Annotated in this window: 52 protein-coding genes (1 of these 52 cut by a window edge); 36 read left to right on the top strand and 16 right to left on the bottom strand. The window is 59.1% G+C overall.

What is annotated here, in order from left to right:
- The 7 genes from ACWKWE_RS21645 to ACWKWE_RS21615 all read left to right on the top strand — a co-directional run.
- A protein-coding gene (locus tag ACWKWE_RS21645) for an OFA family MFS transporter (protein WP_166594218.1) crosses the window boundary here: on the top strand, nt 1–788 show its final stretch. Its footprint begins 874 nt before the window's first position; the window shows 788 of its 1,662 coding nt (coding positions 875–1,662); its start codon lies off the left edge, out of view; its stop codon occupies nt 786–788.
- Between the two features lie 291 nt (nt 789–1,079).
- Nucleotides 1,080–1,673 (top strand): imidazoleglycerol-phosphate dehydratase HisB, encoded by a 594-nt coding sequence (gene hisB / locus ACWKWE_RS21640; RefSeq protein WP_062379429.1) that lies wholly within the window; start codon nt 1,080–1,082, stop codon nt 1,671–1,673.
- A complete protein-coding gene (hisH, locus tag ACWKWE_RS21635) occupies nt 1,673–2,311 on the top strand; it encodes an imidazole glycerol phosphate synthase subunit HisH (protein ID WP_166594219.1) in 639 nt (212 codons plus the stop codon). The genes hisB and hisH overlap by 1 nt, the downstream gene beginning before the upstream one ends.
- Nucleotides 2,311–2,568, top strand: a complete 258-nt coding sequence (locus ACWKWE_RS21630) for a DUF2164 domain-containing protein (protein ID WP_341960628.1) — start codon at nt 2,311–2,313, stop codon at nt 2,566–2,568. The genes hisH and ACWKWE_RS21630 overlap by 1 nt, the downstream gene beginning before the upstream one ends.
- A 102-nt stretch (nt 2,569–2,670) precedes the next feature.
- Nucleotides 2,671–3,408 carry a 1-(5-phosphoribosyl)-5-[(5-phosphoribosylamino)methylideneamino]imidazole-4-carboxamide isomerase gene (gene hisA, locus ACWKWE_RS21625; protein WP_483851661.1) on the top strand — a complete coding sequence of 246 codons (738 nt, stop codon included), beginning with the start codon at nt 2,671–2,673 and terminating at the stop codon, nt 3,406–3,408.
- 9 nt (nt 3,409–3,417) lie between these two features.
- Entirely contained in the window at nt 3,418–4,188 is a 771-nt protein-coding gene (hisF, locus tag ACWKWE_RS21620; RefSeq protein WP_166594222.1) for an imidazole glycerol phosphate synthase subunit HisF, read from the top strand.
- A gap of 289 nt (nt 4,189–4,477) precedes the next feature.
- Entirely contained in the window at nt 4,478–5,233 is a 756-nt protein-coding gene (locus ACWKWE_RS21615) for a substrate-binding periplasmic protein (protein WP_166594223.1), read from the top strand.
- A 147-nt stretch (nt 5,234–5,380) separates the two neighbouring features.
- On the opposite strand, the gene ACWKWE_RS21610 is transcribed toward ACWKWE_RS21615, so the two are convergent.
- From ACWKWE_RS21610 to gpmI, 4 genes are all read right to left on the bottom strand, one after another.
- The gene (locus tag ACWKWE_RS21610) at nt 5,381–6,181 is read right to left on the bottom strand and encodes a divergent polysaccharide deacetylase family protein (RefSeq protein ID WP_166594224.1); all 801 of its coding nucleotides are present in this window, start codon (nt 6,179–6,181) and stop codon (nt 5,381–5,383) included.
- A gap of 1 nt (nt 6,182) precedes the next feature.
- Nucleotides 6,183–7,514, bottom strand: a complete 1,332-nt coding sequence (locus ACWKWE_RS21605) for a S41 family peptidase (protein WP_166594225.1) — start codon at nt 7,512–7,514, stop codon at nt 6,183–6,185.
- 30 nt (nt 7,515–7,544) lie between these two features.
- Nucleotides 7,545–8,858 (bottom strand): murein hydrolase activator EnvC family protein, encoded by a 1,314-nt coding sequence (locus ACWKWE_RS21600; protein ID WP_401146043.1) that lies wholly within the window; start codon nt 8,856–8,858, stop codon nt 7,545–7,547.
- A gap of 138 nt (nt 8,859–8,996) precedes the next feature.
- Nucleotides 8,997–10,544: a 2,3-bisphosphoglycerate-independent phosphoglycerate mutase gene (gene gpmI, locus ACWKWE_RS21595; RefSeq protein WP_483851660.1), complete on the bottom strand. Its 1,548-nt coding sequence runs from the start codon at nt 10,542–10,544 to the stop codon at nt 8,997–8,999.
- A gap of 145 nt (nt 10,545–10,689) precedes the next feature.
- On the opposite strand from gpmI, the gene ACWKWE_RS21590 reads away from it, so the two are divergent.
- From ACWKWE_RS21590 to secB, 3 genes are read left to right on the top strand one after another with little or no spacing between them, the layout of a single operon-like run.
- Complete coding sequence (locus ACWKWE_RS21590) at nt 10,690–11,103, top strand: rhodanese-like domain-containing protein (protein ID WP_166594289.1); 414 nt, start codon at nt 10,690–10,692, stop codon at nt 11,101–11,103.
- Between the two features lies 1 nt (nt 11,104).
- Nucleotides 11,105–11,359, top strand: coding sequence for a glutaredoxin 3 (grxC, locus tag ACWKWE_RS21585; protein ID WP_483851659.1), 255 nt, complete (start codon nt 11,105–11,107; stop codon nt 11,357–11,359).
- Between the two features lie 40 nt (nt 11,360–11,399).
- Nucleotides 11,400–11,888 (top strand): protein-export chaperone SecB, encoded by a 489-nt coding sequence (gene secB, locus ACWKWE_RS21580; protein WP_166594229.1) that lies wholly within the window; start codon nt 11,400–11,402, stop codon nt 11,886–11,888.
- Nucleotides 11,889–11,994: 106 nt separating this feature from the next.
- Here secB and trmL read toward each other — a convergent pair whose 3' ends face one another.
- Nucleotides 11,995–12,450, bottom strand: a complete 456-nt coding sequence (trmL, locus tag ACWKWE_RS21575; protein WP_483851658.1) for a tRNA (uridine(34)/cytosine(34)/5-carboxymethylaminomethyluridine(34)-2'-O)-methyltransferase TrmL — start codon at nt 12,448–12,450, stop codon at nt 11,995–11,997.
- Between trmL and ACWKWE_RS21570 the strand changes: the two genes are divergently transcribed.
- Both ACWKWE_RS21570 and ACWKWE_RS21565 read left to right on the top strand, forming a co-directional pair.
- Nucleotides 12,449–12,889 carry a hypothetical protein gene (locus ACWKWE_RS21570; RefSeq protein ID WP_166594231.1) on the top strand — a complete coding sequence of 147 codons (441 nt, stop codon included), beginning with the start codon at nt 12,449–12,451 and terminating at the stop codon, nt 12,887–12,889. The two genes, trmL and ACWKWE_RS21570, sit on opposite strands and share 2 nt — an antisense overlap.
- 584 nt (nt 12,890–13,473) lie before the next feature.
- Entirely contained in the window at nt 13,474–18,930 is a 5,457-nt protein-coding gene (locus ACWKWE_RS21565; protein ID WP_483851657.1) for a dermonecrotic toxin domain-containing protein, read from the top strand.
- Between the two features lie 4 nt (nt 18,931–18,934).
- Here ACWKWE_RS21565 and tauD read toward each other — a convergent pair whose 3' ends face one another.
- The 4 genes from tauD to tauA all read right to left on the bottom strand — a co-directional run bounded on the left by tauD (nt 18,935) and on the right by tauA (nt 22,634).
- Nucleotides 18,935–19,768, bottom strand: a complete 834-nt coding sequence (gene tauD / locus ACWKWE_RS21560) for a taurine dioxygenase (RefSeq protein ID WP_166594233.1) — start codon at nt 19,766–19,768, stop codon at nt 18,935–18,937.
- Nucleotides 19,769–19,828: 60 nt separating this feature from the next.
- Entirely contained in the window at nt 19,829–20,653 is an 825-nt protein-coding gene (gene tauC, locus ACWKWE_RS21555) for a taurine ABC transporter permease TauC (RefSeq protein WP_483851898.1), read from the bottom strand.
- A 20-nt stretch (nt 20,654–20,673) separates the two neighbouring features.
- Nucleotides 20,674–21,465, bottom strand: coding sequence for a taurine ABC transporter ATP-binding subunit (gene tauB, locus ACWKWE_RS21550; RefSeq protein ID WP_483851656.1), 792 nt, complete (start codon nt 21,463–21,465; stop codon nt 20,674–20,676).
- Nucleotides 21,466–21,656: 191 nt separating this feature from the next.
- Nucleotides 21,657–22,634: a taurine ABC transporter substrate-binding protein gene (tauA, locus tag ACWKWE_RS21545; RefSeq protein ID WP_483851655.1), complete on the bottom strand. Its 978-nt coding sequence runs from the start codon at nt 22,632–22,634 to the stop codon at nt 21,657–21,659.
- 804 nt (nt 22,635–23,438) lie between these two features.
- Between tauA and ACWKWE_RS21540 the strand changes: the two genes are divergently transcribed.
- The 7 genes from ACWKWE_RS21540 (at nt 23,439) to ACWKWE_RS21510 (ending at nt 30,479) form a co-directional block, all read left to right on the top strand.
- Nucleotides 23,439–24,809 (top strand): OprD family outer membrane porin, encoded by a 1,371-nt coding sequence (locus ACWKWE_RS21540; protein ID WP_483851654.1) that lies wholly within the window; start codon nt 23,439–23,441, stop codon nt 24,807–24,809.
- Nucleotides 24,810–24,984: 175 nt separating this feature from the next.
- Nucleotides 24,985–25,623, top strand: coding sequence for a peroxiredoxin (locus ACWKWE_RS21535; RefSeq protein ID WP_483851653.1), 639 nt, complete (start codon nt 24,985–24,987; stop codon nt 25,621–25,623).
- Between the two features lie 381 nt (nt 25,624–26,004).
- On the top strand, nt 26,005–26,970 hold the full coding sequence (locus tag ACWKWE_RS21530; protein WP_166594239.1) for a sulfonate ABC transporter substrate-binding protein: 966 nt from the start codon (nt 26,005–26,007) through the stop codon (nt 26,968–26,970).
- Between the two features lie 27 nt (nt 26,971–26,997).
- Nucleotides 26,998–27,786, top strand: coding sequence for an aliphatic sulfonate ABC transporter permease SsuC (gene ssuC / locus ACWKWE_RS21525; protein ID WP_483851652.1), 789 nt, complete (start codon nt 26,998–27,000; stop codon nt 27,784–27,786).
- The gene (ssuB, locus tag ACWKWE_RS21520; RefSeq protein WP_483851651.1) at nt 27,783–28,592 is read left to right on the top strand and encodes an aliphatic sulfonates ABC transporter ATP-binding protein; all 810 of its coding nucleotides are present in this window, start codon (nt 27,783–27,785) and stop codon (nt 28,590–28,592) included. The genes ssuC and ssuB overlap by 4 nt, the downstream gene beginning before the upstream one ends.
- Nucleotides 28,593–28,642: 50 nt before the next feature.
- On the top strand, nt 28,643–28,858 hold the full coding sequence (locus ACWKWE_RS21515; protein ID WP_062379390.1) for a TOBE domain-containing protein: 216 nt from the start codon (nt 28,643–28,645) through the stop codon (nt 28,856–28,858).
- 268 nt (nt 28,859–29,126) lie between these two features.
- A complete protein-coding gene (locus ACWKWE_RS21510) occupies nt 29,127–30,479 on the top strand; it encodes a hypothetical protein (protein ID WP_483851650.1) in 1,353 nt (450 codons plus the stop codon).
- Here ACWKWE_RS21510 and ACWKWE_RS21505 read toward each other — a convergent pair.
- Nucleotides 30,472–31,110 carry a TetR/AcrR family transcriptional regulator gene (locus ACWKWE_RS21505; protein WP_483851649.1) on the bottom strand — a complete coding sequence of 213 codons (639 nt, stop codon included), beginning with the start codon at nt 31,108–31,110 and terminating at the stop codon, nt 30,472–30,474. The two genes, ACWKWE_RS21510 and ACWKWE_RS21505, sit on opposite strands and share 8 nt — an antisense overlap.
- A 305-nt stretch (nt 31,111–31,415) precedes the next feature.
- Nucleotides 31,416–32,792, bottom strand: a complete 1,377-nt coding sequence (locus tag ACWKWE_RS21500) for a glutamine synthetase family protein (protein ID WP_166594244.1) — start codon at nt 32,790–32,792, stop codon at nt 31,416–31,418.
- A gap of 277 nt (nt 32,793–33,069) precedes the next feature.
- Here ACWKWE_RS21500 and ACWKWE_RS21495 point away from each other — a divergent pair, with 277 nt between their 5' ends.
- From ACWKWE_RS21495 to ACWKWE_RS21460, 8 genes are all read left to right on the top strand, one after another.
- Nucleotides 33,070–33,846, top strand: coding sequence for a gamma-glutamyl-gamma-aminobutyrate hydrolase family protein (locus ACWKWE_RS21495; protein ID WP_166594245.1), 777 nt, complete (start codon nt 33,070–33,072; stop codon nt 33,844–33,846).
- 59 nt (nt 33,847–33,905) lie between these two features.
- Entirely contained in the window at nt 33,906–35,264 is a 1,359-nt protein-coding gene (locus ACWKWE_RS21490; protein WP_166594246.1) for a glutamine synthetase family protein, read from the top strand.
- Between the two features lie 72 nt (nt 35,265–35,336).
- On the top strand, nt 35,337–36,704 hold the full coding sequence (locus tag ACWKWE_RS21485; RefSeq protein ID WP_483851648.1) for an aspartate aminotransferase family protein: 1,368 nt from the start codon (nt 35,337–35,339) through the stop codon (nt 36,702–36,704).
- Nucleotides 36,705–36,896: 192 nt separating this feature from the next.
- A complete protein-coding gene (locus ACWKWE_RS21480) occupies nt 36,897–37,994 on the top strand; it encodes a polyamine ABC transporter substrate-binding protein (RefSeq protein WP_483851647.1) in 1,098 nt (365 codons plus the stop codon).
- A gap of 287 nt (nt 37,995–38,281) precedes the next feature.
- Nucleotides 38,282–39,376: a polyamine ABC transporter substrate-binding protein gene (locus tag ACWKWE_RS21475; RefSeq protein ID WP_483851646.1), complete on the top strand. Its 1,095-nt coding sequence runs from the start codon at nt 38,282–38,284 to the stop codon at nt 39,374–39,376.
- Between the two features lie 55 nt (nt 39,377–39,431).
- Entirely contained in the window at nt 39,432–40,574 is a 1,143-nt protein-coding gene (gene potA, locus ACWKWE_RS21470) for a polyamine ABC transporter ATP-binding protein (protein ID WP_401146085.1), read from the top strand.
- A complete protein-coding gene (locus ACWKWE_RS21465; RefSeq protein ID WP_166594251.1) occupies nt 40,571–41,491 on the top strand; it encodes an ABC transporter permease subunit in 921 nt (306 codons plus the stop codon). The genes potA and ACWKWE_RS21465 overlap by 4 nt, the downstream gene beginning before the upstream one ends.
- Nucleotides 41,488–42,378: an ABC transporter permease subunit gene (locus ACWKWE_RS21460; protein ID WP_483851645.1), complete on the top strand. Its 891-nt coding sequence runs from the start codon at nt 41,488–41,490 to the stop codon at nt 42,376–42,378. Before ACWKWE_RS21465 ends, ACWKWE_RS21460 begins: the two co-directional genes overlap by 4 nt.
- 193 nt (nt 42,379–42,571) lie before the next feature.
- Here the strand turns inward: ACWKWE_RS21460 and ACWKWE_RS21455 are convergent, their stop codons facing one another.
- A complete protein-coding gene (locus ACWKWE_RS21455) occupies nt 42,572–44,971 on the bottom strand; it encodes a penicillin acylase family protein (protein WP_483851644.1) in 2,400 nt (799 codons plus the stop codon).
- A 132-nt stretch (nt 44,972–45,103) separates the two neighbouring features.
- Here ACWKWE_RS21455 and ACWKWE_RS21450 point away from each other — a divergent pair, with 132 nt between their 5' ends.
- Complete coding sequence (locus ACWKWE_RS21450) at nt 45,104–46,018, top strand: ParB/Srx family N-terminal domain-containing protein (RefSeq protein ID WP_483851643.1); 915 nt, start codon at nt 45,104–45,106, stop codon at nt 46,016–46,018.
- A gap of 52 nt (nt 46,019–46,070) precedes the next feature.
- Here ACWKWE_RS21450 and ACWKWE_RS21445 read toward each other — a convergent pair whose 3' ends face one another.
- Nucleotides 46,071–46,658 carry a DUF6436 domain-containing protein gene (locus ACWKWE_RS21445; RefSeq protein ID WP_483851642.1) on the bottom strand — a complete coding sequence of 196 codons (588 nt, stop codon included), beginning with the start codon at nt 46,656–46,658 and terminating at the stop codon, nt 46,071–46,073.
- 105 nt (nt 46,659–46,763) lie between these two features.
- On the opposite strand from ACWKWE_RS21445, the gene bipL reads away from it, so the two are divergent.
- Nucleotides 46,764–47,705 carry a phospholipase BipL gene (gene bipL, locus ACWKWE_RS21440; protein WP_483851641.1) on the top strand — a complete coding sequence of 314 codons (942 nt, stop codon included), beginning with the start codon at nt 46,764–46,766 and terminating at the stop codon, nt 47,703–47,705.
- A 22-nt stretch (nt 47,706–47,727) separates the two neighbouring features.
- Here bipL and ACWKWE_RS21435 read toward each other — a convergent pair whose 3' ends face one another.
- Entirely contained in the window at nt 47,728–48,468 is a 741-nt protein-coding gene (locus ACWKWE_RS21435) for a DUF2059 domain-containing protein (RefSeq protein ID WP_401146099.1), read from the bottom strand.
- A 196-nt stretch (nt 48,469–48,664) separates the two neighbouring features.
- Here ACWKWE_RS21435 and ACWKWE_RS21430 point away from each other — a divergent pair, with 196 nt between their 5' ends.
- The gene (locus tag ACWKWE_RS21430; protein WP_483851897.1) at nt 48,665–49,306 is read left to right on the top strand and encodes a 2OG-Fe(II) oxygenase; all 642 of its coding nucleotides are present in this window, start codon (nt 48,665–48,667) and stop codon (nt 49,304–49,306) included.
- A 381-nt stretch (nt 49,307–49,687) separates the two neighbouring features.
- On the top strand, nt 49,688–50,068 hold the full coding sequence (locus ACWKWE_RS21425; RefSeq protein ID WP_371928485.1) for a DUF4399 domain-containing protein: 381 nt from the start codon (nt 49,688–49,690) through the stop codon (nt 50,066–50,068).
- A 183-nt stretch (nt 50,069–50,251) separates the two neighbouring features.
- Here ACWKWE_RS21425 and serA read toward each other — a convergent pair whose 3' ends face one another.
- Nucleotides 50,252–51,481 carry a phosphoglycerate dehydrogenase gene (gene serA / locus ACWKWE_RS21420; RefSeq protein ID WP_483851640.1) on the bottom strand — a complete coding sequence of 410 codons (1,230 nt, stop codon included), beginning with the start codon at nt 51,479–51,481 and terminating at the stop codon, nt 50,252–50,254.
- 200 nt (nt 51,482–51,681) lie between these two features.
- Between serA and ACWKWE_RS21415 the strand changes: the two genes are divergently transcribed.
- From ACWKWE_RS21415 to ACWKWE_RS21400, 4 genes are all read left to right on the top strand, one after another.
- Nucleotides 51,682–53,076 (top strand): FAD-binding oxidoreductase, encoded by a 1,395-nt coding sequence (locus tag ACWKWE_RS21415; RefSeq protein WP_483851639.1) that lies wholly within the window; start codon nt 51,682–51,684, stop codon nt 53,074–53,076.
- Nucleotides 53,077–53,117: 41 nt separating this feature from the next.
- On the top strand, nt 53,118–53,783 hold the full coding sequence (locus ACWKWE_RS21410; protein ID WP_341960574.1) for a fumarylacetoacetate hydrolase family protein: 666 nt from the start codon (nt 53,118–53,120) through the stop codon (nt 53,781–53,783).
- Between the two features lie 168 nt (nt 53,784–53,951).
- Nucleotides 53,952–54,869 carry an SdiA-regulated domain-containing protein gene (locus ACWKWE_RS21405; RefSeq protein WP_483851638.1) on the top strand — a complete coding sequence of 306 codons (918 nt, stop codon included), beginning with the start codon at nt 53,952–53,954 and terminating at the stop codon, nt 54,867–54,869.
- 202 nt (nt 54,870–55,071) lie between these two features.
- Entirely contained in the window at nt 55,072–55,983 is a 912-nt protein-coding gene (locus ACWKWE_RS21400; RefSeq protein ID WP_166594263.1) for an SdiA-regulated domain-containing protein, read from the top strand.
- Between the two features lie 228 nt (nt 55,984–56,211).
- Here the strand turns inward: ACWKWE_RS21400 and rpiA are convergent, their stop codons facing one another.
- A complete protein-coding gene (rpiA, locus tag ACWKWE_RS21395; RefSeq protein ID WP_341960569.1) occupies nt 56,212–56,883 on the bottom strand; it encodes a ribose-5-phosphate isomerase RpiA in 672 nt (223 codons plus the stop codon).
- A 146-nt stretch (nt 56,884–57,029) separates the two neighbouring features.
- Here rpiA and ACWKWE_RS21390 point away from each other — a divergent pair.
- The coding region (locus ACWKWE_RS21390; protein ID WP_330735569.1) for a hypothetical protein at nt 57,030–57,127 on the top strand (98 nt) is incomplete at its 3' end.

Raw genomic sequence — 57,127 nt, 5'->3', positions numbered from 1 at the left:
GCATCGGCATCCTCGGCATGGCCTCGCCACTGCTGCAGGAAGTGTTCGGCGGCAAGCTGCTAGGCACCGATCAAGGCTTCTCGCAACTGGACGCTTCGCAACTGGCGGCCATCGCGGCCATCGCGGCGGGCTTCACCGGTCTGCTGAGCCTGTTCAACATCGGCGGTCGCTTCTTCTGGGCCTCGTTCTCCGACTACATCGGCCGTAAAGCCACCTACTTCGTGTTCTTCGCGCTGGGCTTCCTGCTTTACGCGTCGGTTCCGACCCTGGGTCACCTGGGCAGTGTTGCGCTGTTCGTGGCAGCGTTCTGCGTCGTGCTGTCGATGTACGGCGGCGGCTTTGCGACCGTTCCTGCTTACCTGGCCGACCTGTTCGGTACGCAAATGGTGGGTGCGATCCACGGTCGTCTGCTGACGGCCTGGGCTGCTGCTGGCGTGCTGGGTCCGGTGTTGGTGAACTACCTGCGTGAATATCAACTGAGCCACGGCGTTGCACGCGCCGATGCTTATGACATCACCCTGTACATCCTCGCCGGTCTGCTGGTGCTGGGTTTCATCTGCAACATGCTCGTGCGTCCGGTGGCCGACAAGTACTTCATGACTGAAGAAGAATTGAAGGCTGAGCAGGCGATTGGTCACGATGCGGGCGCCGATCACACCACTTCGCTGGAGTGGAAAGCGGACGCAGGCACCAAGCCTCTGGCGATTCTGGCCTGGCTGGCAGTCGGCATTCCGCTGGCGTGGGGCGTGTGGATCACCCTACAGAAGACGGCGGTGTTGTTTCACTAAGCGTCTGTCGGGGTCAGCCTTGGGCCTCCCAGGCTGGCACCGAACCGGTCCGATTGTCATCAGACTGGGGCTGTAACTGTAGGAGTGAGCTTGCTCGCGATAGCGTTCTGATAGTCGACAATGTTGTTGAGGACAAGAGTTCTATCGCGAGCAAGCTCACTCCTACAGGTAATTTGTACAGACATGTCTATCTGCGTCATCCCGTCTACCATCACACGTCTCGTGTTTCTGTTTCCCCGCCACACGCCTATAATGTCCGCCTTTTCGCCCAATGATTTTGCGGAGCTGGTGATGGCCGAACGTAAGGCGTTCGTCGAGCGCGACACCCTGGAAACTCAGATCAAAGCCTCGATCAACCTGGATGGCACCGGAAAGGCCCGATTCGATATCGGCGTTCCTTTTCTTGAACACATGCTCGACCAGATCGCCCGTCACGGGTTGATCGATCTGGATATCGAAAGCAAGGGCGACCTGCATATCGACGACCACCACACCGTGGAAGACGTCGGTATCACCCTGGGTCAGGCCTTCAGCAAAGCCATTGGCGACAAAAAAGGCATCCGTCGCTACGGCCACGCCTATGTCCCGCTGGACGAAGCGCTGTCGCGCGTGGTCATCGACTTCTCGGGTCGTCCCGGCCTTCAGATGCACGTGCCGTACACCCGCGCAACGGTCGGCGGCTTCGACGTGGACCTGTTCCAGGAGTTCTTCCAGGGCTTCGTCAACCACGCCAACGTCACTCTGCACATCGACAACCTGCGTGGCCACAACACCCACCACCAGATCGAAACCGTGTTCAAGGCGTTCGGTCGCGCGCTGCGCATGGCCGTTGAGCTGGACGACCGTATGGCCGGGCAAATGCCTTCGACCAAGGGCGTGCTGTAATGCAGACCGTTGCTGTTATCGACTATGGCATGGGCAATCTGCACTCGGTGGCCAAGGCCCTCGAACACGTCGGCGCAGGCCGTGTGTTGATCACTAGCGACGCCGACGTCATTCGCGAAGCTGACCGCATCGTGTTCCCCGGTGTGGGCGCAATTCGCGACTGCATGGCTGAAATCCGTCGTCTGGGTTTCGATGCGCTGGTACGTGAAGTCAGCCAGGATCGCCCGTTTCTCGGCATCTGCGTCGGAATGCAGGCGTTGATGGATCGCAGTGAAGAGAACGACGGCGTGGACTGCATTGGCGTGTTCCCCGGCCAGGTGCGTTTCTTCGGCAAAGACCTTCACGAAGACGGCCAACACCTGAAAGTCCCGCACATGGGCTGGAATGAAGTCGCGCAGTCGGTGGATCACCCGCTGTGGCACAGCATTCCGGATATGGCGCGGTTCTATTTCGTGCACAGCTATTACATCGAGTCGCCGAACCCTCGGCAGATCGTCGGTCGCGGCCATTACGGTCACGACTTCGCTGCTGCGCTGGCAGACGGTTCGCGTTTCGCGGTGCAGTTCCACCCCGAAAAGAGCCATACCCATGGCCTGCAATTGCTGCAGAACTTCGCCGCGTGGGACGGTCGCTGGTAATGAGCAAAAAGAACAAGCCGCCGATCCTGACCCTCACTCCCGAGCAGGAAAGTGAGGCCTGTCACACGATCAAGCGGTTCATGGAAGACCGTTTCGAGCTGGACCTGGGTTCGTTCGAAGCGGCTGAAATCCTTGAATTGTTCACCCGCGAAATTGCCCCGCACTATTACAACCGAGCGATCTTCGATGCTCAGACGCTGTTAAAAGAGCGCTTCGAGAGCCTTGAAAGCGACATGTGGTCGCTCGAAAAAAATTAAAGGCAGTGACAAGCGTCAAGCTTCAAGCTGCAAGACTGATTTATGCGCGCCTGCTTGCGGCTTATAGCTCGCAACTCGCTGCGCTTTGACGAGGAAAAGCAGATGCTGATCATTCCCGCTATCGACCTTAAGGACGGCGCCTGCGTGCGCCTGCGCCAAGGCCGCATGGAAGATTCCACGGTGTTCTCCGATGACCCTGTCAGCATGGCTGCCAAGTGGGTCGACGGTGGCTGCCGCCGTCTGCATCTGGTCGACCTGAATGGCGCGTTCGAAGGCCAGCCGGTCAACGGCGAAGTGGTCACGGCCATCGCCAAGCGCTACCCGAACCTGCCGATCCAGATCGGCGGCGGCATTCGTTCGCTGGAAACCATCGAGCATTACGTCAAAGCGGGCGTGAGCTACGTGATCATCGGCACCAAGGCCGTTAAAGAGCCTGAGTTCGTCGCCGAGGCTTGCCGCGCGTTTCCTGGCAAGGTCATCGTCGGTCTGGATGCCAAAGACGGCTTCGTCGCCACTGACGGCTGGGCTGAAGTCAGCACGGTGCAGGTGATCGACCTGGCCAAGCGTTTCGAAGCGGACGGCGTCTCGGCCATCGTTTATACCGACATCGCCAAAGACGGCATGATGCAGGGCTGCAACGTGCCGTTTACCGCAGCGTTGGCTGCGGCCACGAAAATCCCGGTCATCGCATCAGGCGGCATTCACAACCTGGGCGACATCAAGGCGCTGCTGGATGCGAAGGCTCCGGGCATCATCGGCGCGATCACCGGCCGTGCGATCTACGAAGGCACGCTCGACGTCGCCGAAGCTCAGGCTTTCTGCGATTCATACAAAGGTTGAGGACGGATCATGGCCCTGGCTAAACGCATCATCCCTTGCCTGGACGTCGACAACGGCCGCGTGGTCAAGGGCGTGAAGTTCGAGAACATCCGCGACGCGGGTGACCCGGTGGAAATCGCTCGTCGTTACGATGAGCAGGGCGCCGACGAGATCACCTTTCTCGACATCACCGCCAGCGTCGATGGCCGCGACACCACACTGCATACCGTCGAGCGCATGGCCAGCCAAGTGTTTATCCCACTGACCGTCGGCGGCGGCGTGCGCACTGTGATGGACATTCGCAACCTGCTCAACGCCGGGGCTGACAAGGTCTCGATTAACACGGCGGCGGTGTTCAACCCTGAGTTCGTCGGCGAGGCTGCTGCGCGGTTCGGTTCGCAATGCATCGTGGTGGCGATCGACGCCAAGAAGGTGTCCGGTCCGGGTGAAACACCGCGCTGGGAAATCTTCACCCACGGCGGTCGCAAGCCGACCGGTCTGGACGCGGTCGAGTGGGCCAAGAAGATGGAAGGCCTGGGCGCTGGTGAAATTCTGCTGACCAGCATGGATCAGGACGGCATGAAAAACGGCTTCGATCTTGGCGTAACCCGCGCGATCAGCGATGCGCTGGGCATTCCGGTGATTGCGTCGGGTGGCGTGGGAAACCTTCAACACCTGGCTGATGGCGTGCTGGAAGGTCATGCCAGCGCGGTGCTGGCGGCGAGTATTTTTCACTTCGGCGAATACACCGTGCCCGAAGCCAAGGCGTTCATGGCGAAGCAAGGCATCGTCGTTCGCTGATTGCCCTCACGCTGAATGCACGCCCCAACCTGTGGGAGCGAATTCATTCGCGAAGCGATGGTACATCCGATGAAGATCCATCGGATGTAAGGGCCAATCGTCGGACTGCCGTCCAGAATGAATTCGCTCCCACCCGGTTTGGTGCGCCGTTAGGCGGTCATTGCCCACTCTCGGCCCCAGACGCTTCAAGCCACTTCTGTTCTGAAAGCGACCATCGCCCTCACTGAACTGGACAATGCCTATCGTTAACGGCACTCTCATGCCGTCGTCAGGATCGGGTGCCAGGGATATGTTCAAAGGTGTTTTTCTTGCGCTGATCAGCGCTGCGACGTTGCTCTCAGGCGTCGCTCGGGCAGACGATGCGCCGGCCTATTCGATGGTGCTCCTCACCGAGAATTTCCCGCCCTACAACATGGCCATCGACGGAAAAAACTTCGCCCAGGAAAGCAATATCAAGGGCATTGCCGTCGAGATCGTTCGCGAAACCTTCAAGCGTGCCGGTATCGGCTACAGCATGACCCTGCGTTTCCCATGGGATCGCATCTACAAACTGGCATTGGAAAAACCGGGCTACGGCGTGTTCGTGACCGCGCGTTTGCCTGAGCGCGAGACGTTGTTCAAGTGGGTCGGCCCGATCGGCCCGGACGACTGGATCATGCTGGCGAAGGCCGACAGCCCGCTTCAACTGAATTCCCTCGAAGATGCCAGGCAATACCGAATCGGCGCCTATAAAGGTGACGCCATTGCCGAAGAGTTGGGGCGTCAGGGCATGAACCCGATCACCGTGCTCAGCGACAAGGACAACGCTCGAAAGCTGGTCGAAGGGCAGATTGATTTGTGGGCGACAGGTGATCCGGCGGGGCGGTACCTGGCGCGTCAGGAAGGTGTGACAGGCCTGAAAACCGTGCTGCGCTTTAACAGCGCCGAATTGTTCCTGGCGCTGAACAAGGACACGCCGGACGAGGTGGTCAACAAGCTACAGACCGCGCTGGATCAACTGCGCAAGGAAGGCACGGTGGACAGCATTCTCGGGAAGTACCTCTGACGCAACGCCACAATCCTCGCCTGAATGCGGCTCAATCTGTGGGAGCGAATTTATTCGCGAGAGGCCTTACATTCGATAAATCTTCGTCGGACGTACCGCTGCCTCGCGAATGAATTCGCTCCCACAGAAAATCGCACTCCGCTCGATCTACCGATAAACCCCATTCTTCCCGTGCCCGCCCATGGCCTGATTGCCACGAATGCTGATCATGTGGCGCAGTTCCACCCATTCGATGCCTTGGGCCTTGAGCTTGGGCAGTTCCCGCTCCAGCACGTCCATGGTCACCGGGTAGGGATGGCCGATCATGATTGCCGAGCCTTGCTTGTGCGCCAGTTTGATCGCGGTCTGTAGCTGCCCGTAGATCGCTTCGCTGGTGCGGGTGTCGTCGAGGAATACGTCCCGCGACACGCTCGCCAAACCAATCTTTTGTGCCTCAGCAGCGGCGACGGTCTTGGCGCTGGTGCGGCTGTCGACCAGAAACAGATGACGCCGCTGCAACTCGCCCACCAGCCAGGCCATGGCCACGGGCTCTGCGGTCATGCGGCTGCCTTCGTGGTTGTTGATGCCTGCGGCATACGGCACTTTCAGCAGCGCCGCGTTAAGGCGGGCTTCAAGCTCGGGCAGCGGCAGGTCCGGATGCCACGCGTACGGCCCGGTCGCGGGGTCCATCGGCATGTGCAGCATCACCGTTCGACCCGCCTTGTGGGCCTGACGCGCAAAATCCGTGGCGTGCGGGGTATCGGGCATGATCGCCACCGTCACGGGGCCGGGGAGGGCCAGCGCACGGCTGTCCTTCTCGGGGCTTTGTCCGAGATCGTCGATGATCAAGCTGAGGTAGGCGACCTTCGCTGGTTTGGCGTCGGTGCCGGAGGATTCGGCGGGTGCCGCACACGCAACACCCGTCACCACTGCAAGGGCCCAGACGAGCCCGGTCAACCAGAAGCGCATATCAATTGCCGCGTGTGACACTCAATCCCTTGAGCAGACTGAGGGCCTGGTTCATCTGGTAATCGTCGTCCTGCGGACGCGACTTGCCAGCCTTGGATTTGGTGGTCGGTTTGTCCGCGCCGCCATTGCCGTTGCCCAGGTGGCCGAGCAGGTCGGCCTCTTTGTAGTTCTCGCCATCGGCTTCGGTCGTGACCTTGGCGCGTTTGACTTCGATGTCCGGGTTGATGCCCTGGGCCTGAATCGAGCGGCCATTGGGCGTGAAATACAGCGCCGTGGTCAGCTTGAGCGCGCGGTCATTAGCCAATGGCAACACGGTTTGCACCGAGCCTTTGCCGAAGGTGTCCGTGCCCATCAGGATGCCGCGTTTCTGGTCCTGCAAAGCACCGGCGACGATCTCCGACGCCGAGGCGCTGCCGCCGTTGATCAGCACCACCAGTGGCGCACCTTCGCTGGCGTCGGCCGGGTCTGCCGAGAAGCGCAGTTCTGAGTTGGCGATGCGGCCCTTGGTGTAGACGATCAGCCCTTTGGTCAGGAAATGGTCCGCCACTTCGACCGCCGCCTGCAGCACGCCGCCCGGGTTGTTGCGCAGGTCGAGGATCAGGCCGTTCATCTTCTTGCCGTTGTCCTTGCGCAGCTTGGCCAGCGCCTTGCCGACCTCTTCGCCGGTCTTGACCTGGAACTGGGTGATGCGGATATAGCCATAACCCGGCTCCAGCATCTGCGATTTCACGCTCTTGACCTGAATGGTCGCGCGGGCGAGCGTCACGTCGAACGGGTTGCCGCCGTCGCGCACCAGCGTCAGGGTGATTTTCTCGCCCAGCTTGCCGCGCATCTTGTCGACGGCTTCCTGCATGGTCTGGCCTTGGGTCGGCGCGCCGTTGATCTTGACGATCAGGTCGCCTGCCTCGATGCCAGCCTTGGAAGCGGGTGTGTCGTCGATGGGCGAAACGACTTTGATGAAGCCGTCCTCGACGCCGACTTCGATGCCCAGACCGCCGAACTCGCCGCTGGTGCTTTCTTGCAGCTCCTGGAAATCTTCCGGGCCGAGGTAGGCAGAGTGCGGGTCGAGGTTGCTGAGCATGCCTTTGATGGCGTTTTCCAGCAGGGTCTTGTCATCTACAGGCTCGACATAAGCGGCTTTGATCCGGTCCATGACCTCGGCGAAGGTCCGCAGCTCGTCGAGCGGCAGTGGCGCCTTGATGTTCGCGGCGTTGGCGGGCGCGGCAGCAGCAGGCGCAGCAGCCGGTGCGGCACCTGCGGCCAATGCATGCGGAGCGCCGATAGCCACGGCGATAGTCAGGGCCAGCGAGGTGAGGCGGGACGAAAACAGCATGTCTTACGAACTCCTGAGTGAGGTGTCGACTTATCCTTGAGTGCGACACCATTGGGCCGGATCACTAGGGCGACCCTGCTGACGAATAGCGAAATACAGCGCCGGAGTGTCCTGACCACCACCACTGTTGCCTACAGTGGCGATCGCTTCCCCGGCTTTTACAACGTCCCCAGCTTCCTTCAACAGGCTCTGGTTGTGACCGTACAGACTCAAATAGCCGTTGCCGTGATCGAGAATGACCAGAAGGCCAGCCCCGCGCAACCAGTCGGCGAAGACCACGCGACCCCCATGCACAGCGCGTACCTGACTGCCTGCGGCAGCGCTGATCATCACGCCGTCCCACTTGGTTCGCTCGTCATCGCCGCGGGTTTCACCGAAACGCGCCAACAATCGACCATCGACAGGCCAAGGAAGTTTTCCTTTTGCTTGTTCAAAAGGCCCACCGTAGGACTGACCCGCGCTGGAAACCATCGCGCCGGGGGCTTTCACCGGCTTGCGAGGCGGCTCATCGCTGTCATCTTTGCTACGGTTTTTGGCCAGTGCTTCCTGCTGCTCACGCTGACGCTTCTCGGCTTCCTGCTGGGCCAAGAGCGCTTTCTGACGCGCCTCTTCGGCTTCACGCGCCTGACGGGCGAGGGTTTCTTCGATGGTCTTCAGGACTTTAGTCAGGTCTGCCTGATCCTGCTGGCGAGCCTGTAGCTTTTGATCGCGGGCCTTGTAGTCCTGATTCAGCTTCGCCAGTGCAACCTGACGCTCTTGGCGAACGGTGTCGAGCTGGGACTTCTGGTCATCCAGCGAGCTTTTCTGCACCAGCAGCTGCGCCTGTTGCAGGTCGATGTCTTTCTGGACCTCGGCCAGTTGGCGCAGCGTTTCGTTGAAGGCGTGCAGTTGTTTGAGTCGGGCCTGACTCACGTAATCGTAATAGGTGAGCGTGCGGGCGAATTTTTCGGGGTTCTGCTGGTTGAGCAGCAGTTTGAGGTATTCCTGACGGCCACTTTGATAAGCGGCGCGGGCTTGAATCGCGATCAGTCGTTGCTGTTCAACGCGTGCGCTTTGGAGTTTTTTTTTCTCTTCATCGAGCCGTTGGAGCTCGGCTTCGCTCTTTTTTAGTTCTTTTTGCAGGGCCTCCACCTGCTTTTCCAGCTGACCCATTTGGGTTTCGGTTGTGCGGAGGTCTTTTTGTACGCCGGATTTCTCGTCCTGGATTTGACTCAGGGTCTTCTTCAGCTCAGCAATGTCCTGACGCGTGGCATCCAGCTGTTTTTGGGTTTGTGCGCGGTCATCGTCGGCAAAGGCCGGAGTGAGCAAGCACATCAAAGCAAGGACGATCAGGGCGCGGAGCATGGAGTTGGGCGATACCAGGAGTGAAGACGGGCTTAGTATGCCCGCCGAAGGCTGCAAAAAAAACGCTCATCGGGCGCGGCTTTCAGACATTTCATACAAAAACCGGCGTGTTTGGGATGAACACGCCGGTTTAGGGGCTTACCTGGCGACCAGAATCGACGTGCCGGTCATTTCTTTCGGGATTTCCAGACCCAGCAAAGTCAGCATGGTCGGCGCCACGTCTGCCAGCACGCCGCCTTCGCGCACTTTCAGGTCACGCTTGCCGACGTAGACGAACGGCACCGGCTCAGAGGTGTGCGCGGTGTGCGGCTGATGCGTCTTTTCGTCGGTCATTTGCTCGACGTTGCCGTGGTCGGCCGTGATCAGCGCTTCGCCGCCGACTTTCTCCAGTGCTTCGGTGATGCGACCCACGCACACGTCCAGGCATTCAACCGCCTTGACTGCTGCTTCCATAATGCCGCTGTGGCCCACCATGTCGCCGTTGGCGTAGTTGACGATGATCACGTCGAAACGCTGGTTTTCGATGGCATCGACGATCTTGTCGGTGACTTCCGGCGCGCTCATTTCGGGCTGCAAATCGTAGGTCGCGACTTTCGGCGAAGGAATCAGGATGCGCTGTTCGCCTTCGAACGGCTCTTCACGGCCTCCGGAGAAGAAAAACGTCACGTGGGCGTATTTCTCGGTTTCGGCGATGCGCAGCTGAGTCTTGCCGTTTTTGGCCAGGTATTCGCCGAGCACGTTGTCCAGGCTGCCTTTGGTGAACGCGGCGGGTGCGTGAATGGACGCGGCGTATTGGGTCAGCATGACGAAGGCAGCCAATTTTGGCTGGCGGGCACGTGCGAAGTCCTTGAAATCGTCTTCGACGAACACACGCGTCAGTTCGCGGGCGCGGTCAGCGCGGAAGTTCATGAAGACAACAGCGTCGCCGTCTTCGACCTTGACCTGATCGCCAATGCGCGTGGCTTTGACGAACTCGTCGTTTTCGTCACGGGCGTACGCGGCGTCCAGTCCCGCCTTCGCAGTGTCGGCCTGGAATTCGGACTTGCCGTCGACGATCAGGTTGTAGGCTGATTCAACACGGTCCCAGCGATTGTCGCGATCCATGGCGAAATAACGGCCAATGATCGTGGCAGTACGACCTTTGCCCAGCCGGCCATAGGCCGCTTCCATGGTGTCGAGGTATTGATGCGCGCTGCGTGGCGGTGTGTCGCGACCGTCGAGGAACGCGTGCAGGTAGATCTTCTCGGCGCCACGTTTGGCGGCCAGTTCGACCATGGCGACCAAATGATCTTCATGACTGTGTACGCCACCATCGGAGAGCAGGCCGAGGACGTGCACGGCCTTGCCGTCACCCACGGCTTGATCGACGGCCTTGCAGATGGCTTCGTTCTCGAAGAACTCGCCGTCTTTGATCGCCTTGGTCACCCGAGTGAAGTCCTGATACACCACGCGTCCGGCGCCGAGGTTCATATGGCCAACTTCGGAGTTGCCCATCTGACCGTCTGGCAGGCCGACATCCATCCCTGAACCGGAGATCAAGCCGTTGGGCATGGTCTTGTACAGGCGATCGAAGGTCGGCGTTTTTTTGCTGGCGGTCGCCTCGTAGACCGCGTTGCCGTCGTGGCTGTCGCTGTGACCGAAGCCGTCCAGGATGATCAGAACCAATGGTTTAGGCGTGGTAGTCATGAATCCCACTCTTGGCTAATAGGTGAAGTAGAAAAAAGATCAGCAGTTTAGGACGAAGTTCCGACGGCGTCACTGCCGTACGGGCTTTGGCCCACCTTGGGGGCTGTGTATACTGGCCGACATTTTAACGCCCTGGAACCTGATGATGGTTGATCACCTGCTTGCATTTGCCACGAACCACTATTTGATCACTGGCGCTTTTGTCATTCTGCTGGCGCTGCTGATCGCGACAGAGCTGAACAAGGGCGGCAAGAGCTTGAGCACGGGTGAGCTGACCGCGCTGGTCAACCGTGATGAGGCGGTGGTCATCGACGTGCGTCCGAAGAAGGACTACGCCACTGGCCATATCGTGGGCGCCCTGAACTTCCCTCAGGACAAGGTCATGTCCCGTACCTCGGAACTTGAGAAGTACAAATCCAAGACCCTGATCATCGTCGATGCCGCCGGTCAGCACGCGGGTCACGTGGCCAGCGAGCTGCTCAAGGCCGGTTTCACTGCGGCCAAGCTGTCTGGCGGCGTCTCGTCGTGGCGCGGCGACAACCTGCCACTGGTGAAGTGACATGGCTGAAGTCGTCGTCTACTCCAGCGATTATTGCCCTTACTGCTCGCGAGCCAAGTACCTGCTCGAAAGCAAGAACGTCGATTTCGAGGAAATCAAAGTCGACGGCAAGCCGCAGATTCGCGCTGAAATGACAAAAAAGGCCGGACGCACGTCGGTCCCGCAGATCTGGATCGGTTCGGTCCACATCGGCGGCTGCGACGATCTGTTCGCATTGGAACGTGCCGGTAAGCTCGACACACTGTTGAGCGCCTGAATTCGAACCCTACAAGACCCAAGAGTAAGAAGGATCTGAGATGAGCGATCAAACGAATAACGGCGCTACTTCCAACGAAGAAGAAGCTCCACAATTTTCCCTGCAACGCATCTACGTGCGTGACCTGTCGTTCGAAGCGCCGAAAAGCCCGGCGATCTTCCGTCAGGAGTGGACCCCAAGCGTCAGCCTGGACCTGAACACTCGCCAGAAGCAGCTGGAAAATGACTTCTACGAAGTCGTGCTGACCCTGTCGGTCGAAGTGAAGAACGGCGAGGAAATCGCCTTCATCGCTGAAGTCCAGCAAGCCGGTATCTTCCTGATCAAGGGGCTGGATGCTTCGTCGATGAGCCACACCCTCGGCGCGTTCTGCCCGAACATCCTGTTCCCGTACGCGCGCGAAACCATCGACAGCCTGGTGGTTCGCGGTTCTTTCCCGGCGCTGATGCTGGCCCCGGTGAACTTCGACGCCCTGTACGCGCAAGAGCTGCAGCGCATGCAGGAATCGGGCGAGACCCCGACCGTTCAGTAAGCCTTGCGGCCTGACCGAATGAAAAAAGCGCCTGTGATGGGCGCTTTTTTGTTGGATATCGGATAAGCGACGCAGGCTCCCACAGGGTGCTCTGCGTAACCGCGGATTACTTGAACCCCAACTGACGCCAACCCTCGTACACCGCGATGGCCACGGTGTTGGACAGGTTCAGACTGCGGCTATCGGGACGCATGGGCAGGCGCAGGCGTTGCTCGATGGTCAACGGGTCCAGCACTTCTGGCGGTAATCCCCGGCTTTCCGGGCCGAACAGGAATGCATCGCCTTCCTGAAACGCCACGTCGTGGAAAGGCCGCGAGCCCTTTGTGGTAAAAGCGAACAGGCGCGGCTGGCCGATACTTTCAAGGCAACTGGCCAAGTCGGCGTGACGGTGCAGCGTGGCGTACTCGTGGTAATCGAGGCCCGCGCGGCGCAGGCGCTTGTCGTCCAGCTCGAAGCCCAACGGCTCGATCAAATGCAGGTTGCAGCCACTGTTGGCGCACAGCCTGATGACGTTGCCGGTATTCGGCGGAATTTCTGGTTGAAAAAGGATCACGTGAAACATGCACGGCTCCGAACAAAAGGACGGGATGCATTCTACCCCCGAAGAAGACCCGAGACCGAAGCTATGGCGGCGGTTTTTGGGGTCTATCGCGATATTTGGCGTGATGGTCGGGTTGATGATCGGTCGCGTGACCACGCCAGACCCGATTGAGCTGCAACGTATCGAGGTGCTGTCCGGTGGCGTGGCGGTGTGGTTCAACCGCGAGCCGCAGTTGCATGGCGAGATCATCGACGGCGCCGTGGCCTTGCTCTTCAACGCCAAAGGCGATGCGCAACGGGGCGAGTTGAAGCTCAACGGGCGTGATGTGCGTTGGAGAGTTCAGAAGAGTGACAAGGGGTTGTTGCTGAACCTGCTGGCGGCCCGTCCGTTGCGCGGTGAGTGGCACGGCGCAACTCAGGACGGGCGCTGGAGACTGGAGGTCAGTCTCCGAGAGGAATAAAAGAGGGGAATCCCCGGCCTGCCTGTACCAAGGTCCCCAAAACTGGTGATGCTTAACCTATTGCAGAGCGCGTGCCAGTTTTGAGAAAAGCCTGTAGGAAATTTCGAAATAACCATAGAAGCCCCGTTTTCAGGCCTTTCGACCAACGTCGGAAATGGCCGGTACGGTTCGCGCGCGATTTGAACAGCGTTCGAGATTGATTATTTCTTGATCATTTTTGCACGCTATTCGCGCATTTTCGAAGGTCAGAGAGCCAAAGTGATGCACGTCGCGGCAACTGCCGCGCCATCGATGCACCCAATTGTGGGAAATCTGCAATAGGTAGTATTTAAAGCTGCTATCCATTCCAAATGTGCCGTGAAGCCCCCTGATTGCTATCAGGTTTTTGAGCTTTTTATGGACGCCTTTCTGAATACGCTCAGAAATTCCATATAAGTTTCAGGGCTTTAACGATGTTTCAGCAGTTGAACACCATCCGAAGCAAAATACCCGACTGGTTGGCGAGCGCCCCATCGGACCTTCACAGCACATTGCGCAAGGCGGGCGCCACGCGACTCACCTGGTTTGAACAGGCCCGCCAATCCATGCCTGACGTCGTCAAGGCATTGCGGGATGACTACGTGCTGCACCGCTCAAGAGAAGCAGAACTCAACGAGGTGTTGAAAGACTTTCCTTCCCTTGAGGCATTTGCCGAACCCTTGCTCGTTACCGCGCTTAAAGAGCGATTCGGGTTGGAGGTGGACGTCCGCACAACCTGGCTGTTTCACGCACGCAGGATTCGTATCGACGATTCATTTGCAGCCGTGTCCAGAGATCCGCTGGTCGAATACCAGAAATCACTTAAGGCAGCGACGCAAACGTTGCTGCATGCCGCGTTGCAAAACTTCGAGGCATGGGAAACTGAACCCGGTGGAATGGACCTCGATGCGCGACAGAAGGCGGCGGTTTACGACCGCTACCCGGTCGATGGACTGGCATTGCCGACAACCCCACTGGCGATTGCGCCTGAAGCCTTCGCGGCCCTGTCCCGGGAACTGGATCTCGGCGGGCAGTATCAGCAAAAAATCAGCGCGTTCCTGAACCCTGTTTCCGTGCCCGGCGATGCTTCCGATGCCGCCACGTTCAATCGACGGGGCTTGCTCAAGCGTGTGGAAGAGTCGGCCCTTCGCATTCAGGTCCACCTGGCCTTGATGCAGGGGCATATCAGCCAACGTCTTTACGCTCCTTTATTAGAGGTGGCCGCAAACGTCACGCAAGCCACGCTCGAAGGCGAGCCGATGACCTGCAGCTTCCTGCGCCTGTGGGACGTCGAGTTGACAGGCATCGTGACGATCAGCAAACCCCGCGACAGCGCAGACACCGTGCAGAGTGTCGTGGTCTACATCCCGAATGATCCGGTCTGCCCGCTCAAGGAATACCCATCCAGCGCTGTGTTCACCGCTGCGCTGCGCGACAGATTGTTGATGGAAGGCTATTCGGCGTTTTTCCAGCGTTTCGTTCCCGCCCGTCACCAGGCAGAACTGTTCGCAAAGCTGGAGTCATGCCTGCGGCCTGTGGTGTGGAACAACGACCGAAACTGGTACGAGCCGCAGGTCGACGTGAACGCGAAGCTCCATCTGCGGGAGCATGAGTTCAAGGTCGGGCTGCTGACGGCTGTCACTGAGCAAAATGCCGCGATCCTCAAGGACGACGCGCTGTTTCATGGGGTGCCTACGGCGGATGAAGACCAGAAAACCTTCGAGCAGCGTGTTCACTATTTTGAAAACATCGCGCTACAGACGTTGAACGCGGTGGGGTTCGTCGTCCCGCCGGTCGGCGCCGTGATGATGGCCGTCGCGGCCGCGCAGTTGGGGGTCGAGGTTTTCGAAGGCGTGGACAGTTGGACGCGCGGCGAGTGGGAACAGGGCTGGCGTTGCCTCATGGACGTGGCGGAAAACGTAGCACTCATGGCCGCACTGGGGGCTGCTCACGGCAGCGGCACTCCGGCGGCAGAAACCCTCACGGTCGAGACGCCTTCGTTCATCGAAGAACTGGAAGAGGTCGAATTGCCCAATGGTGAAACCCGATTGTGGAAACCCGATATCAGACCTTTTGCCCATGACACAGTGCTGCCCGCTGGGCTGAAGCCTGACGTTTACGGGGTCTATCACTACCAGAACAAAACCTGGGTTTCTCTCGAGGGTAAGGTGCACTCGGTAAAAAGGTCGTCCGCGAATGAGCCGTTGCGGATCGAGCATCCTACCAAAGCCATCAGCTATGAACCCCCGCTGCGCAGCAATGGCGCAGGCGCCTGGATGCACCCGGCAGATCGCCCTCTGGAATGGGAGGGTCTGAAGCTGTTTCGCCGATTGGGTCATACCGCCGATGCGTTTTCCGACGTGACGGCGCAACGCATTTTGCAGATCAGCGACACCCACGAAACCGTGCTGCGCAGAGCGTTGGCAGAGGGGCAACGCCCTCCGGCCTTGCTTGAAGACACGATGCGCCGTTTCCAGTTGGATGAGGACATGTCGCGCGAGCAGCGGGGCGAGGGGGCCGGGATCAACCAGGCGGCAGCCTTTGCATCACGTTATCGTGCGCTGTCTTCCGCGCAGGAAGCCGAAGGGGGCTTGATCACCCGCCGCTACCCCGACCTGCCAGGTCCCATCGTGGATGAAGTGGTCCGCGCTGCGTCGGCCGCTGAGCGTGCAGCGTTGGCCAACGGGCAGGTGCCCGTGCGCGTTGCCGAAGAGATTCGTGTCTATCAGCAGCAGGTCAGATTGGCGCGCGCTTACGAAGGGCTTTACCTCGAATCGGTGCGCAACCCCGACAGCGACGTCTTGATTCTTCACTCACTGGAGACGTTGCCTGGCTGGTCCGCGGAGTTGCGTCTTGAGCTGCACGACCGTCGATTCGCTGGTCCGCTGATTGACGCCATTGGCCCTGTGGAATCGACGCTGCGCAAGGTTCTGGTTCGGCATGCCGACGGCTTTGAAGCCTATGACGAGCGAGGACTGGAGCTGCATGGGCGCGATGATTTTTACGCGGCAGTTCTGCACGCGCTACCCGATGCACCGCGCGCCGCGTTGGGATTTCCCGGCACTTGGGATGGCCCGAAACTCAAACTCGCTGTTCAGAACGGTCCGTTGCTCCCCCGGCCTGCGCTGCGCACGCTATTGAACATGCAGCCCGCCACGCCGGGCCGACCCTCGCCGATGCGGCTGGCGGACGGGCGCTTGGGTTATCCCTTGAGTGGCAGAGGGGCCCTGCAAGGGTTTATCGCGCGGGACACCTTGCTGGACCTCATTCGATCCACCGGCGCGTCGAACGGCGACGCCTCTGCCGAGCACATTTTGGCTGCGTTAGAGGCCGCAGGCCTGGATCGTCAGCAGATTCACCAGCGGCTGATTGAGGTGCTTGACGAGCGTCTTGCGCTGGACGTCAGTTTGAACGCCTGGGGCGACAGCTCAGTGTCCGCGCCCGAAGCGCCCGAGCGGCAGGCGAATCGAACGCGCATTCATGATGCCATCTGGCGGCATTGGGCCGAAACAGCCTTGCCCGAGGTCACGTCCAACGGCGCGACATTGCGTTTGCAAAACGTGGTGCTGAGCGACTTCCCGCCAGCGCTCCCTGACTTTTTCAGTCAACGCGTGACTCGCATGGACCTGATCGAGATCGCCATCAATCGACCGGTATCAACGGTGTCACCGCCAATTGCCCGATGGGTAGATCAGCGTCTTGCCCTGGAAGCGTTTTTCGTGCGATTCCCGGGCGTCACAGCGCTGGAAATCAGCCGTTCGACGATGGCGAACGACCCGCTGGTCTTTCAGCTGCCGTACCTGGTCGCTCAGTCGTTTCCGGCCTTGCGCAGCTTGCGGCTGGTCAATCAGAGCCTGTCGATCAGTCTGCTGGAAGTGCAGTCTCTCAGTCGGCTCGAACATCTGGAAACGCTGGACCTGAGCGGTAACACCATCAGCTTTATCGAGCCGACCACGCTCACTGGCTTGCATTTGCGCACACTGAGGCTGGACAACGTGGGGCTCGAGCGTTGGCCTGCGTGGCTAGACGGGCTGGCGTCCTCGTCGATCACCGAGCTGTCGTTGCGCAATAACCGCATCATGGAAGTGCCGTGGGACATGTCCAGCCTGCAAGCCTCGACCGATCGATCGACCACGGTTTCGCTGCAAGGCAATCCACTTTCCCGGCTGACGATGACCCGCATTCGGCTCAACGAAGGGCTGAACAACCGGTTTCGATTCCAGCTTGACGTACCCCCTCATCTGGCCGCTCATATCTATCAGATGAGGCAAGAGCGCACGCAATTGCGAGAGGCCATCGACAGCTGGACCCAGGCTTCTACCTCGACCCGGCCATTGACTGAAGAAGCGGTAGAGGTTCGGCGCGCCATCGGCGAAACCCTGCTGGAGTACTCGCGCCTCTACGGCGAAGGCCAGACGCAGACGGTTTTGACTGTCCAGGGCATTGCGCTGGCGGACTTTCCTGCGCAACTGCCAGCGTTCTTTGACGTGCGCGTGCGCAGCCTGCAATTGATCCGGGTCGGGGCCAGCGAGGCTGAGCTGAATCGATTTCTGACGCGCTTTCCACAACTGACGAATCTGGAGTTGACCGGGGCCGTGGAGCCTCTGCCGGCGCTGCCGTCCGCATTGTCGCGCCTGCCGCAACTGAACACCTTGAGCATCCGGGATCAGGGCCGTCTTATCGATCAGCAGGTCATGACGTTTCTCGCGAGGCTACCTCATCTCAATGCACTGGATCTGAGCGGAAACGTACTGGGCGCGATCTCCGATGTTTCCGCGATGCGAGGCCGTCTGACCTGGCTTTCTCTCGACAACTCGGGGCTGACGCAGTGGCCTGACTGGGTGGACGTCCTGCTCCCCATGGAAGGACTGACGCTGGACAACAATCAACTGACCGAGCTGCCCGAGCGCGTTTTGCGGAACCCGCGCAATGACATCGGGCAGACCGAAATCGCCTTGCGCGGCAATCCGCTGACCCATGAAACGATGCGCAGGGCGCACGTTTCTGAGCGCTATCGCGGGTCTTATACCTTTGCGATGGACTTTCCCGACGACATTCTTGAGCTATCACCGGAGCGCCATGACTCGGATTCCGACACCTACGAATCAGACTCCGATTCTTCCGGCGGTCTGTACAGCCCAGAGCCTCCACCCCCTGAGGAAATGCCTGACGTCGAGCAATGGCTCCTCGGGTCGGTCGACGAAAACCAGGCCCATCAGGCATTGTGGCAGCGCATCGAGGAAGGAGGCGATGCGCCGAACCTGATGGCGCTGATCGGGCGCCTTACGCAATCAGCGCCTTATCGTAATGCGCAGACACGTGTCGAGTTTGCAGAGCGGGTGTGGCGCGTGCTCGATGCGGCGGACCGGAATCTCGAAAACCGGCTGCTGTACAACGGCATCGCCGAAGAGGCCCTCGTGCAGCCTGAAACGGGCTTTCAAACCTGCTCCGACGGCGCGTGGCTGGTGTTTAATCAGATCGAGATTCAGATGTTCATCGAGCAGTCGCTGAGCAACGTGCCAGCCGAACTGCGCGGGCAATCACTGTACCGACTGACCCGGCGCCTGTACCGACTGCACGAGCTCGACGCCGTTGCCCGTGAGCAGGCTGCCGGTCGCGACGAGGCCGAAGTGCGTCTGGCCTATCGCCTGCGTTGGGCCTCGGAGCTGGACCTGCCATTGCCGCCGAGCAACATGTTGTATCAGGTGCACGCCAGCATTCGTCCCGGTGAACTGGACGCTGCGCTGGCCCGTGTACAGCAAGGGGAATACGGCGAGCCATTCATGGCCTATGCCGCCCAGCGCGACTTTTGGGTGGATTACCTACGCGGGGCCTATGCCGAGCGCTTCCAGACGCTGAAGGACGATTACCTGGCGCGGGTCTTGGCCGTTCCGGACCGCTTTCCCGGCCAGGCAATCGAGGAGCTGGGCGCAGAATACGCGGCGTTGAAGGCCGCGTATGAGGCACAGGAAATGGCGCTGATTCGTGAGCTGACGTACCGCGTGGGATTCGAAGAGGGCTGATGAGCTAGAACGGCGCGTCGCCCAGAATCGTGGCGCGATGCATTACCCGGCGCTGTGGGCGGTAATCGTCCACGGCGTAGTGCTGTGTCACGCGGTTGTCCCACATGGCGATGTCGTTTTCCTGCCAGCGCCAGCGAAGGGTGAACTCGGGGCGGGTGGTGTGGGCGAACAGCAGTTTCAGAATCGCCTCGCTTTCCGCCGCTTCCAGCTCGTTGATGCGCGTGGTGAACCCGTCGTTGACGAACAGCGCCTTGCGCCCGCTCACCGGGTGCGTGCGGATCACCGGGTGCGACAGTGGCGGGTTCTTACGGCGGGTTTCTTCCCAGCGGGCGAGGTCTTCGGCCGTGCTGCCGAAGCGTTCCACAGGAAAGGATCGGGTGAAGTCGTGAGTAGCCGTCAGCCCATCGAGCAACGTTTGCAGCGGCTTGGACAGCGCTTCAAACGCTGCAATGCCACTGGCCCACAGCGTGTCACCGCCGTAGGCGGGCAATTGCTTCGCGCTCAGGACAGCACCGAGGGCGGGCGTCGGCAAGAAGGTCACGTCGGTGTGCCAGATGGCGTTGTCGCGTACATCCGTCAGCGCCGTGTCGAGCACCATGATTTCCGGCTGCTCAGCCACGTTAGGGTAAATCGGGTGCACATGCAGATCACCGAACAAGGAAGCGAAGCGCACTTGCTGTTGAGGCGTGATCGGCTGCTCGCGAAAAAACAGCACCTGATGGTCGAGCAGCGCTTGCTCGATGGCATTACGTTGATCGGCGGTCAGGTCCCGGCTCAGGTCGACGCCGCTGATCTGCGCGCCCAATGCCGAACTGATAGGGGTGATGTGAAGGCTCATGCGGGTTCTCACAATGTGCGCCGAAGTGTCGGCGTAGTCAGTGTCTGTTCTTGTCAGTAATCAATGATTCTGGCCTTGCCACGGCACGAGTTTGCGTTGCAGCGCGCGCAAGCCCATTTCCAGAGCGAATGCGATGAACGCGATCACCAGAATCCCCAGTACCACGACATCCGTGACCAGAAATTGCGCAGCGGACTGGACCATGAAACCCAGGCCGCTGGTGGCCGCGATCAGCTCGGCGGCGACCAGCGTTGACCAACCCACCCCCAGCCCGATGCGCACGCCGGTGAGGATGTCGGGCAGGGCGCTGGGCAAAATCACATGCCGAATCAGCTGCCAGCGCGTGGCACCCAGCGACTGCGCGGCACGCAGTTTGGCGCTGTCCACGGTGCGCACGCCGGTGGCCGTGGCGATGGCAATCGGTGCGAAGATCGCCAGGTAAATCAACAGCACTTTGGAGAACTCGCCGATGCCGCACCAGATCACGATCAGCGGCAGATACGCCAGCGGCGGGATCGGGCGGTAGAACTCGATCAGGGGGTCGAAAATACCCTGCGCGATACGGTTATGGCCGATGGCAATGCCGACCGGAATGGCCGTCAGCACCGCGAACACCAGACCCAGTCCGATGCGTTGCAAGCTGGCGCCGAGGTGCTGCCAGAGGGTGGACTCCATGTAACCCTTGGTCATCAGCAACCAGGCTTTTTCCAGCACCGCAGAGGGCGGCGGCAGGAACAGCGGCTCGACCCATTCGAATGCCGTGACCACCCACCAGGCGGCGAGCAGTGCGACCAGTGTCAGGACGCTGATGGCGCGTGTGCTGATGTAAAGGCGCCGCGCTCCGGCTTTCGCAGGAAGCGACGTCGGTGTAAGAGCATCGGCCAGCGGCGCGGATTGGTATCTGCTCATGCCCGTTGCTCCTGAATGGCCTGACGTTGAGAAAACACCCGAGCCAACACGTGTTCGCGGGTTTCGATAAAACGGGGATCGGACTTGATCGCCCGTGCCGATTCGCCTGTGCTGTAGCGCTGGCCGAAGTCGAGCTTGAGGTGCTCGACGATTTGCCCCGGATTCGGCGCCAACAGGATCAGGTCGGTGGCGAGGAACACGGCTTCCTCGATGTCGTGGGTGATCAGAAACACCGGTTTGGCGCTGCGCTGCCAGACTTGCAGCAACAGCTCTTGCATCTGTTCACGGGTGAACGCATCCAGCGCGCCGAACGGCTCGTCCATCAGCAAGACCCGTGGGTCGGCAGCCAATGCGCGGGCCAGGCCTACGCGCTGTTTTTGGCCGCCCGACAGTTGCCAGATACGGCGATTTTCGAACCCGGCGAGATCGACCAGCGCCAGCATGTCACGGGCTTTGGCTTCACGTTGCGCGCGAGGGACGCCAGCAAGCTCCAAGCCGAACGCGACGTTGGCGAGTACGTCCTGCCACGGCAGCAAGGCATCGTCCTGAAACACCACGCCACGTTCCGCGCTGGGGCCTTTGACCGGAACGTTGTCGAGGGTGATGCGACCGGCGCTTGGCTCGACGAAGCCTGCGATCAGGTTCAACAACGAAGTCTTGCCGCTGCCGGAAGGGCCGAGGGCCACCAGCAGCTGTTGCGGGCCGAGGCTCAGGGAAATGTCGGACAGTACCGGCTCGGCCGCACCGGGATACTGTGCGCAGATGCGCTCCAGCTTTAACAAGGCCATGGCGATGACTCCGCTTCTATATAAGGAACTGACACGTCCTCTGTAGGAGCGTGGCTTGTCCCGCGACCGGCTGCGAAGCAGTCGTAAACCCTCCAAATGCAACACGCCTGAGGCACCGCATTTAGTCGATTTACTGCCGCTTCGCGGCAGGTCGCGGGACAAGCCGCGCTCCTACAGTCAGTTGCGTGGCGTTATTGGGTAACAAACTTCGCGCTGACATACGGCGTGTAATCCGCCAGCACCGCATCGACTTTGCCTTGCTCTTTCAGGAAGGCAGCGGTCTTGCCGATGGCTTCGGTGGTCGGTGCGCCCAGCTCTTTCGCCTGATCCGCCGCCAGCGGGTAGACGTTGCCTTCCAGCAGGCCCGGGATGTCAGTGGCTTTGGCGCCGGACAGCTTCACCAGCTTGTCGACGTTGCTGGCGTTGGCGATCCAGGCCGCCGGGTCTTTGCGGTAATCGGCGTAGGCGTCGAGAGTGGTCTTGGCGAAGGCTTTGACGATTTCAGGATGCTTGTCGGCGAAGTCCTTGCGCACGATCCAGGCGTCGAAGGTCGGTGCGCCAATTTTGGCCAGTTCGCCGGAGGTGATCAGCACTTTGCCGGTTTCCTTGGCGACGCCCAGCGCCGGGTCCCATACGTACGTGGCGTCGATGTCACCGCGTTTCCAGGCGGCGGCGATGGCCGGTGGCGCAAGGTTCAGGATGGTCACTTTCGTTGGGTCGATGTTCCAGTGCTTCAGCGCTGCCAACAGGCTGTAGTGCCCGGTTGACACGAATGGGACGGCGATCTTCTTCCCGACCAGATCCTGCGGGCTGTTGATGCCTGCGCCATTGCGCGCCACCAGCCCTTCGGCGGCGCCGATCTGGGTGGCAATCAGGAAGGTTTCCACCGGAACTTTGCGCGTCGCCGCTGCCGTCAGCGGGCTGGAGCCGAGGTAGCCAATCTGCACGTCACCCGAAGCAATGGCCGTGATCACGTCGGCGCCGTTATCGAATTTGCGCCAGGAAATGTTTGAGCCCGTGGCTTTCTCATACGCGCCATCGGCCTGGGCAACCTTGGCCGGGTCCACGGTGGTCTGGTAAGCAACGGTGAAATCCGCAGCCTGGGCGAGCAGGGCAGAACCGGCCAGCGACAGGGCCGCCAACAAGCGAAGGGGTTTGAGCAGTTTCATGGTGAGGCTCCGGATCAAGTCAGACCGAGGGACTGAATGAGGCGAAGCGTAAATGATCTAAGAAACGCCAAATAAATAACCTTTTGGCATGAGCTTAGAGAGGAAAGTAGAGCTTGGACCGACCCCTGACAGCGAAATTCGGAAAAGATGCGGATACACTTTGACCGTTCATCGAAATGTCACATTCTGTAAATACGATCTGCCCGCTCGTCTGAAGGAAGCTGCGGAGCGCTTGCCTGCATCCGGCTGAAACCTGAGGGAAGGGCTATCAGTGATCTTGTAGCGCGCTAGGTGGCAGGTGTGCCTGTTAACTGACGAGTCAGAGACGCAATATTAAAAAATTAGACAGATAGCATGGTGACAACTGTAACAATTGCGTCTACGTGGTTATCAAGGTCTTTATTTTCAACGGCTTATCTACCTTATTCTCATCCTGTTTCGCACGGCGACCATGACTGGGCAGTCGAGTTCCGGTCGTACGATGTGCAGAAACCAATCGATCTGACGAACGGGATGTAAATATTTTTTGGGAATTAGGTAAAGACGCCGATACACTCCGCAACGGACGGCTGAAACGACTTGTGACATATAACTGCGCGGCATAAAAGCAGGTCTACAAAGTCTTTTTAGGTTTAAAGGATTTCCCTTACCTTGCAGCCAGCTGTTAACGCGGTCTAGTCAATTAGTCTTGGGGCCATTGACTCGCCGAGTCAGGTCCAGCGCTAATCGCGCATCCGCGGTCTTGAGCCTTCGGTCTCGATACCAAGGAACTACAAAAATTAGATTCAAGAGGAGCGATACACAATGAAGAAGTCCACCCTGGCCTTGGCCGTATCCGTAGGTGTAATGGCCACTCAGGCTGGTGCAGCTGGTTTTTTTGAAGACAGCAAAGCCACAGTCAGTTCCCGCACCATGTATTTCGAAAACGACAACCGCGAGCAGTTCGGCGCCGCCAAGGCATCCGACCAGCGTGAAACTGCGGAAGGTCTGATCTTCAGCTTCATCTCTGGCTACACCCCAGGCACTGTTGGTTTCGGTCTGGATGTACAGAGCCTGGTCGGTATTCACTTGGGTGGTGGTATCACTCACCACGGCACTGGCACCTCGAACACCTTCTTCCCGACTGACACCGATGGTTCGTCGGTTGATGACTGGTCGCGTACTGGCGCCAACTTCAAGGCCAAGATCTCCAAAACCGAGTTGAAAGTAGGTACTGCTCTGCAGCCTAACCTGCCAATTCTGGTGGCGAACGATGGTCGTCTGCTGCCGCAGACCTTCCAGGGTGGCATCATCCAGTCGAAGGACATCGACAACTTCACGCTGACCGCCGGTAAGATCACCCAAGGCGCAAGCCGTGCATCCAGCAACTACGCCGGTCTGGCGACTGCAGGCGGCACCAAGGGCTCCAACAGCTTCACCTTCGCCGGTGTCGACTACAAAGTCACCAAAGACCTGACCTTGCAGGCTTACCACTCCGAGCTGGAAGACTACTACAAGCAGAACTTCTTCGGTCTGGTGCACATTCTGCCAATCGCTGACGACCAGTCCTTCAAGACTGACCTGCGTTACTTCGACAGCAGCTCCGACGGCAAGAACGGCGAAACCGGTTATGTCTTCAACAACAACGGCGGCTATGCCAAGCACGCTGGCGAAGTTGACAACAAAACCTGGTCTGCCATGTTCACGTACACCCTTGGTGGCCACTCTCTGATGCTCGGTCACCAAGACGTGGGCGACGACGGCGGCTTCGTGTGGATGAGCAACGGTAACGTGGCTGACGGCCGTGGCCGTCCAGACGGTGAAGGCGGTTCCAGCTTCTACCTGTTCACTGACTCGATGATCAACCAGTTCGCACGTGCCGGTGAGACCACTAACTTCGGTCAATACTCCTACGACTTCGCACGTCTGGGCGTTCCAGGTCTGAAAGCGGCATTCGCTTACCTGAAAGGTACCAACATCAAGTCGCAGCGTGGCAACTTGGGCGACAGCTCCGAGTGGGAACGCGACATGCGTATCGACTACGTGTTCCAGGAAGGCCCACTCAAAGGCTTCGGCGCTACCCTGCGTCGTGCTAACTACCGTGGCGACTTCTCGGGTACCAACGCGCAGAACGCCCACATCGCTGACCAAGACCAGACTCGTCTGATCTTCAACTACACCTACGCTTTCAAATAAGCCGGGTCAGTTGAAAAGAGCCCCGCTTCGGCGGGGCTTTTTTATGCCTGTAATAAAGGGTTTTTACTTATTTATATAGCCAAAAAATCGTACGACATGACCACTCGGTCTTTCAGTTTCCGTGAATTCACAGGCAGAGTATCTCCAGAACACACACAACAAAGGAGCTGACTGCATGAGCCTCAAACTTGGCGACATCGCCCCCGACTTCGAACAGGATTCCAGTGAAGGCCGCATCAAGTTTCACGAGTGGCTGGGTGACAAGTGGGGTGTGTTGTTCTCCCACCCTGCCGACTTCACGCCCGTATGCACCACTGAGCTGGGCTTCACCGCGAAACTCAAAGACGAGTTCGAGAAGCGCAATGTGAAGGCGATTGCGCTCTCCGTTGACTCGGCTGAATCCCACGTGAAATGGATCGACGACATCAACACGACCCAGAACACGATCGTGAACTTCCCCATCCTGGCCGACGCCGACCGCAAGGTGTCTGACCTGTACGACCTGATTCACCCCAACGCCAGTGAAACGCTGACCGTGCGCTCCCTGTTCGTGATCGACCCGAACAAGAAAGTGCGCCTGACCATCACGTATCCGGCCAGCACCGGGCGCAATTTCAATGAAATCCTGCGGGTGATCGATTCGCTGCAATTGACCGACAGCCACAAAGTCGCGACGCCTGCGAACTGGATGGATGGCGACGACGTAGTCATCGTGCCGTCGATCAAGGATGAAGAAGAGATCAAGCAACGCTTTCCAAAAGGCTATAAGGCCGTCACGCCATACCTGCGTCTGACCCCACAGCCCAACCGCTGAAATTCTGTTTCAACCACGACATTCGGGCCGATCTATCGGCCCTTTTTTTTAAGGCCTCGAATCCATTCCTCTGGATGAAATGATGGACCTGGGGGAGCGAATTCATTCGCGAATGGCCAGTCCCGTCGATACACATTTTTCGCCAGGGACATTGCATCGCGAGTGAATTCGCTCCTACAGACAGTACGCGTCGTCCGGAAGATTCTTTATATTCAATTTGGTGCTAACCAAATGAAGAAATATGATTTTAGAGAATAAACAACCCCTGTTATGGTTTCACCGTCCTGGCGAAATCGCTGGCAATGAATCCCATCCACACCTTACTTGCCCGCCATCGGACAAGCAGGTGCCACCTAAAAGCTACAAGCAAAGGAGCGTGCCATGCGCACTGTCATTTTGCGTCGAGGCCTGGTCGCTCTGTTTGCTGCGGCGGTGTCCTTCGGCGTTTTAACTCAAGCTCAAGCCGATACCTTGCGCATCGGCTATCAGAAGTACGGCACGCTGGTCCTGCTCAAAGCCAAAGGCTCGCTGGAAAAGAAACTGGCTGAGCAGGGCGTCCAAGTGCAATGGACTGAATTCCCGGGCGGCCCTCAGTTGCTGGAAGGTCTCAACGTCGGCTCCATCGACTTCGGCGTGACCGGCGAAACCCCGCCGGTGTTCGCACAGGCCGCAGGCGCCGATCTGCTGTACGTGGCCTCCGAGCCGCCTGCGCCGACCAGCGAAGCGCTGCTGGTGCCCAAGGATTCCCCGATCAAATCGGTGGCAGACCTCAAGGGCAAAAAAGTCGCGTTGAACAAAGGCTCTAACGTGCATTACCTGCTGGTGCGCGCGCTGGAGGAGGCGGGTCTGAAATACAGCGATATCCAGACCGTCTACCTGCCACCGGCTGACGCCCGTGCCGCTTTCGAGCGTGGCGCGGTCGATGCCTGGGTCATCTGGGACCCGTACCAGGCCGCCGCCGAACAACAGCTTCAGGCACGCACCCTGCGCAATGGCACTGGCATCGTCGACAACAACCAGTTCTATCTGGCGACCAAGCCTTACGCACAGCAGCATCCGAAAGTGATTCAAACGCTGGTCGAAGAAGTCCGTGCGGTGGGCGAGTGGTCCAAGGCCAACCCCGATGACGTGACCAAACAAGTCGCGCCGCTGCTCGGCCTGCCAGAAGACATCACCAAAATCTCGGTGAAACGCCAAGGTTACGGGGCGCTGTTCATCACCCCTGAAACCGTCGCAGCCCAGCAGAAAATCGCCGACACCTTCTATCAACTGAAGTTGATCCCTAAACCGCTCAGCATCGCCGATGTGATCTGGACGCCACCTGCTGCTGTCGCGAAAGCGCAGTAAGCCTCGGCATTAAGAGGAGACAACTCCATGAGCGTGGAAAGAATCACTCACAGACTGGCGCCCTGGTTGCTACCGGTCTTGTTGCTGGCGATCTGGCAACTGGCGGTCAGCGCCGGTTGGCTCTCCACCCGAATCCTGCCTGCGCCAAGCGCGGTCATCGAAGCGGGTGTGACGCTGGTGCGCAGTGGCGAAATCTGGACCCACCTGGCGATCAGTGGCTGGCGTGCGGGCATCGGCTTCGCCATCGGCGGCAGCATCGGCCTGACGCTGGGCTTCATCACCGGCCTGTCGAAATGGGGCGAACGCCTGCTCGACAGCTCGGTGCAGATGATTCGTAACGTGCCGCACCTGGCGCTGATCCCGTTGGTGATCCTGTGGTTCGGCATCGACGAAAGCGCGAAGATTTTTCTGGTCGCACTCGGCACCTTGTTCCCGATTTACCTGAACACCTACCACGGCATTCGCAATATCGACCCGGCGCTGGTGGAGATGTCCCGCAGCTACGGCCTGTCAGGTTTCGGCTTGTTCCGTCACGTGATCATGCCGGGGGCGATGCCTTCGATTCTGGTGGGCGTGCGATTCGCATTGGGCTTCATGTGGCTGACGCTGATCGTGGCCGAAACCATCTCGGCCAGCTCCGGCATCGGTTACCTGGCGATGAACGCCCGCGAGTTTTTGCAGACAGATGTAGTGGTGCTGGCGATCGTGCTGTACGCGGTGCTCGGCAAATTGGCAGACCTCGCGGCGCGCGGTCTGGAGCGGGTCTGCCTGCGTTGGCACCCGGCGTATCAAGTGGCAAAAGGTGGCGCACGATGAGCAATCTCCAACAACCGGCAAACCTGTTGCGCGGGATTCCCCTGCAAGTGCGCAAGCTGAAGAAAACCTTCGGCTCGCGTGAAGTCTTGAAAGACATCGATTTGCACATCCCGGCCGGGCAATTCGTGGCCGTGGTCGGTCGCAGCGGTTGCGGCAAAAGCACCTTGCTGCGCCTGCTTGCAGGGCTTGATCGGCCCACCAGCGGCCAATTGCTCGCCGGAAACGCCTCGCTGGCCGATGCGCGGGAAGACACCCGCCTGATGTTTCAGGAAGCGCGTTTGCTGCCGTGGAAGCGCATCATCGACAACGTTGGGATTGGTCTGAGCGGCGACTGGCGTGACAAGGCGCTGGAAGCCTTGGCCGCCGTGGGCCTGGCCGAGCGTGCCAATGAATGGCCAGCGGCGTTGTCCGGTGGTCAGAAGCAACGTGTGGCCTTGGCTCGCGCTTTGATTCACCAGCCTCGCCTGTTGTTGCTGGACGAACCGCTGGGCGCGCTGGATGCCCTGACCCGGATCGAGATGCAGCAACTGATCGAAGACCTCTGGCAAAAGCATGGCTTCACCGTACTGTTGGTGACCCACGACGTCAGCGAGGCGGTTGCCATCGCCGATCGCGTGTTGCTGATCGAAGAAGGCCGCATTGGCCTTGATCTGCAAGTGGACCTCGCTCGACCGCGCGCCCGTGGCTCGTATCGACTGGCAGCCCTGGAAACCGAAGTGCTCAACCGCGTCCTGTCGCTGCCTGGCAGCCCGCCCGAACCCGAACCGACTTCACCGCTGCCCACGCAACTGCGTTGGGCCAACTAATCCGGATGCAATACTGCACTCGGCACTGATCTCACAAAGGAAGACCTATCATGACTATCAAAGCCATCAACGTTCGTAACCAATTCAAAGGCACCATCAAGGAAATCGTCACCGGCGACGTCCTGTCCGAAATCGACGTACAAACCGCTTCCGGCATCGTCACTTCCGTGATCACCACCCGCTCGGTCAAAGAGCTGGAACTGGTCGTCGGCAGCGAAGTGATTGCCTTCGTAAAATCCACCGAGGTGTCGATCGCCAAGTTGTGATCGATGCGTTGTGAACAACCCCGACGGGCGCGAGCCCTTCGGGGTTTTTTGCTTCTGGACAAGCCGTTTTTCAAGGCACGTCGGGCTGTTTGGTGAGGTGCTGGCACGGCGCCTCCTGTCATTTCTGCCAGCTAGGCAGCGCTGCGAATACCTCATAGCCTGACTTCGTCTGACGGATGTATCGCCGTGGTGAAAGAGGCCTGATGCGCCTTTGCGAATTGATCGGACTCAAGGGGACTTGGCCTCATGGCATGGACGGAGAACGATCATGAACAAAGGTAAAAAAGCAGCTGTCTCGAAGGTTTTCGAGGTTCCATTCGATGTGTCATCGAACAAGAAGCATGAAACGATCACAGCGTTAAACGCGACCAGAGACAAGCTGTACGTGACAGATAGCAGTTACGACCTGCCATCAGTATTCGTGGCGCGACTCGGGCTAGACGGGTCAGCAGACAATGGGTTTGGCGGCCCGGATGGATGGCGGAGCGAGGAGCTGCCCGGTAGTTGGACATACCCATTCAAACCCGCCGGGCTCGTCCCGCGAGGTTCAAATACCGACGAAGGTGTCATCGCCGGGCTGCAACTGGAGGGCGCGCTGGGACTGGTTTGTTTCAATGCTGATGGAACGCTGAATACAGGTTTTGGCACCGGCGGCAAAGTTGTGCATAGAGTTCGCCCGCCCATCGTAGGCGAGCGCAAAGCCCCCACAGACGCCGCCCACCGCAATAGCGAGGTTCAGACCACTGGCAGCGCAGGTGTACTGGCTGGAGCTGAAGACGGCAGGCTTTACGGTTTGATTGGTCAACGGTTTGGCAGCTCGGGCACCTTGATGCGCATCATGGAGAATGGGCAGTTGGATAGCGCATTTGGTGAAGGCGGGATGGTGGTCGTCAAATACCAAGACAAAGCTACGGGGCCGGTCGGAATGGTCTGGGACGGGAGGGGCCGAGGAGTGACAGTGATCGGAACCATCGGCAATAGGCTGTCGGGATTTGAGCTGTTCCTCGCCCGCTATTCATTTAATGGCCAACTGGATGAAAGTTTCGGCAATGAAGGCTTTGTGTTGTTCCGTCCTGCCGATCTAGGCCTGCCTGGTAACCCATTTCAGATGGAGTTCAACTACGTCGTGCGTCACCAGGACGGTGGATACTTTGTGGGCGGTAATGTCATGGATAACGGCGTGTCGGGTCTCGTCGTGCGGGTAGACGTCAACGGCCAGAAGGTCGAGAGATTCAACGATGGTAAGCCTGTACTGTTTCGGGTGCCTAACCCCGCAGTGCCCGGAGCCTGTCTGGATACCGACTTCATCTACGGCGGCGCAAGTGTTCAATTCAACGGCAAGCTTGTGATCGGTGGTGGCGTCGAGGACAGGTCTTCAGGTTATGCCCGCGCAATGCTCGTGGTGCGTTTCACAGATGAAGGCAGAGTCGATACGTCCTTCGCGCCAGACGGATGGCTGACGTTCAACCCCGATATTCCATCCGGAGGGGAGGCCAAGGTTTCGTTCATGCGCAATCTGCTCATTCACTCTTCAACCGACGAAACGATTTACGCATCGGGAGACGGAGGGCCGGACGATAATCTGAGCTCGCTAAGAGGGTTCATCGCAGAGATCAAGTAACCGTACTTGACTTCGGCAAAAACGGCGGCAAATAAAGCCCCAAATAAGCATCGAATACCCGCTGGCCTTCTTCGGCCATGCGCGGGGTGATGCTGTCGTGCAGTTGGACTGAGCGGGCGTAGACGCGGTCGGCCAGTTCCAGTGCCAGAGCAAACACGTCGACGTCGTCAGGCAGTGCCGGGAGCTGAAAGTGCTTGGCGAACAGTTCGTGCATGAGGTTGCCGAGTTCGATGTCGTGCTGGCGGTCGGCCTGGGTAACTTCGGTCAGGCCGTGCTGCGCGAGGATGAGCTGGCGAGCGGCAGCGTCTTCGCTGTAGATGTTGAGCATGCGCGTTTCGACCAGTCGAGACAGGTCATGCCAAGTGCTGAGCAGAGCGTGATCGATGGGCTGTTGCAGGCTGTCGCGGAAGGCGCTGTGGATGTCTGCCGTCAGACCTTCCAACAGAGCAGGCACGCTGGCGAAGAAGTGGTAAACCGACGACGGAGGAATCCCCGCGCGCTCGGCCACGCTGTAGATCGACAGGCTCGCCACGCCATCCGACGCGAGCAGCGTACGGGCGGCATCAAGGATCGAATCGATCCGGGCCTGGCTACGTGCGCGGGGTTTACGAGGTGTGGCGGGGCGGGTCATCGAAGCGTCTCGGCGTTGAGGTCCGGGGCATTGTACGCGAGGCATGAATTCGTGGCGCCCGGGTGACCGCCTTCGCGAATAAATTCGCTCCCACAGATCGTGCAACGCCGTGATATTTCAGAAATACACATGATCCCTCTATGCGCCGCGATATTTCAGAAATACACAGAACCCTTGTGGGAGCGAATTCATTCGCGAAAACTGGCACAGATGGCCTATCCATCCAGACCTTGTTTCTGCCGTCTAAAATAAAAAACGCCCCTGACCTTGCGGTTCAGGGGCGTTCTTTTTATTTCACACAGCCTTCACACGGTGTGCAGATACCAGTTGTACTCAAGGTCGGAGATGGAGTGCTCGAACTCCTCCAGCTCACTTTCCTTGCACGCAACGAAGATATCGATGTACTTCGGATCGATGTACTTGGCCATGACTTCGCTGTCGTCCAGCTCACGCAAGGCATCGCGCAAGTTGTTCGGCAGGCTCTGCTCATGCTGCTCGTACGAGTTGCCTTCGACAGGCGCACCGGGCTCGACCTTGTTGGTCAGGCCGTGGTGGATGCCCGCCAGAACAGAAGCCATCAGCAGATACGGGTTGGCATCGGCACCGGCCACGCGGTGTTCGATACGCACGGCATCGGCTGTACCGGTCGGCACACGAACCGCGACCGTCCGGTTATCCAGCCCCCAGGTTGGCGAGTTGGGCACGTAGAACTGAGCACCGAACCGGCGATACGAATTGACGTTCGGGCAAAGGAACGCCATCTGCGCCGGTAGGGTCTCGAGCACACCGCCGATCGCATGACGTAATGCGGCGTTCTGCTCGGGATCCTCGCTGGTGAAGATGTTCTTGCCATCGCGATCCAGGATCGAGATGTGGACGTGCAGACCGTTGCCCGCCTGACCTGGGTAAGGCTTGGCCATGAAGGTGGTGTCCATCTCATGGTCGTAGGCGATGTTCTTGATCAGACGCTTGAGCAGTACCGCGTAGTCGCAGGCTTTCAGTGCGTCGGCAGTGTGGTGCAGGTTCACTTCGAACTGCGCCGGGGCACTTTCCTTGACGATGGCGTCGGCCGGGATGCCTTGCTCTTTCGCACCTTCCAGAATGTCCTGGAGGCAATCGACGTATTCGTCGAGGTCGTCGATCAGGTAGACCTGTGTCGAGTGCGGGCGTTTGCCGGAAATCGGCGAGCGTGGCGGTTGTGGACGACCGTTCACGTTCTCCTGATCGATCAGGTAGAACTCCAGCTCGAACGCCGCGCAGATGGTCAGGCCCATTTCATCGAACTTGGCCACCACCTGACGCAACACTTCACGTGGATCAGCGAAAAACGGCTCGCCTTCCAGTTCGTGCATGGTCATCAAGAGTTGTGCGGTAGGACGCTTCTGCCAGGGCTCATTGCAGAGAGTGTCGGGGATGGGATAACAGATTCGGTCAGCGTCACCGATGTCCAGACCCAGGCCGGTGCTTTCCACCGTCGAGCCGTTGATATCCAGTGCGAAAAGAGAAGCTGGGAGGTTGATGCCTTTTTCGTAAACCTTATGGAGGCTGGTGCGTTCGATGCGCTTGCCGCGCACCACTCCATTCATATCTGCAATCAGAAGGTCAACGTATAGAACCTCAGGATGTTCCTTAAGGAACGCGTTCGCTTCGTTGAGCTGAACGGCACGCGGGGGTACCGACATGATGCAACACCTTTGTTGTTGAAAATATCAATCATCGAGCATTACGGGGTTCAGTCAATCCGAAAGCCCTGATGAAGTCAAGAGAGCCCTGTTTTGCCCTAAAAGGGCGCCGTGAGGCCATTTTTGCCGCACTTTAGGGCGGTTTTTAACCGTTGGAATCGATAGGAGCTGCGAACTTGAGCGGGGCGTGTTTTATTTTTTACGGGGTTGTTGTGTAAAAAAATGAACAAGGCTAAGCTCGGTCGCAACCCATAACAGCAATAACACCGGGGGTCACATGTCTCGCCTTCCGCTGATCGGCATCACTGCCTGTACTCAGCAAATTGGCTCGCATGCCTATCACATCAGTGGTGATAAATACGTCCGGGCAGTCGCCGTCGCTGCCAAGGGCCTGCCGCTGATTCTGCCGTCTCTGGCAGAGCTCCTCGACCCGGCCGATATCCTCTCGGTGGTCGATGGTTTGCTCTTCACCGGTTCTCCCTCCAACGTCGAACCCCATCACTATAGTGGGCCCGCCAGCGCGCCGGGTACTGCTCATGATCCTGAACGCGATCGCACCACCTTACCTCTTATTCGTGCTGCTGTGGCCGCTGGCGTGCCTGTATTGGGCATTTGCCGCGGGTTTCAGGAGATGAACGTGGCATTTGGCGGTAGTCTGCATCAAAAGGTTCACGAGACTGGAACGTTCATGGATCATCGTGAACCTGAGAACGAACCCGTTGAAATTCAATACGCTCCGAGCCACCCGATGCACATCGCACAGGGCGGAATTCTCGCCGGATTGGGACTTGCGAAAGAAATTCGTGTCAATTCAATTCACGGGCAGGGCATCGAACGTCTTGCGCCGGGTCTGCGCGTCGAAGCCACGGCCCCGGATGGCTTGATCGAAGCCATTTCCGTACCGCCGGGCGCGCCTTTTGCTTCATCTGACGTGTTTGCATTGGGCGTTCAATGGCATCCGGAGTGGCAGGTCACGCAGAACCCCGACTATCTTTCAATTCTTCAGGCATTTGGCGATGCCTGTCGAAAGCGGGCAACACAACGCGACGCGTAAGCGTCCAAAGCGCCTGGCGATCATGATGGTCGCCAGAGTAATGAACCCCTGAGGTATTTATGAGTACCAACCTCGACCAGCTCACCGATTGGTTGAAAGAACACAGGATTACCGAAGTCGAGTGCATGATCGCCGACCTCACCGGTATCACGCGCGGCAAAATCTCCCCGACCAACAAGTTCATTGCCGAGAAGGGCATGCGCTTGCCGGAAAGCGTATTGCTGCAGACCGTGACCGGGGACTACGTCGAAGACGACATCTATTACGAATTGCTGGACGCTGCGGACATCGACATGTTCTGCCGTCCTGACCAGAATGCGGTGTTTCTGGTGCCTTGGGCCATTGAGCCCACCGCGCAGGTGATTCACGACACCTACGACAAGCAGGGCAACCCGATTGAGCTGTCCCCGCGCAACGTCTTGAAGAAGGTTCTCAAGCTCTATGCCGATCAAGGCTGGCAGCCCATCGTGGCGCCGGAGATGGAGTTCTACCTGACCAAGCGCAGCGACGACCCCGATTACCCGTTGCAGCCGCCGGTGGGCCGCTCGGGTCGTCCGGAAACCGGTCGTCAGTCGTTCTCCATCGAAGCCGCCAACGAGTTCGACCCGTTGTTCGAAGACGTCTACGACTGGTGCGAGCTGCAGAACCTCGACCTGGACACGCTGATTCACGAAGACGGCACCGCGCAGATGGAAATCAATTTCCGTCACGGTGACGCGCTGCATCTCGCCGACCAGATTCTGGTGTTCAAACGCACCATGCGTGAAGCCGCGCTCAAACATGACGTGGCCGCGACCTTCATGGCCAAGCCCATGACCGGCGAGCCTGGCAGCGCGATGCACCTGCACCAGAGCATCATCGACATCGAGACCGGCAAGAGCATCTTCTCTAACGAAGACGGCACGATGAGTGAGCTGTTCCTGCAGCACATCGGCGGTCTGCAAAAGCTGATCCCCGAGCTACTGCCGCTGTTCGCGCCTAACGTCAATTCGTTCCGCCGCTTCCTGCCCGACACCTCGGCGCCCGTGAACGTGGAATGGGGCGAGGAGAACCGCACCGTCGGCCTGCGCGTACCGGATGCGACCCCGCAAAACCGCCGCGTTGAAAACCGCCTGCCCGGCGCTGACGCCAACCCGTATCTGGCGATTGCCGCGAGCCTGCTGTGCGGCTTCATTGGCATGGTCGAAGGCCTCAATCCGAGTGCGCCAGTGGTGGGCCGCGGTTACGAGCGCCGCAACTTGCGCCTGCCGTTGACCATCGAAGACGCGCTGGAGCGGATGGAAAACAGCAAGACGGTCGAGAAATACCTCGGCAAGACCTTCGTGACCGGCTACGTCGCCGTAAAGCGCGCCGAGCACGAAAACTTCAAGCGTGTGATCAGCTCGTGGGAGCGGGAATTCCTGCTCTTCGCCGTCTGAAGATCACGGGCGCCATCGAGCCTGAGAAGGCCGATGGCGCCACACGCGATACGCAGCTAATGGAGTGGTTTCATGAGTTCCAACAACCCGCAAACCCGCGAATGGCAAGCCCTCAGCAGTGATCATCACCTGGCGCCGTTCAGCGACTTCAAACAGCTTAAAGAGAAAGGCCCGCGCATCATCACCAACGCCAAGGGCGTTTACCTGTGGGACAGCGAAGGCAACAAGATCCTCGACGGCATGGCCGGTCTGTGGTGCGTAGCGGTCGGCTACGGTCGTGAAGAACTGGCCGAAGCCGCCAGCAAACAGATGCGCGAGCTGCCGTATTACAACCTGTTCTTCCAGACCGCTCACCCGCCCGCATTGCAACTGGCCAAGGCGATTTCCGACATCGCTCCGCAAGGCATGAACCATGTGTTCTTCACAGGTTCCGGCTCCGAAGGCAACGACACCGTGCTGCGTCTGGTGCGCCACTACTGGGCGATCAAGGGCAAGCCGAGCAAGAAAGTCATCATCAGCCGCATGAACGGCTACCACGGCTCTACCGTGGCAGGCGCGAGCCTGGGCGGCATGACCTACATGCATGAGCAGGGCGACCTGCCGATTCCGGGCATCGTCCACATCCCGCAGCCGTACTGGTTCGGTGAAGGCGGCGACATGACCCCGGACGAATTCGGCATCTGGGCGGCTGAGCAACTGGAAAAGAAAATCCTCGAACTCGGCGTGGACAACGTCGGTGCGTTCATCGCCGAGCCGATTCAAGGCGCAGGCGGTGTGATCGTTCCGCCTGACACCTACTGGCCGAAGATCAAAGAGATACTTGCCAAGTACGACATCCTGTTCGTGGCCGATGAAGTGATCTGTGGCTTTGGTCGCACCGGCGAGTGGTTCGGCAGCGATTTCTACGACCTCAAACCTGATCTGATGACCATCGCCAAGGGCCTGACCTCGGGCTACATCCCCATGGGCGGTGTGATCGTGCGTGACGAAGTGGTGAAGGTGCTGAACGAGGGCGGTGATTTCAACCACGGCTTCACTTATTCAGGTCATCCGGTGGCTGCGGCAGTGGGGCTGGAAAACATCCGCATCCTGCGCGAAGAAAAGATTGTCGAGCGCGTGAAGTCGGAAACGGCACCCTATTTGCAAAGACGTTTGCGTGAGCTGAGCGATCATCCGCTGGTGGGTGAAGTGCGGGGCGTCGGCCTGCTCGGCGCCATCGAACTGGTGAAAGACAAAGCCACTCGCGCGCGTTACGTGGATCAGGGCGTGGGCATGATCTGTCGCACTTTCTGCTTCAATAACGGACTGATCATGCGTGCGGTTGGAGACACGATGATCATCTCGCCGCCGCTGGTGATCAGCTTCGCCGAGATCGATGAGTTGGTGGAAAAGGCCCGCAAATGCCTGGACCTGACGCTGGCCGAATTGCAGCGGTTGTAAACGATTCCCTCTGTAGGAGTGACCGGGGCGCCACTCCGGTCACTCCTACAGAGAGCGTTTCGCCGGGTGCAGATGAAATCTTTGAAAGCTAAGCAATAAGGCAGGCCGCTCTGCTTGTAAGCCCGCCCAGGAAATTGCCAGACTAACGGTTGTTTTAGTCGCCGCTAACATAAAAACATTGGAGCTGTACGCATGAAGAAATTTGGCAAAACCCTCCTCGCCCTGTCCCTGATGGGCGCAGTGGCCGCAGCGGCACACGCCGATGACAAAGTTCTGCACGTCTATAACTGGTCGGACTACATCGCGCCAAACACCATCGCCGACTTCGAAAAGGAATCGGGCATCAAAGTGGTGTACGACGTCTTCGACAGCAACGAGACCCTCGAAGCCAAATTGCTGGCAGGCAAGTCGGGCTACGACATCGTCGTCCCGTCCAACAACTTCCTCGCCAAGCAGATCAAGGCCGGTGTTTATCAGGAGCTGGACAAGTCCAAGCTGCCTAACTACAAAAACCTCGACGCTGCGCTGTTGAAAGCCGTGTCCATCAGCGACCCGGACAACAAGCACGCCTTCCCGTACATGTGGGGCTCGATTGGTATCGGCTTCAACCCCGATAAGGTCAAGGCTGCTCTGGGCGCCGAAGCACCGACCAACTCCTGGGACCTGCTGTTCAAGCCAGAGAACGCCGCCAAGCTGAAAGGCTGTGGCATCAGCTTCCTCGATTCGCCGACCGAAATGCTGCCAGTGGCGCTGCATTATCTGGGTCTGCCGACCGACAGCCAGAAGAAAGAAGACATCGAGAAAGCTGAAGCGCTGTTCAAGAAAATCCGCCCTTCGGTTACCTACTTCCACTCGTCCAAGTACATCTCGGACCTGGCCAACGGCAACATCTGTGTCGCCGTGGGTTACTCGGGTGACGTGTACCAGGCCAAGGCCCGTGCTGAAGAAGCCGGTGGCAAGGTCAAGGTCAGCTACAACATTCCGAAAGAAGGTGCTGGCAGCTTCTACGACATGGTCGCCATTCCTAAAGACGCCGAAAACGTCGAAGGCGCCTACAAGTTCATGAACTTCATCCTGCAACCTAAAGTGATGGCCGAGATCACTAACGCCGTTCACTTCCCGAACGGCAACAAGGCTGCGACCGAGTTCGTCGATAAAGAAATCACTTCGGACCCAGGCGTTTATCCACCTGCCGACGTGCTGGCCAAGTTGTATGCGATTGCTGACCTGCCTGCAGCGACTCAGCGTCTGATGACCCGCAGCTGGACCAACATCAAATCGGGCAAGTAAGCCGGACTGAAACGTGTCGATGAATAACGGCACGTGATCAGCCTTGTAGGAGTGACCGGGGTGGCGCCCCACCTTGCTCGCGAAGATGGTGCGTCAGTCATCATTCGTGTATTTGACACACCGCAATCGCGAGCAAGCTCACTCCTACAGCTCCCACTGCGGGCTGAAATAAAGTTTTTTTGCGAGATGGGTTCAACGAAGGTAAGTTGCGCGCCGGATTTGTCACAGGCAGTCGTTACTGTCGTCGGCCAGGGCAACATGCCCACCTACTAAAAGGGACTGCACACGTGTCTATTTCTTTGTTTTCAAAGGGCTTATTACTCGGAGCCGGCCTGACGCTCGCCGTCGGCGCCTACGCGGAATCCACCGTCCGCATTTATAACTGGTCCGATTACATCGGCACCACGACCCTCGCGGATTTTGAAAACACCACGGGGATCAAGACCAAGTACGACGTCTTCGACTCCAACGAAACCCTGGAAGGCAAACTGCTCGCCGGTCACACCGGTTACGACGTGGTCGTCCCTTCCAACCACTTCCTTGGCAAACAGATCAAGGCCGGTGCGTTTCAGAAACTCGACAAATCGCAACTCCCCAATTATTCCAACCTCGATCCCGAACTGATGAAGCGCCTGGAGAAAAACGATCCGGGCAATCAGTACGCCGTGCCGTACCTGTGGGGGACTAACGGGATCGGTTACAACGTCGACAAGATCAAGGAAGTGCTGGGCGTCGACACCATCGATTCCTGGGCCGTGCTGTTTGAACCCGAGAACATCAAGAAGCTGCAGAAGTGCGGCGTCGCGTTCCTCGATTCGGCTGACGAGATGATGCCTGCCGTGCTCAATTACATAGGCCTGAATCCTAACAGCACCGACGAAAAAGACTACAAGAAGGCCGAGGACAAGTTGCTCAAAGTGCGTCCTTACGTGACCTACTTCAACTCCTCCAAATACATCACCGACCTGGCCAACGGCGACATCTGTATCGCAGCGGGTTTCTCCGGCGACGTGTTCCAGGCCAAGGCTCGTGCAGCGGAAGCGGGCAAAGGCGTGAACATCGCTTACGCGATTCCGAAAGAGGGCGGCAACCTGTGGTTCGACATGCTGGCGATCCCGGCCGACGCGCCGGACGTGAAAGCTGCTCACGCCTTCATCAACTACATCCTCAAGCCTGACGTGATCGCCAAGGTCAGCGACCAGGTGGGTTACGCCAACCCGAACCCGGCGTCGGGCGAGCTGATGGATCAGGAAATCCGTAAAGACGAAGCGGTCTATCCGTCAGCGGACGTGCAGAAGCGGCTGTACGTCAACTCCGAGTTGCCACCGAAAATCCAGCGCGTGATGACGCGCAGCTGGACCAAGATCAAATCCGGTAAATAAAGACCTCGCGCCCGGTCATATCGGCCGGGCGCAAGCACAGTTGGGAGTTTCACCCATGGCAGTTGCCTCCGGCGCCTACAAAAAAGCCCTTGAGGGTGGTCAGCAACCTAAACAGGTGCTGGTCAAAATCGATCGGGTCACGAAAAAGTTCGACGAGACGGTTGCTGTGGACGATGTGTCGCTGCAGATCAACAAGGGCGAGATTTTCGCCCTGCTCGGCGGTTCCGGCTCAGGCAAATCCACGCTGCTGCGCATGCTCGCCGGTTTTGAGCGTCCCACCGAGGGCCGGATCTTCCTCGATGGCGTCGACATCACTGACATGCCGCCGTACGAACGTCCGATCAACATGATGTTCCAGTCCTACGCGCTGTTCCCGCACATGACCGTGGCGCAGAACATCGCGTTCGGTTTGCAGCAGGACAAGCTGCCCAAGGCCGAGGTTGAGGCCCGCGTGGCCGAGATGCTCAAGCTGGTGCAGATGACCCAGTACGCCAAGCGCAAGCCGCACCAGTTGTCCGGTGGCCAACGTCAGCGTGTGGCGCTGGCCCGTTCGCTGGCGAAGAAACCGAAACTGTTGCTGCTCGACGAGCCCATGGGCGCGCTGGACAAAAAACTGCGTTCGCAAATGCAGCTGGAGCTGGTGGAAATCATCGAACGCGTCGGCGTGACTTGCGTGATGGTGACCCACGATCAGGAAGAGGCCATGACCATGGCCCAGCGCATCGCGATCATGCACCTGGGCTGGATCGCGCAGATCGGCAGCCCGGTGGACATCTACGAAACCCCGACGAGCCGTCTGGTCTGCGAATTCATTGGTAACGTCAACCTGTTCGACGGCGAAGTCATCGAGGACATGGAAGGCCACGCGCTGATTCACAGCCCGGAGCTTGAGCGTGAGATCTACGTGGGCCACGGCGTCAGCACCTCCGTGGAAGACAAGCGCGTGACCTACGCGATCCGGCCCGAGAAGCTGCTGATCACCACCGAACAACCGACCACGCAATACAACTGGTCGCGCGGCAAGATCCACGACATCGCCTACCTGGGCGGCCACTCGGTGTTCTACGTGCAGTTGACGTGCGGCAAGCTGGTCCAGTCGTTCGTCGCCAACTCGGAACGCCTCGGCGCGCGCCCTACCTGGGACGACGAAGTGTTCGTCTGGTGGGAAGACGACAGCGGCGTGGTACTGCGCTCATGAAAATCCGAAAAATCAAACGTGCGCTCCATCGCATAACACCCACTGGCCGTCAGGCGGTCATCGGGGTTCCGTTCCTGTGGCTGTTCCTGTTCTTCGCGCTGCCGTTTCTGATCGTCATCAAGATCAGTTTCGCCGAAGCCGACGTCGCGATTCCGCCGTACACCGAGATATTCTCCTACGCCGAGCAGAAGCTCGACATCGTCCTCAACTTCGCCAACTACGCGTTGTTGACCGGTGACGACCTGTACATCTCGGCGTACCTCGGTTCGTTGAAGATGGCGTTCTTCAGCACCTTGCTGTGCCTGTTGATCGGCTATCCGATGGCCTACGGCATCTCCATCGCCCGCAAAGAAATGCAGACGGTGCTGTTGCTGCTGATCATGATGCCGACCTGGACCGCAATCCTGATCCGCGTTTACGCGTGGATGGGCATTCTCAGCAACAACGGCTTGCTCAACGCGTTCCTGATGTGGCTGGGCGTGATCAGCGAGCCCTTGCAGATCCTCAACACCAACCTCGCTGTTTACATCGGCGTGGTCTATTCGTACCTGCCGTTCATGATCCTCCCGCTGTATGCGAACCTGGTGAAGCACGACCAGAGCCTGCTGGAAGCCGCGTCGGACCTGGGTTCGAGCACCTTTAACAGCTTCTGGAAAATCACCGTGCCGCTGTCCAAGAACGGCATCATCGCTGGCTGCATGCTGGTGTTCATCCCGGTGGTGGGCGAGTTCGTCATCCCGGAATTGCTGGGCGGTCCCGAGACGCTGATGATCGGTAAAGTCCTGTGGCAAGAGTTCTTCAACAACCGCGACTGGCCGGTGGCGTCTTCGCTGGCGGTGGTGATGCTGTTGATCCTCATCGTGCCGATCATTCTGTTCAACCGTAGCCAGGCCAAAGAACTGGAGGGCAAGGCATGAGAGGCTTCCGATTCTCGAACCTGATGTTGGTACTGGGCCTGATTTTCATCTACGCGCCCATGGTCATCCTGGTGATCTATTCGTTCAACGCCTCGAAACTGGTGACGGTCTGGGGTGGCTGGTCGGTGAAGTGGTACGTCGGCTTGCTCGACAACACCCAACTGATGAGTGCCGTGATGCGCTCGCTGGAAATCGCCTGCTACACCTCGATTGCGGCGGTCGCCCTCGGCACCATGGCCGCGTTCGTGCTGACCCGCGTCACGCGTTTCAAGGGCCGCACGTTCTTCGGCGGCCTGGTAACGGCGCCACTGGTGATGCCCGAAGTGATCACCGGTCTGTCGCTGTTGCTGCTGTTCGTGGCCATGGCGCAATTGATCGGCTGGCCGCAGGAACGCGGCATCGTGACCATCTGGATCGCCCACACGACGTTCTGTGCGGCGTACGTGGCGGTGGTGGTGTCGGCGCGTCTGCGTGAGCTGGACATGTCCATCGAAGAGGCGGCAATGGACCTCGGCGCGCGTCCGTGGAAGGTGTTCTTCCTGATCACCATCCCGATGATCGCGCCGTCGCTGGCAGCGGGCGGCATGATGTCATTCGCTTTGTCGCTGGACGATCTGGTACTGGCGAGCTTCGTGTCCGGCCCCGGCTCCACGACGCTGCCGATGGAAGTGTTCTCGGCGGTGCGTCTGGGCGTGAAGCCTGAGATCAACGCCATTGCCAGTTTGATTCTGCTGGCCGTTTCGATCGCGACGTTCATGGTGTGGTTCTTCAGCCGCCGCGCTGAAAACAACCGCAGAAAGGCCATTCAGCAGGCCATCGAAGAAGCGGCAGCAGATGGCTGGAAACAACCGGATGTGCGTCGTGCGAAGGTGGTTGAGTCGGTCTGAATGGAGCAATCAGGCAGCGTTTTAACGGTGCCTGATTGATGCGGCGATCATTCTGTAGGAGCGTGGCTTGTCCCGCGACCGGCTGCGCAGCAGTCGTGAATCCTTACGCACTGGCCGTGTCAGGTACACTGCGTGCACAGGGTTTACGACGGGTTCCCCGCCGATCGCGGGACAAGCCACGCTCCTACGGTGATCAGCTTTTAGGCACCAACCTCAACATCTCTTTGCTATTTCCTGCCACATCTATCTCACTGAACCGCTCCGGCCTGTACTGGCCGTTGACGTAATCCTGCGCCTGATCCGCGTAGTGTTTGTCGAACAACACCCCGCTTTGTCCGACCGGGTTGATGCCTAGCGCATGCGCAGGGTCGGCGAAGTCGATCAGGCGGCGGGTCGATGGCCCATAGGTCACGGGCCATGGCGCGGGCGTGATGCTGGCCGACAGGTTGTTCGGCACCTCGTGGGTGCCCGGCGCGGCGAACTTGCCGACGTTGAACAGCCTGTCCAGCGGCGGCTGGCGTCCCAGCGGGTGTTCGTGGGTCAGGGTGTGCGCCTTGCCCCACGTCCACTCATCCGGATTCAGGCCGTACAGCGATTTCAGGTGAGAAACCGTGGCATGCCAGGCCACCTTCACGGTGTTGTCGCGGCTCTCCGGCTCGTTGGAGTTTCGATTGTTCCACCAAGGCGAGTTCGCATCGGCGGCCAGCCTTGGCAGCGCCAGGTCGATCACCCGCGTCGACAGTAAAGTTGCGAACATCCCGTCGCCCAATTCGTCGCGAAACGTCTGATTGCTGAGGTCATAGACGAATTGATTGAACAGCGCGGCGCCCACTGAATCCACCGGGTAATCGCCTTTCCAGGCCGCCAGGCGCTCAATCAAATCATGCTCTTCGGGATCGCTGATGACCCGACGCAACACGGGAATCAGTGGCGTGAGAATCTGCTGCGCGTAATCCGTCGTCGTGCCCAGTTGCAGCGCCTTGCTGTTGTCCAGGTTCCACTTCACCGAGGTGTCGCTCAGCTGTTTGTCCAGCTGACGGCCCCGTTCCGCGAGGTTGTAATAGCCCGGAATTTCCATGCCCGTTGGCGACACCGGTTGAAAGTTGGCCGAGACGATATAACCCCGAGCCGGGTTCTCTTCCTGAGGATTGGCGCTGAAGGGGTAGAAGCCGAGCTTGTCGGCCTGCTCGCCGCTGCCATCGAGGATAAAGGCCGGGTTCACGCCATTCGGGCGCACAGGCAACTGCGCCGCCGCCCACCAGCCGATGTCCCCTTTGGCATTGGCGTAAACCACATTCAAGCCGGGCGACTGAATCTTTTCGGCAGCGCCGCGCATCTTGTTCAGCGTGTCGGCGCGATTGGCTTCATAGAAGCCTTGCAAGATCGGGTTTTCGGATTCCAGGAAAGACCACCACATGGCGACCGGCGTGTCGGCGTGGTCCTGGATGCCGCTGGCGCTCAGCACGTCATTAACGATCGGGCCATGGGGCGATTGGCGCAGCGTGAAGGTGATCGGCGACTCGCCTTTGACCTTGATCTGTTCGGGGTGCGAGGTCATGTCTGCCCAGGCGCCGTGATACCAGACCTGATTGGGATTCTCCGGGTTCACCTTTTCCGCGATCAGGTCAACGTCGTCGTTCTGGAACATGGTCAGGCTCCAGCCGAAATCCATGTTGTGGCCCAGCAGAGCAAACGGGTTGAGCGCCTGAAAATGCCCGTAGAGCTCAAAACCCGGCGCCGACAGCTGCGCTTCATACCAGACTGCAGGCACCGAGAACCGGATGTGCGGATCGCCCGCCAGCAAGGGTTTGCCGCTTTGGGTGCGACTGCCGGACACCGCCCATGCGTTACTGCCCTCGAACTGCGGCAGGCCTGCGTCCTCCAGCGCCTTCGCGCTCAGTTGCGCCAGATCGCTCAGGCCTTTCCAGTCCTTGCTGCTCAACGTCGGGGAGGGGTGCAAGGCGCCTTGAGGTTGCCAGTCCAGATCAAAGACTTTCAGGTAATCCGGCCCCAGTTGATCGCGCACGTACGTCAGCAACGGCTCGGTGCGAAAGGCAGCGGCAAAACTGTAGGCCAGGTAACCGCCGATGCTCAGGGTGTCTTCAGCGGTGAATGGCCGCTTCTCGATGCCCAGCACGTCGAACTCGATGGGTTTGGGGTGGGTCGCCTGAAACTGGTTCACGCCGTCGAGGTAGGCTTGCAAGGCTTTCCAGGCGGGGGTGTTCTTGTCCTGCCGAGCAACGTAGGCGTCAGCGTGTTCGCGGATTCGCAGGCTGCGAAACAGTTTGTCGGTGTTCACCAGCTTGGGGCCAAGCACTTCGGCGAGCTCGCCACGGGCCAGCCGACGCAGGATTTCCATCTGGAACAGCCGGTCTTGCGCGTGGACGTATCCCAGCGTGCGATACAGATCGTCCTGATTTTCGGCCTTGATGTGCGGCACGCCGCGCTCGTCGTAGCGCACGCTGACCGGCGCATGAAGCTGCGCCAGAGCCACCTCGCCATCGCGCACAGGCTGCTTGCTGTGGACATACCAGGTTCCACCGCCTGTGATCAGAACGATCACGATGGCGATCACGGAAAGGCTGTGTTTCATCCGAAGGCTCGAAAAAACAGAGAGAAGCGGGGAAGGCTACAGATTTGTCGCGGGGCTGTGTAGCGGTGCTGCAACGGAGCGAGGGCGCCGGATGGAGTAAGCTCCTCCCCAACTCAGCAAGAGCCTTGAACCATGCGAATTCAAACCTGCGCGCTGACACTGTTGCTCGCCCTGGCCTGCGCCCCTGTCTTCGCTTTCAGCGGCCCGAAACCCGGAGACGTCGTTGAGGTCAGCCTCGACCAACTGCACCCGACCCAAGCGGTGATCGGATTCGATCAGGTGTATTACCAGCTCGAACGTTTCGCCAAGGATCGCCAAAAGCTGTTCGACGAAATCTGCGAAAGCAACGGTCAGCACGAGGCCAAGGCGATCAACGCAAGCGCTGACCCGCTGAACCCCGAGAGCTACGCCTGCAAAGACGAGCCCAACGCCCACCCCAAAGACATGAAAACCGTGGTGGTCGGCCCCGAAGGGCGGTTTTATCTCACGGACGGTCACCACACGTTCAGCACACTGTGGGAGCAGCCCGGCGCGGGGCCGCAGATGAAGATGAAGGTGCGCATCACCGATGTGTTCAGCGACAGCCCTGACATGGCCGCTTTTTGGACGCGCATGCAGAAAGCGCACAAGGTTTGGCTCAAGGACGGCAACGGCCAGTCGATTTCCCCTGATCAACTGCCAGAACACCTCGGGTTGCAAGCGATGCACAACGACGTCCTGCGCAGCCTCGTCTATTTCGTGCGCGGCGCGGCGTACGACAAACCCAAGTCAGGCGGCGTCTCATCGGAGTTTCTGGAGTTTTATTGGGCAGACTGGCTGCGCCATCGTCTGGTCCTGGCGGATTACAACCTTAGTGAACGCAGCGGCTACCATCGAGCGTTGCAGGCGGCGAGCGAGTTAATGGTCAAGCCGCCCTTGAGCAAACCGATTGGCGAGGGCATGACAGCCAAGCAGTTGGGCGGCTTCAAGTCGGTCAAACGCAAGGTGCTGACCAAAACCGCGGATGAAAAGCTGCCGTACGTGATCGATTACAAGGCTGGTCACTGATTTCAGAGCGGATGCATGACCACTGTGGGATCAATGTGCGGCTAAAGCAGGTTCAGTCAGAAGACGCCCAAGGGCAATAACACCCCACCGCCATGGTGTGCGTGGCATTCACCGGTCGATCTGCCTTGAGCGCCTGAAGGATCGGCTCGATGAAGCTGTTCTGCGCATTGCAGACCAGCCCTTCGCTGTACGGCCCGAAATACGCAAGGTTGCCCTGCCGGTCCCAAATCGCCACAGCCGGACTGGACGTGATTCGTTCAGCCCCCGGCAAATCATTCAAAGGTTTGATCGCGCTCAGCGTCGAGGGCAAGATTCCGTGGGTACCTGGCTTCTGCACGGCATAGAAATCCACGCCGCCTTCGCCGGAGAAGCGCTCGACCAATTCGCTCAGATGTTCTTGATTACCCACGTTGCAGGGGCAGGCCGGGTCCCAGAAATGCACGACCCGAATACGCCCCGGCCCTGCAATCGCCGCAGGCAGGCTAAGCTTGTCTCCTGCGAACAGTGCCGTTTGATCACTGAACGCTCGGACGTATCGACCCTCAAACCAGCTGTAGCCCAGCCACAAGGCTGCCACACAGCCCAAGGCGATCAGCGCGAGGAACAGCGTGCGGCGACGAACGAGCGGATGAGCAGTCATGAGGTGGCTTCGATGTGGGTGACGTAGCTTGCCACGCCTGTGAGGACGGAAGAAACTCGCAGGCATGCGTCACTGTGAATTCCTATTGCCTGATGTGGATTGCCGATGCCCAACACGTTCGACCCCGATCACCTGCGCGCTGGCCTGCAACCGTTGAGCGCAAAGCTGGCGCTCACGGAAGAGGAGCTTGCCTACCAGCGCTTCTACAGCCTGGTAGGGCTGGGGCGTGACGGCTTGGTCAACAGCCGTCTCGGACGTTTCGAGATCGGCGGTTACGAGATCGTCACCCAGCTCTGGACCCCCGAGTCTCCCGTGGCAACGCTGGTGCTGGTGCACGGTTTCTACGACCACATGGGCCTGTATCGACACGTTATTGAATGGGCCCTGGAGCTTGGCTTTGCGGTGATTTCCTGCGATTTGCCGGGCCATGGGTTGTCCAGTGGGACACGGGCAAGCATTACCGATTTTTCGGAATATCAGGTGGTGCTCGACCGGTTGTTCGTCGAGGCTGAAATCCTGCAACTGCCCAAGCCGTGGCACCTGTGCGGACAGAGTACGGGCGGGGCCATCGTCATCGACCATTTGCTCAATCATGGCGACGACAGCCCGATTCAGGGGCAGTCGATTCTGCTGGCGCCGCTGGTGCGTCCTCGCGGCTGGACCTGGTCCAAGGTCAGCTATTACCTGCTGCGGGCGTTCGTCAAAGGCATCGACCGGCGTTTCAGCGAGAACTCCAATGCCCCTGCATTTTTGCCCTTTCTGATGGCCGATCCCTTGCAGCCTCGACGCTTGCCAACAGTATGGGTGGGAGCATTGGCCAAGTGGATCGAACGCATCGAAAACGCCCCCCGCAGCAACCGCAGCCCATTGATCGTTCAGGGCGAGTCCGACATGACCGTGGACTGGAGCCACAACCTAGCGGTGCTCAACGACAAGTTCGACCACCCGCAAATCTTCATGCTGCACGAAGCACGACACCACCTGGCCAATGAGCTGCCGGAATTGAGAGCACAGTTTTTCGGGTTTTTGACGCAGCGGATGGGGTGAGGAAGAGGGCCGCGACCCGCGGTCAATTCACGTTTTGCCCAACCGCCAACCCTGCACGAATCGCCGCCAGCGCTGCCTGGTAGTAAGCCTTGCCCTCGTTCGATTCCGCGAAGGTCGAGAACTCGTCCAGTTCATCGTCAGACAGGTCGCGGTACACGTACAGCAGGGTGTTGCTCATGTCGTTGGCGATTTGCGCCATGAGCCGCTGGCGTTGGCCTTCGAGCATGCCTTGTGTCGAGCCGCCGCCCATCAAGCCCGGAATCATCGAACTCAGGCTATCAGCGGCCACGCCCGCAATCGCCAGACTCACTTCCGCGCCCGCTTCCTTGGCGGGGAGGGCGCTGGACAAGTGGCCGATGATCAGCATGCGGTTATCGCTGGCCTGCATCTTCGGCAAGCCCTGAGCGTTCTTGGCGAGTTGATCAGGGCGGGTGGCGGTCAACTCGGCGTTGACGATCTTGCGACCCAACGGCGACTGAAAAAACTGCAACGCGGGGTTCGGGTCCTGCAAGGTCTGGCGCAGCTTCTGCTCGGCGCGCTGGTCCATGGCCTGTGGCGCGAACCGTTGGTTGCTATTGCTGACAAGGGCGTCGTACACCGCAGGCGGCAGGCTGTTTTTGTAGCGCTGTTGTGCGGCTTTCAGGGCGTCGTTGAAATGCGCGCGCTGTTCCGGCCAGCCGGCGACCTTGTACAGCTGGTCGTGGCCGTCTGCCCAAACGGGCATGGTGCAGAACATCAACAGCAGGAAAAACAGACGGCGCATTAGAGACTCCTGTCGGCAGGCCGCTATTCTCGGCGGGGCGGCGGGGATTTGTCGAGTTAACAAGTTGCCAGACCCCAAGAAAATCCGTGGGTTCGGCGATCTTTCGGATAAAGCGGATGCAAGTTTTTACCGACCTGAAAATATTCTGTGGCTGGCAGACCGCGGGCTCTGTTGGATTGTTCGGCGTGTGGATACTATGCGCGGCATGCACATATCCCCTGATGATCCCCTGCTGATGAAAATCGTCGATGACCTGGCCGAACATGGCTGGTCGCAGCAGGACGTCTTTTTGCCCGAAGCGCTGACCCGCGAGCTGGCGCTTGAGTGCCGCAAACGCGCGGCCGAAGGCGAGCTGGCTCCGGCGGCGGTGGGGCGTGGTCCTGCACAGGAGGTTCGAGAGGGGATTCGCGGCGATCACATTCAGTGGCTGGAAGCGGGGCAGGCCGAACCGTGCGACCGGTATCTGGAAGTGATGGATCAGTTGCGCCTGGCGCTCAATCGCGGTTTGTTCCTGGGGCTGGAGGATTTCGAGGGCCATTTCGCTTTTTACCCGCCGGGCGCGTTTTATCGCAGGCACGTCGACCGCTTTCGGGACGACGACAAGCGCATGGTCTCGGCGGTGATTTACCTGAACGACCCTTCCTGGCAGCCCGAAGATGGCGGCCAGCTGCGCATGTTCTTGAAGGATGGCAACGAGCGGGATGTCCAGCCTGCGGGCGGCTCGTTGGTGTTGTTTCTGTCAGGCGACATGCCCCACGAAGTCCTGCCCGCCCGGCGTGATCGACTGTCGCTGACCGGCTGGTTCCGGCGCCGGGGCAATGAGCCGTTTGAGCTGTAGGGCGTCCTGCTCAGTGATGGATAAACACGCTCCCCCTGTAGGAGCGAATTCATTCGCGAGAGGCCGTTACATTCGATGAAAATGTGTCGTTTGTAAAACCGCATCGCGAATGAATTCGCTCCCACAGGATCGAGCGTTAATCGTGCCTGTGAGAAGCATCCAACATGAAATCTTCTACACACAGCCACTCTCCCCGCGCCCTCTGCCGCTGTTCGGACTAAGGTAAACGCCGTGCCAGAGCGTTTGTCCGCAGACCTTGAACCGAGTCCCGGCTGACAGGTCCGACGTTGAGCGCTTTATAAAAAGTAGAAACGGGAGAGCTTCATGAAAACCTTATTCGCAAGAACTGCCCTCGCAGGCCTGCTGCTGGGCTCGACATTCATGGTTCAGGCGGCCGACGTGCCACGCACTCCTTCGCCGGCCGGGGCTGAGGTTTACATCATCTCGCCCAAGGACGGCGCCGTGGTCAACGGTACGTTCAAAGTCCAGTTTGGTCTGAAGGGCATGGGCGTAGCGCCAGCGGGCGTTGACGTACCGGAGACCGGGCACCATCACCTGCTGATCGACGTGAAAGACCAGCCCGACATGAATGCGCCGCTGCCGACCACCGACAACATCCGCCACTTCGGCAAAGGCCAGACCGAAACCGAACTGAACCTCACGCCGGGTCAGCACACCTTGCAATTGTTGGTCGGTGACAAAAACCACGTGCCGGTCAGTCCGGTGGTTGAATCGCAGAAGATCACGATTACTGTGAAATAACCTCGTACCCCTGTAGGAGTGCGCTTGCTCGCGAAAGCGTTCTGTCATCCCCATTAATGTTGCATGACATACCGCTATCGCGAGCAAGCTCACTCCTACCTGTCAGTGGTGCCTCTACAGGTCCGATTGGCAGCCATAAAAAAGGAGACCCGAAGGTCTCCTTTTTTCATTCCAGCGCGCCCCTTAGAACAGCACGCGGCTGCGGATGGTGCCTTTGACGTGTTGCAGCTTCTCTTGCGCCAGGTCCGAGTACTCGGCGTCGACGTCGATGACCACGTAACCGACTTTCTCGTTGGTCTGCAGGAACTGACCGGAGATGTTGATGCCGTTTTCCGCGAACACCTTGTTGATCTCCATGAGCACACCCGGAATGTTTTCGTGGATGTGCAGCAGGCGGTGCTTGCCAGGGTGAGCCGGCAGGGCCACTTCGGGGAAGTTGACCGAGGACACCGACGTACCGTTGTCGCTGTACTTGACCAGCTTCTCGGCCACTTCCAGACCAATGTTGGCCTGGGCTTCGGCGGTCGAGCCACCGATGTGCGGGGTCAGGATCACGTTGTCCAGGCCACGCAGCGGGCTTTCGAAGATGTCGTCGTTGGAGCGTGGCTCGACCGGGAACACGTCGATGGCGGCGCCGATCAGGTGCTGATCCTTGATCGCACTGGCCAGCGCGTCGAGATCGACCACGGTGCCACGCGCAGCGTTGATCAGGATCGCGCCCTTCTTCATGGCACGGATTTCTTTCTCGCCAATCATCATCTGAGTGGATGGCAGCTCAGGCACGTGCAGCGACACGATGTCCGCCATGCCCAGCAGCTCGGTCAGGCTGGCCACCTGATTCGCGTTGCCCAGTGGCAGCTTGGTCAGTGGGTCGTAGAAGAACACCTGCATCCCCAGGCTCTCGGCCAGAACCGACAGCTGAGTACCGATCGAGCCGTAGCCGATGATGCCCAGTTTCTTGCCACGGATTTCGAACGAGTTCGCCGCGCTCTTGATCCAGCCACCGCGATGGCAGGAAGCGTTTTTCTCAGGGATGCCGCGCAACAACAGGATCGCCTCTGCCAGCACCAACTCGGCCACGGAACGGGTGTTGGAGTACGGGGCGTTGAACACGGCGATACCGCGCTCGCGGGCCGCGTCCAGGTCGACCTGGTTGGTGCCGATGCAGAAGCAGCCCACCGCGACCAGTTTCTTGGCGCTGTCGAAGAGTTCTTCGGTCAGTTGGGTGCGGGAGCGAATACCGATGAAGTGAGCGTCGGCAATCTTTTCCTTCAGCTCGGCTTCCGGCAGCGACTTGGTGTGGTATTCGATGCTGGTGTAACCGGCGGCCTTGAGGACGTCGACTGCGGATTGGTGGACGCCTTCGAGAAGAAGGAACTTGATCTTGCTCTTGTCGAGGGAAGTCTTGCTCATCTGCGTAAACCTGTGTCCCGGAGAAAATGGCAGGGAATTGGACAGCGCAAGCTGGCCTCACGGCGCAACGGCGCCTTCGCAGGTCGGCCTCAGGCACGTCTCTGCGGGGGCGGTATGCTAGCATATGTGCCCCGCTAAATACCCGTTCCTGCGACGTGAGCCGTTCTCAGGATCACCATGAATCGTTCGAGAGTTCCTTGATGACACAGTCTGCGTTGATAGAAGAACTTAAGTCCCTGGTCGAGCCCGGAAAAGTGCTCACCGATGCCGATTCTCTCGAAGCCTATGGCAAGGACTGGACCCGGCAATTCGCCCCGGCGCCCAGCGCCATCGTGTTCCCCAAGACCACCGAACAGGTCCAGGCCATCGTCCGTTGGGCCAACGCGCACAGGTTTGCGCTGGTGCCGTCGGGTGGTCGTACCGGGTTGTCGGCCGCTGCCGTGGCAATGAACGGCGAGGTGGTCGTTTCCTTCGACTACATGAATCAGATTCTCGAATTCAATGCCACCGACCGCACCGTGCGTTGCCAGCCGGGCCTGGTCACCAAGCAATTGCAGAACTTCGCCGAAGAGAACGGCCTTTATTACCCGGTGGATTTCGCGTCGTCGGGTTCCAGTCAGATCGGCGGCAACATCAACACCAACGCCGGCGGGATCAAGGTCATCCGTTACGGCATGACCCGCAACTGGGTCGCGGGCCTGAAAGTCGTGACGGGCAAGGGCGACATCCTTGAACTGAACAAAGACTTGCTCAAGAACGCCACCGGCTACGACTTGCGTCAGCTGTTCATCGGCTCGGAAGGTACGCTGGGTTTTGTCGTCGAAGCGACGATGCGCCTGGACCGCGAGCCAAAAAACCTGACCTGCATGGTGCTGGGCACGCCGGATTTCGATTCGATCATGCCCGTGCTGCACGCCTTCCACGGCAAGCTGGATCTGACTGCGTTCGAGTTCTTTTCTGACAAGGGCCTGGCCCATATTCTGGCCCGAGGCGACGTGCCCGAGCCGTTCGAAACAAAGACGCCGTTCTACGCCTTGCTGGAATTCGAAGCGAGCAACGAAGAGATCGCCAGTCAGGCACTGGCGACCTTTGAGCATTGTGTGGAGCAGGGCTGGGTCATCGACGGCGTGATGAGTCAGAGCAAGCAGCAGCTGCAAAATCTGTGGAAATTGCGCGAATACCTGTCGGAAACCATCTCCCATTACACGCCGTACAAGAACGACATCTCGGTCACGGTCTCGAAGGTGCCGGCGTTCCTGAATGAAATCGACGCCATCGTCAGTACGCACTACCCTGATTTCGAGGTCGTCTGGTACGGCCACATCGGCGACGGCAATTTGCACCTGAACATCCTCAAACCGGGCGATCTGCCCAAAGAGGAGTTCTTCGCCCGGTGCGCGACGGTGAACAAGAAGGTGTTCGAGACCGTCGAGAAGTACAACGGCTCGATCTCTGCCGAGCATGGGGTCGGGCTGGTCAAGCGCGATTACCTCGAATACAGCCGCTCGCCCGTGGAAATCGAGTACATGAAAGCGGTGAAAGCCGTGTTCGACCCGAACGGCATCATGAACCCTGGCAAAATCTTCGCGCAGTAAGCGACGATTGACTGAATAGACGCTGTATTAAAGGAACGCTCATGAGCTATCAGCACAAATACCTCGACGGCACCAAGGTTCACTTCCCGCTGGGCAAAGTGGTGTGCATCGGCCGCAACTACGCCGAACACGCCAAGGAACTGGATAACCCGGTGCCGACTGAGCCGCTGCTGTTCATCAAGCCAGGCAGCTGCGTGGTCGAGATCGAAGGCGGTTTCAGCATCCCTCAGGATCGGGGCTCGGTGCATTACGAAGCCGAAATCGTGGTTTTGATCGGCAAGCCGCTGAGCAAGAACCCGAGCCGCGAAGAAGTGCTGGATGCCATTTCCGGTTTTGCACCGGGGCTGGACCTGACCCTGCGTGACGTGCAGTCCAAGCTGAAAGAAAAAGGCCTGCCGTGGGAAATCGCCAAGTCGTTCGACGGCGCGGCGGTGATCGCCCCATTCGTCTCGGCAGACGTCTACCCTGACCTCGCCGACATCGCCATCCGCCTGACCGTTAACGGCGAAGTGCGACAGGACGGCAACAGCAGCCAGATGCTCAACCCCATCGTGCCGATGATTCAGCACATGGCGTCGCAGTTCTCGCTGCAAGCGGGCGACCTGATCATGACCGGCACGCCAGCCGGTGTCGGGCCGTTCAACGTGGGCGATCAGATCGTCCTCGAACTGCCGGGTCAGAGCCGTTTCGAAAGCGACGTGCGCTGATACCCGACAGGCTCGGCCAACAGGCCGCTTGTGACCCCGCAAGCGGCCTTTTTTATAAGCGCGGGAAATGTCCAGATTGCCGTTTTTTTCACAGCCTATCTGGATAATCCTCCGCCGACCGCAGCGTCACATCGCTGTGCCCATGGATTTTTCTTCAGGATCGTTTCAATGGCTGTTACTGATCAATCGCTGAGCACTCCCGCGCGTCGACGTTTCTCCTGGTTCTGGTTGCTGATCGCCCTGGTGGCGATTCTGGTGGGGCTGTCCTACGCCTGGCACTGGGATGATCGCGGCCTGCTGTGGCTGCGCGAACAGACCGCTTCCGCCGCTGAGCAAAATGCGAGCATCTGGCTGCCTGACTATCACGCTGTCATCGATGGCAAACCCTTGGCAGGGCTGGAAAAGGACGAGGCGTCTGATCTTTCCTATGACGCGTCCAGCAAAACCTTGTACTCGGTCATGGGCAAAAACGCCTTTCTGGCCGAGCTGAGCCTGACCGGGGATGTGCTGCGAAAGATTCCACTGGTGGGCTGGAGCAACCCCGAAGGCGTGGCTGTGCTGGGCAAAGGCCTGATCGCGATTGTCGACGAGCGCCAGCATCTGATGACCATGGTCACGGTGACGCCGGAGACCAAGACCCTGAACATCGCAGACTTCCCGAAATACGACCTGGGGCCTTCAGCCGATCAGAATAAAGCGTTCGAAGGGGTGGCCTGGGACCCGCGTAATCAGCAGATCATGCTCGGCGAAGAGCGCCCGCCTGCTTTGTTCAGCTGGAAATCCGACGGCAGTGCTGTGTTGAAGGGCGACAAGCAGAAGCGCGAGAACGACAACCTGATCGTCCGCAACCTGTCGGCGCTGTACGCCGATCAGAAAACCGGGCACCTGTTGGTGCTGTCTGCCGAGTCCCACTTGCTGTTGGAGCTGGACGAGAAGGGCAACAAGGTCAGCTTCATAGCGCTGGTGAGAGGCCTCAACGGCCTGGCCCACACCATCCCTCGCGCTGAGGGTGTTGCGATGGACGAAAACGGCACGATTTACATGGTCAGCGAACCGAACCTGTTTTATTCCTTCAAGAAGCAGTAGTCAGACAGGTGCGGCACACATCTGTAGGAGCGAATTCATTCGCGAAAGGCCGGTACATCCGACCTATCTCGATCGGATACACCGGCCAATCGCGAATAGATTCGCTCCTACAGGCCATCAAACCGTCAAGGCGTCCGTTTTTCAGTCTGGTTTCAGGCTACCGTGATATTAAAGCGGCCCCGTCTGAATCCGAGCGTCATCCATGCGTCGTCTGTCCCCTCTCAAAACCGTCCTGTTGACGTTGCTGGTCGTTATGGCGCTGGCGATCACCTGGCGCGCTGTTGGCGAGTACCGGGTCATCGAGCGAATTGGGTTCAACTGGCAGGTCTTCTGGCAGTCAAGCGATGCGCAAGCGCTGGGGTTGGACGATTACGAAGTGGTGATTGAGGCACGAGCGATTGAAGGGCTGGCGGATAACGTTTCGGCCCTGAGCTTCGATCCTGATCGCAAAACCCTGTTCACCGTCACCAACAAAGACCCTGAACTGGTAGAGCTAAGCCTGGAAGGCCACATCCTCAGGCGAATTCCGCTGACGGGTTTTGGCGATGCCGAGGCGGTGGAGTACATCAGCCCCGGCATCTACGTCATCAGCGATGAATACCAACAGCGTCTGATCAAGGTCCACGTGGACGACGACACCCTGTTTCTCGATTCTGCCGACGCCGAGCAACTGACGTTGGGTATGGGTGCCGGGGGCAACAGCGGTTTCGAAGGGCTGGCTTATGACAACAGGGGCAAGCGCCTGTTTGTCGCCAAGGAGCGCAAGCCCGTGCAGATCCTCGAAGTGCGCGGTTTTCCCAACCTTGATGCGAGCGCGCCAAGCCCCTTGGAAGTGACCTCTAGCACACGCCGGGACGCGGGGCTGTTTGTCCGTGACCTCTCCAGCCTGCAATTTGATGAGCGTAGCGGCCACTTGTTGGCGCTCTCCGATGAGTCGCGGCAGATTCTGGAGCTGGATACCGAAGGCCGGCCGGTGGGCAATGTCTCGTTGAGCAAAGGCAGCATGGGCCTGAGCAAGAGCGTGCCGCAGGCGGAGGGGATCGCGATGGGGGATGATGAGACGCTGTATCTGGTGAGCGAGCCGAATCTGTTTTATGTGTTCAAAAAGTCGTGATCCAACAGGTGCCCAGTCACGCTGTTAAGCCTGTGAGAGCGAATTCGCGTCAGGCTCACACATCGCGATGCAGACGAACTCCTGTGGGAGCGAATTTATTCGCGAATGGCGCGTAGCCGACACATGTCTATCGGTTGTACCGCTGTCTCGTCGGATTGCCGCCCAGAATAAATTCGCTCCCACAGGTTCGGCGTTTCAACCCGACCGGTGGTTACGAATGAAGCGTGATTACCGGGTCAGGGTTTTCACGCCTTCCTGAGTGCCCAACAGCAGCAAGTCCGCCGAACGCGCCGCGAACAGGCCGTTGGTGACCACGCCAACGATGGCGTTGATCTGTGCTTCCAGCTCCACCGGATTGGTGATGTTCATGTTGTGCACGTCGAGAATGATGTTGCCGTTGTCGGTCAACACGCCTTCGCGATACACCGGGTCGCCGCCCAGTTTCACCAATTGGCGCGCAACGTGACTACGGGCCATCGGGATGACTTCCACAGGCAGCGGGAACGCGCCCAGCACCGGCACCAGCTTGCTGCCGTCGGCGATGCAAATGAAGGTTTTCGCCACGGCCGCCACGATCTTCTCGCGGGTCAGGGCTGCGCCGCCGCCTTTGATCAGGTTCAAGTGCTCGTCGCTTTCATCGGCGCCGTCGATGTAAAACTCCAGATCGCTGACCGTGTTCAGCTCATACACCGGGATGCCGTGGCCTTTCAGGCGTGCAGCGGTGGCTTCGGAGCTGGCGACCGCGCCGTCGAACGCGCCTTTGTGCTGCGCCAGCGCGTCGATGAAGCAGTTGGCGGTGGAGCCAGTGCCGACGCCCACGATGCTTTTGTCGTCGAGTTTCGGAAGGATGAAGTCGACGGCGGCCTGTGCAACGGCCTGTTTGAGTTGATCCTGGGTCATGCGGGGCTCCACGGGGGCCAAAGGACACAAAAAGGGCGGGCATTATAGCGACATGCTGTCGGTAAAGCCTGACTCTTGGTGTGGTCGTGCGTCGGGTCGCGGGGTAGACTTCCGGCTCTTGCCCCTTTCGCCAGTGATGCTTTCCGATGCTCGAACAGTACGTGAAGAAAATCCTCACCTCCCGCGTCTACGACGTCGCCATCGAAACCCCGCTACACGGCGCTCGACAGCTGTCCGAACGGCT

The organism is Pseudomonas salicis (assembly GCF_057128705.1).
Note: the sequence above shows the minus strand (reverse complement) of the source record. Positions and strands in the feature narration are given on the sequence as shown.

Bases quoted from the DNA above. Each gene is read 5' to 3' on its own strand.
- hisB (WP_062379429.1), top strand. From the start codon at position 1,080: ATGGCCGAACGTAAGGCGTTCGTCGAGCGCGACACCCTGGAAACTCAG.
- hisH (WP_166594219.1), top strand. From the start codon at position 1,673: ATGCAGACCGTTGCTGTTATCGACTATGGCATGGGCAATCTGCACTCG.
- ACWKWE_RS21630 (WP_341960628.1), top strand. From the start codon at position 2,311: ATGAGCAAAAAGAACAAGCCGCCGATCCTGACCCTCACTCCCGAGCAG.
- hisA (WP_483851661.1), top strand. From the start codon at position 2,671: ATGCTGATCATTCCCGCTATCGACCTTAAGGACGGCGCCTGCGTGCGC.
- hisF (WP_166594222.1), top strand. From the start codon at position 3,418: ATGGCCCTGGCTAAACGCATCATCCCTTGCCTGGACGTCGACAACGGC.
- ACWKWE_RS21615 (WP_166594223.1), top strand. From the start codon at position 4,478: ATGTTCAAAGGTGTTTTTCTTGCGCTGATCAGCGCTGCGACGTTGCTC.
- ACWKWE_RS21610 (WP_166594224.1), bottom strand. From the start codon at position 6,181: ATGCGCTTCTGGTTGACCGGGCTCGTCTGGGCCCTTGCAGTGGTGACG.
- ACWKWE_RS21605 (WP_166594225.1), bottom strand. From the start codon at position 7,514: ATGCTGTTTTCGTCCCGCCTCACCTCGCTGGCCCTGACTATCGCCGTG.
- ACWKWE_RS21600 (WP_401146043.1), bottom strand. From the start codon at position 8,858: ATGCTCCGCGCCCTGATCGTCCTTGCTTTGATGTGCTTGCTCACTCCG.
- gpmI (WP_483851660.1), bottom strand. From the start codon at position 10,544: ATGACTACCACGCCTAAACCATTGGTTCTGATCATCCTGGACGGCTTC.
- ACWKWE_RS21590 (WP_166594289.1), top strand. From the start codon at position 10,690: ATGGTTGATCACCTGCTTGCATTTGCCACGAACCACTATTTGATCACT.
- grxC (WP_483851659.1), top strand. From the start codon at position 11,105: ATGGCTGAAGTCGTCGTCTACTCCAGCGATTATTGCCCTTACTGCTCG.
- secB (WP_166594229.1), top strand. From the start codon at position 11,400: ATGAGCGATCAAACGAATAACGGCGCTACTTCCAACGAAGAAGAAGCT.
- ACWKWE_RS21570 (WP_166594231.1), top strand. From the start codon at position 12,449: ATGCACGGCTCCGAACAAAAGGACGGGATGCATTCTACCCCCGAAGAA.
- trmL (WP_483851658.1), bottom strand. From the start codon at position 12,450: ATGTTTCACGTGATCCTTTTTCAACCAGAAATTCCGCCGAATACCGGC.
- ACWKWE_RS21565 (WP_483851657.1), top strand. From the start codon at position 13,474: ATGCCTGACGTCGTCAAGGCATTGCGGGATGACTACGTGCTGCACCGC.
- tauD (WP_166594233.1), bottom strand. From the start codon at position 19,768: ATGAGCCTTCACATCACCCCTATCAGTTCGGCATTGGGCGCGCAGATC.
- tauB (WP_483851656.1), bottom strand. From the start codon at position 21,465: ATGGCCTTGTTAAAGCTGGAGCGCATCTGCGCACAGTATCCCGGTGCG.
- tauA (WP_483851655.1), bottom strand. From the start codon at position 22,634: ATGAAACTGCTCAAACCCCTTCGCTTGTTGGCGGCCCTGTCGCTGGCC.
- ACWKWE_RS21540 (WP_483851654.1), top strand. From the start codon at position 23,439: ATGAAGAAGTCCACCCTGGCCTTGGCCGTATCCGTAGGTGTAATGGCC.
- ACWKWE_RS21535 (WP_483851653.1), top strand. From the start codon at position 24,985: ATGAGCCTCAAACTTGGCGACATCGCCCCCGACTTCGAACAGGATTCC.
- ACWKWE_RS21530 (WP_166594239.1), top strand. From the start codon at position 26,005: ATGCGCACTGTCATTTTGCGTCGAGGCCTGGTCGCTCTGTTTGCTGCG.
- ssuC (WP_483851652.1), top strand. From the start codon at position 26,998: ATGAGCGTGGAAAGAATCACTCACAGACTGGCGCCCTGGTTGCTACCG.
- ssuB (WP_483851651.1), top strand. From the start codon at position 27,783: ATGAGCAATCTCCAACAACCGGCAAACCTGTTGCGCGGGATTCCCCTG.
- ACWKWE_RS21515 (WP_062379390.1), top strand. From the start codon at position 28,643: ATGACTATCAAAGCCATCAACGTTCGTAACCAATTCAAAGGCACCATC.
- ACWKWE_RS21510 (WP_483851650.1), top strand. From the start codon at position 29,127: ATGAACAAAGGTAAAAAAGCAGCTGTCTCGAAGGTTTTCGAGGTTCCA.
- ACWKWE_RS21505 (WP_483851649.1), bottom strand. From the start codon at position 31,110: ATGACCCGCCCCGCCACACCTCGTAAACCCCGCGCACGTAGCCAGGCC.
- ACWKWE_RS21500 (WP_166594244.1), bottom strand. From the start codon at position 32,792: ATGTCGGTACCCCCGCGTGCCGTTCAGCTCAACGAAGCGAACGCGTTC.
- ACWKWE_RS21495 (WP_166594245.1), top strand. From the start codon at position 33,070: ATGTCTCGCCTTCCGCTGATCGGCATCACTGCCTGTACTCAGCAAATT.
- ACWKWE_RS21490 (WP_166594246.1), top strand. From the start codon at position 33,906: ATGAGTACCAACCTCGACCAGCTCACCGATTGGTTGAAAGAACACAGG.
- ACWKWE_RS21485 (WP_483851648.1), top strand. From the start codon at position 35,337: ATGAGTTCCAACAACCCGCAAACCCGCGAATGGCAAGCCCTCAGCAGT.
- ACWKWE_RS21480 (WP_483851647.1), top strand. From the start codon at position 36,897: ATGAAGAAATTTGGCAAAACCCTCCTCGCCCTGTCCCTGATGGGCGCA.
- potA (WP_401146085.1), top strand. From the start codon at position 39,432: ATGGCAGTTGCCTCCGGCGCCTACAAAAAAGCCCTTGAGGGTGGTCAG.
- ACWKWE_RS21465 (WP_166594251.1), top strand. From the start codon at position 40,571: ATGAAAATCCGAAAAATCAAACGTGCGCTCCATCGCATAACACCCACT.
- ACWKWE_RS21460 (WP_483851645.1), top strand. From the start codon at position 41,488: ATGAGAGGCTTCCGATTCTCGAACCTGATGTTGGTACTGGGCCTGATT.
- ACWKWE_RS21455 (WP_483851644.1), bottom strand. From the start codon at position 44,971: ATGAAACACAGCCTTTCCGTGATCGCCATCGTGATCGTTCTGATCACA.
- ACWKWE_RS21450 (WP_483851643.1), top strand. From the start codon at position 45,104: ATGCGAATTCAAACCTGCGCGCTGACACTGTTGCTCGCCCTGGCCTGC.
- ACWKWE_RS21445 (WP_483851642.1), bottom strand. From the start codon at position 46,658: ATGACTGCTCATCCGCTCGTTCGTCGCCGCACGCTGTTCCTCGCGCTG.
- bipL (WP_483851641.1), top strand. From the start codon at position 46,764: ATGCCCAACACGTTCGACCCCGATCACCTGCGCGCTGGCCTGCAACCG.
- ACWKWE_RS21435 (WP_401146099.1), bottom strand. From the start codon at position 48,468: ATGCGCCGTCTGTTTTTCCTGCTGTTGATGTTCTGCACCATGCCCGTT.
- ACWKWE_RS21430 (WP_483851897.1), top strand. From the start codon at position 48,665: ATGCGCGGCATGCACATATCCCCTGATGATCCCCTGCTGATGAAAATC.
- ACWKWE_RS21425 (WP_371928485.1), top strand. From the start codon at position 49,688: ATGGTTCAGGCGGCCGACGTGCCACGCACTCCTTCGCCGGCCGGGGCT.
- serA (WP_483851640.1), bottom strand. From the start codon at position 51,481: ATGAGCAAGACTTCCCTCGACAAGAGCAAGATCAAGTTCCTTCTTCTC.
- ACWKWE_RS21415 (WP_483851639.1), top strand. From the start codon at position 51,682: ATGACACAGTCTGCGTTGATAGAAGAACTTAAGTCCCTGGTCGAGCCC.
- ACWKWE_RS21410 (WP_341960574.1), top strand. From the start codon at position 53,118: ATGAGCTATCAGCACAAATACCTCGACGGCACCAAGGTTCACTTCCCG.
- ACWKWE_RS21405 (WP_483851638.1), top strand. From the start codon at position 53,952: ATGGCTGTTACTGATCAATCGCTGAGCACTCCCGCGCGTCGACGTTTC.
- ACWKWE_RS21400 (WP_166594263.1), top strand. From the start codon at position 55,072: ATGCGTCGTCTGTCCCCTCTCAAAACCGTCCTGTTGACGTTGCTGGTC.
- rpiA (WP_341960569.1), bottom strand. From the start codon at position 56,883: ATGACCCAGGATCAACTCAAACAGGCCGTTGCACAGGCCGCCGTCGAC.